Source organism: Xanthobacter sp. ZOL 2024, assembly GCF_052932325.1.
In genome coordinates, this window is sequence record NZ_CM128808.1 from 3,460,076 (window position 1) to 3,517,746 (window position 57,671).

General features: G+C 67.7%; 44 protein-coding genes, 2 tRNA genes and 1 pseudogene (2 of these 47 running past the window's edge). 12 read left to right on the forward strand and 35 right to left on the reverse strand.

The features are described 5' to 3' along the window. Together polA and cysG are read left to right on the forward strand one after the other, a co-directional pair. Positions 1 to 1,818, forward strand: the 3' portion of a protein-coding gene (polA, locus tag ACU4E7_RS15790) for a DNA polymerase I (protein WP_447019400.1). 1,173 nt of this gene lie to the left of the window's left edge; the window shows 1,818 of its 2,991 coding nt (coding positions 1,174-2,991); its start codon lies beyond the left edge, outside the window; it ends in the stop codon at positions 1,816 to 1,818. A 160-nt stretch (positions 1,819 to 1,978) separates the two neighbouring features. Further along, on the forward strand, positions 1,979 to 3,433 hold the full coding sequence (gene cysG, locus ACU4E7_RS15795) for a siroheme synthase CysG (protein ID WP_447021648.1): 1,455 nt from the start codon (positions 1,979 to 1,981) through the stop codon (positions 3,431 to 3,433). 431 nt (positions 3,434 to 3,864) lie between these two features. Here the strand turns inward: cysG and ACU4E7_RS15800 are convergent, their stop codons facing one another. The 10 genes from ACU4E7_RS15800 to ACU4E7_RS15845 form a co-directional block, all read right to left on the reverse strand. Then, positions 3,865 to 4,635, reverse strand: a complete 771-nt coding sequence (locus ACU4E7_RS15800) for an SDR family NAD(P)-dependent oxidoreductase (RefSeq protein WP_447019401.1) — start codon at positions 4,633 to 4,635, stop codon at positions 3,865 to 3,867. Between the two features lie 182 nt (positions 4,636 to 4,817). Continuing rightward, complete coding sequence (gene purF / locus ACU4E7_RS15805) at positions 4,818 to 6,362, reverse strand: amidophosphoribosyltransferase (protein WP_447019402.1); 1,545 nt, start codon at positions 6,360 to 6,362, stop codon at positions 4,818 to 4,820. Positions 6,363 to 6,385: 23 nt separating this feature from the next. Then, complete coding sequence (locus ACU4E7_RS15810; RefSeq protein WP_238121940.1) at positions 6,386 to 7,096, reverse strand: CvpA family protein; 711 nt, start codon at positions 7,094 to 7,096, stop codon at positions 6,386 to 6,388. A 133-nt stretch (positions 7,097 to 7,229) separates the two neighbouring features. Beyond that, the gene (gene radA, locus ACU4E7_RS15815; RefSeq protein WP_447019403.1) at positions 7,230 to 8,720 is read right to left on the reverse strand and encodes a DNA repair protein RadA; all 1,491 of its coding nucleotides are present in this window, start codon (positions 8,718 to 8,720) and stop codon (positions 7,230 to 7,232) included. Positions 8,721 to 8,999: 279 nt separating this feature from the next. Further along, entirely contained in the window at positions 9,000 to 9,275 is a 276-nt protein-coding gene (locus tag ACU4E7_RS15820; RefSeq protein ID WP_238121942.1) for a type II toxin-antitoxin system ParD family antitoxin, read from the reverse strand. A 153-nt stretch (positions 9,276 to 9,428) separates the two neighbouring features. Beyond that, a complete protein-coding gene (gene alr, locus ACU4E7_RS15825) occupies positions 9,429 to 10,607 on the reverse strand; it encodes an alanine racemase (protein WP_447021649.1) in 1,179 nt (392 codons plus the stop codon). After that, a complete protein-coding gene (locus ACU4E7_RS15830; RefSeq protein WP_238121943.1) occupies positions 10,604 to 12,085 on the reverse strand; it encodes a replicative DNA helicase in 1,482 nt (493 codons plus the stop codon). The genes alr and ACU4E7_RS15830 overlap by 4 nt, the downstream gene beginning before the upstream one ends. 171 nt (positions 12,086 to 12,256) lie before the next feature. Then, entirely contained in the window at positions 12,257 to 13,636 is a 1,380-nt protein-coding gene (locus tag ACU4E7_RS15835; RefSeq protein WP_238121944.1) for a dipeptidase, read from the reverse strand. A 523-nt stretch (positions 13,637 to 14,159) separates the two neighbouring features. Further along, a complete protein-coding gene (locus ACU4E7_RS15840; RefSeq protein ID WP_447019404.1) occupies positions 14,160 to 14,600 on the reverse strand; it encodes a hypothetical protein in 441 nt (146 codons plus the stop codon). 198 nt (positions 14,601 to 14,798) lie between these two features. Continuing rightward, entirely contained in the window at positions 14,799 to 16,505 is a 1,707-nt protein-coding gene (locus ACU4E7_RS15845) for a helicase HerA-like domain-containing protein (RefSeq protein WP_447019405.1), read from the reverse strand. A gap of 218 nt (positions 16,506 to 16,723) precedes the next feature. Here ACU4E7_RS15845 and ACU4E7_RS15850 point away from each other — a divergent pair, with 218 nt between their 5' ends. The 3 genes from ACU4E7_RS15850 to ACU4E7_RS15860 all read left to right on the forward strand — a co-directional run bounded on the left by ACU4E7_RS15850 (position 16,724) and on the right by ACU4E7_RS15860 (position 17,786). Next, entirely contained in the window at positions 16,724 to 17,104 is a 381-nt protein-coding gene (locus ACU4E7_RS15850) for a hypothetical protein (RefSeq protein WP_447019406.1), read from the forward strand. 100 nt (positions 17,105 to 17,204) lie between these two features. After that, a complete protein-coding gene (locus ACU4E7_RS15855) occupies positions 17,205 to 17,612 on the forward strand; it encodes a DUF4332 domain-containing protein (protein ID WP_238121948.1) in 408 nt (135 codons plus the stop codon). A gap of 98 nt (positions 17,613 to 17,710) precedes the next feature. Beyond that, a tRNA-Thr gene (locus tag ACU4E7_RS15860) sits at positions 17,711 to 17,786 on the forward strand. A gap of 295 nt (positions 17,787 to 18,081) precedes the next feature. On the opposite strand, the gene ACU4E7_RS15865 is transcribed toward ACU4E7_RS15860, so the two are convergent. The 6 genes and pseudogenes from ACU4E7_RS15865 to ssuD form a co-directional block, all read right to left on the reverse strand. Beyond that, entirely contained in the window at positions 18,082 to 18,519 is a 438-nt protein-coding gene (locus tag ACU4E7_RS15865; protein ID WP_447019407.1) for a hypothetical protein, read from the reverse strand. Positions 18,520 to 18,533: 14 nt separating this feature from the next. Continuing rightward, entirely contained in the window at positions 18,534 to 19,787 is a 1,254-nt protein-coding gene (locus ACU4E7_RS15870; protein WP_447019408.1) for an MFS transporter, read from the reverse strand. An 11-nt stretch (positions 19,788 to 19,798) separates the two neighbouring features. Continuing rightward, positions 19,799 to 22,255: a TonB-dependent siderophore receptor gene (locus ACU4E7_RS15875; protein ID WP_447019409.1), complete on the reverse strand. Its 2,457-nt coding sequence runs from the start codon at positions 22,253 to 22,255 to the stop codon at positions 19,799 to 19,801. A 144-nt stretch (positions 22,256 to 22,399) separates the two neighbouring features. Next, entirely contained in the window at positions 22,400 to 23,410 is a 1,011-nt protein-coding gene (locus ACU4E7_RS15880) for a FecR family protein (RefSeq protein WP_447019410.1), read from the reverse strand. A gap of 180 nt (positions 23,411 to 23,590) precedes the next feature. Further along, positions 23,591 to 24,088, reverse strand: coding sequence for an RNA polymerase sigma factor (locus tag ACU4E7_RS15885; protein ID WP_238122002.1), 498 nt, complete (start codon positions 24,086 to 24,088; stop codon positions 23,591 to 23,593). A gap of 213 nt (positions 24,089 to 24,301) precedes the next feature. Next, positions 24,302 to 25,503: pseudogene (ssuD, locus tag ACU4E7_RS15890) on the reverse strand (FMNH2-dependent alkanesulfonate monooxygenase). 530 nt (positions 25,504 to 26,033) lie between these two features. On the opposite strand from ssuD, the gene ACU4E7_RS15895 reads away from it, so the two are divergent. The 3 genes from ACU4E7_RS15895 to ACU4E7_RS15905 all read left to right on the forward strand — a co-directional run bounded on the left by ACU4E7_RS15895 (position 26,034) and on the right by ACU4E7_RS15905 (position 28,762). Next, positions 26,034 to 27,050, forward strand: coding sequence for an ABC transporter substrate-binding protein (locus ACU4E7_RS15895; RefSeq protein ID WP_447019411.1), 1,017 nt, complete (start codon positions 26,034 to 26,036; stop codon positions 27,048 to 27,050). Positions 27,051 to 27,207: 157 nt separating this feature from the next. Continuing rightward, the gene (locus ACU4E7_RS15900) at positions 27,208 to 27,900 is read left to right on the forward strand and encodes an ABC transporter ATP-binding protein (protein WP_447019412.1); all 693 of its coding nucleotides are present in this window, start codon (positions 27,208 to 27,210) and stop codon (positions 27,898 to 27,900) included. Continuing rightward, positions 27,893 to 28,762, forward strand: a complete 870-nt coding sequence (locus ACU4E7_RS15905; protein ID WP_238122006.1) for an ABC transporter permease — start codon at positions 27,893 to 27,895, stop codon at positions 28,760 to 28,762. The genes ACU4E7_RS15900 and ACU4E7_RS15905 overlap by 8 nt, the downstream gene beginning before the upstream one ends. Positions 28,763 to 28,988: 226 nt before the next feature. Here ACU4E7_RS15905 and ACU4E7_RS15910 read toward each other — a convergent pair whose 3' ends face one another. From ACU4E7_RS15910 to ACU4E7_RS15920, 3 genes are all read right to left on the reverse strand, one after another. Continuing rightward, on the reverse strand, positions 28,989 to 29,669 hold the full coding sequence (locus tag ACU4E7_RS15910) for an acyltransferase (RefSeq protein ID WP_447019413.1): 681 nt from the start codon (positions 29,667 to 29,669) through the stop codon (positions 28,989 to 28,991). A gap of 806 nt (positions 29,670 to 30,475) precedes the next feature. Continuing rightward, positions 30,476 to 30,552: transfer RNA gene (locus tag ACU4E7_RS15915), tRNA-Met, on the reverse strand. Positions 30,553 to 31,025: 473 nt separating this feature from the next. Further along, positions 31,026 to 31,892: an RNA methyltransferase gene (locus ACU4E7_RS15920; protein ID WP_447019414.1), complete on the reverse strand. Its 867-nt coding sequence runs from the start codon at positions 31,890 to 31,892 to the stop codon at positions 31,026 to 31,028. A gap of 304 nt (positions 31,893 to 32,196) precedes the next feature. Between ACU4E7_RS15920 and ACU4E7_RS15925 the strand changes: the two genes are divergently transcribed. Beyond that, the gene (locus ACU4E7_RS15925; protein ID WP_238123090.1) at positions 32,197 to 33,411 is read left to right on the forward strand and encodes an NADP-dependent isocitrate dehydrogenase; all 1,215 of its coding nucleotides are present in this window, start codon (positions 32,197 to 32,199) and stop codon (positions 33,409 to 33,411) included. A gap of 113 nt (positions 33,412 to 33,524) precedes the next feature. Here ACU4E7_RS15925 and ACU4E7_RS15930 read toward each other — a convergent pair whose 3' ends face one another. From ACU4E7_RS15930 to ACU4E7_RS16005, 16 genes are all read right to left on the reverse strand, one after another. Next, on the reverse strand, positions 33,525 to 34,700 hold the full coding sequence (locus ACU4E7_RS15930) for a cyclic nucleotide-gated ion channel (protein WP_447019415.1): 1,176 nt from the start codon (positions 34,698 to 34,700) through the stop codon (positions 33,525 to 33,527). A 132-nt stretch (positions 34,701 to 34,832) separates the two neighbouring features. After that, the gene (locus ACU4E7_RS15935) at positions 34,833 to 36,560 is read right to left on the reverse strand and encodes a cation:proton antiporter domain-containing protein (RefSeq protein ID WP_447019416.1); all 1,728 of its coding nucleotides are present in this window, start codon (positions 36,558 to 36,560) and stop codon (positions 34,833 to 34,835) included. Positions 36,561 to 36,864: 304 nt separating this feature from the next. Further along, the gene (gene alaS / locus ACU4E7_RS15940; RefSeq protein WP_447019417.1) at positions 36,865 to 39,519 is read right to left on the reverse strand and encodes an alanine--tRNA ligase; all 2,655 of its coding nucleotides are present in this window, start codon (positions 39,517 to 39,519) and stop codon (positions 36,865 to 36,867) included. A 184-nt stretch (positions 39,520 to 39,703) separates the two neighbouring features. After that, positions 39,704 to 40,792, reverse strand: coding sequence for a recombinase RecA (recA, locus tag ACU4E7_RS15945; protein WP_238123149.1), 1,089 nt, complete (start codon positions 40,790 to 40,792; stop codon positions 39,704 to 39,706). Between the two features lie 91 nt (positions 40,793 to 40,883). Beyond that, a complete protein-coding gene (locus tag ACU4E7_RS15950) occupies positions 40,884 to 41,837 on the reverse strand; it encodes a YncE family protein (RefSeq protein WP_238123086.1) in 954 nt (317 codons plus the stop codon). Further along, on the reverse strand, positions 41,837 to 42,409 hold the full coding sequence (locus ACU4E7_RS15955) for an SRPBCC family protein (RefSeq protein ID WP_447019418.1): 573 nt from the start codon (positions 42,407 to 42,409) through the stop codon (positions 41,837 to 41,839). The genes ACU4E7_RS15950 and ACU4E7_RS15955 overlap by 1 nt, the downstream gene beginning before the upstream one ends. Further along, positions 42,384 to 43,430 carry a VWA domain-containing protein gene (locus ACU4E7_RS15960; protein WP_447019419.1) on the reverse strand — a complete coding sequence of 349 codons (1,047 nt, stop codon included), beginning with the start codon at positions 43,428 to 43,430 and terminating at the stop codon, positions 42,384 to 42,386. The genes ACU4E7_RS15955 and ACU4E7_RS15960 overlap by 26 nt, the downstream gene beginning before the upstream one ends. Then, positions 43,427 to 43,963, reverse strand: a complete 537-nt coding sequence (locus ACU4E7_RS15965; protein ID WP_447019420.1) for a hypothetical protein — start codon at positions 43,961 to 43,963, stop codon at positions 43,427 to 43,429. The genes ACU4E7_RS15960 and ACU4E7_RS15965 overlap by 4 nt, the downstream gene beginning before the upstream one ends. 41 nt (positions 43,964 to 44,004) lie before the next feature. Continuing rightward, entirely contained in the window at positions 44,005 to 45,069 is a 1,065-nt protein-coding gene (locus ACU4E7_RS15970) for a vWA domain-containing protein (RefSeq protein WP_447019421.1), read from the reverse strand. Beyond that, on the reverse strand, positions 45,066 to 46,055 hold the full coding sequence (locus ACU4E7_RS15975) for a nonribosomal peptide synthetase MxaA (RefSeq protein WP_447019422.1): 990 nt from the start codon (positions 46,053 to 46,055) through the stop codon (positions 45,066 to 45,068). Before ACU4E7_RS15975 ends, ACU4E7_RS15970 begins: the two co-directional genes overlap by 4 nt. Before the next feature lie 4 nt (positions 46,056 to 46,059). Then, positions 46,060 to 46,932 carry a DUF58 domain-containing protein gene (locus ACU4E7_RS15980; protein WP_447019423.1) on the reverse strand — a complete coding sequence of 291 codons (873 nt, stop codon included), beginning with the start codon at positions 46,930 to 46,932 and terminating at the stop codon, positions 46,060 to 46,062. Further along, positions 46,929 to 47,984: an AAA family ATPase gene (locus ACU4E7_RS15985; protein WP_447019424.1), complete on the reverse strand. Its 1,056-nt coding sequence runs from the start codon at positions 47,982 to 47,984 to the stop codon at positions 46,929 to 46,931. The genes ACU4E7_RS15980 and ACU4E7_RS15985 overlap by 4 nt, the downstream gene beginning before the upstream one ends. Positions 47,985 to 48,158: 174 nt before the next feature. Beyond that, positions 48,159 to 48,485 carry a methanol dehydrogenase [cytochrome c] subunit gene (locus tag ACU4E7_RS15990; RefSeq protein ID WP_238123078.1) on the reverse strand — a complete coding sequence of 109 codons (327 nt, stop codon included), beginning with the start codon at positions 48,483 to 48,485 and terminating at the stop codon, positions 48,159 to 48,161. Then, positions 48,482 to 49,111 (reverse strand): cytochrome c(L), periplasmic, encoded by a 630-nt coding sequence (moxG, locus tag ACU4E7_RS15995; protein WP_238123077.1) that lies wholly within the window; start codon positions 49,109 to 49,111, stop codon positions 48,482 to 48,484. The genes ACU4E7_RS15990 and moxG overlap by 4 nt, the downstream gene beginning before the upstream one ends. Positions 49,112 to 49,142: 31 nt before the next feature. Beyond that, positions 49,143 to 50,069, reverse strand: coding sequence for a methanol oxidation system protein MoxJ (moxJ, locus tag ACU4E7_RS16000; protein ID WP_447019425.1), 927 nt, complete (start codon positions 50,067 to 50,069; stop codon positions 49,143 to 49,145). Between the two features lie 227 nt (positions 50,070 to 50,296). Next, complete coding sequence (locus tag ACU4E7_RS16005; RefSeq protein WP_238123075.1) at positions 50,297 to 52,183, reverse strand: methanol/ethanol family PQQ-dependent dehydrogenase; 1,887 nt, start codon at positions 52,181 to 52,183, stop codon at positions 50,297 to 50,299. 636 nt (positions 52,184 to 52,819) lie between these two features. On the opposite strand from ACU4E7_RS16005, the gene ACU4E7_RS16010 reads away from it, so the two are divergent. The 3 genes from ACU4E7_RS16010 to ACU4E7_RS16020 form a co-directional block, all read left to right on the forward strand. Next, entirely contained in the window at positions 52,820 to 54,232 is a 1,413-nt protein-coding gene (locus ACU4E7_RS16010; RefSeq protein WP_447019426.1) for an ATP-binding protein, read from the forward strand. Between the two features lie 45 nt (positions 54,233 to 54,277). Then, the gene (locus tag ACU4E7_RS16015) at positions 54,278 to 54,922 is read left to right on the forward strand and encodes a response regulator (RefSeq protein ID WP_447019427.1); all 645 of its coding nucleotides are present in this window, start codon (positions 54,278 to 54,280) and stop codon (positions 54,920 to 54,922) included. A gap of 200 nt (positions 54,923 to 55,122) precedes the next feature. Then, on the forward strand, positions 55,123 to 57,671 hold the 5' portion of the coding sequence (locus tag ACU4E7_RS16020) for a molybdopterin-dependent oxidoreductase (protein ID WP_447019428.1). 1,522 nt of this gene lie beyond the right edge of the window; only the first 2,549 of its 4,071 coding nucleotides appear in the window; it begins with the start codon at positions 55,123 to 55,125; its stop codon lies off the right edge, out of view.

The following is a 57,671-nucleotide window of genomic DNA, read 5'->3' on the forward strand; positions in this document are numbered from 1 at the left end:
GATCTTGCCGAACTGAAGGACTGGTGCGCCCGCGCCATGGACCAGGGGGTGGTGGCCTTCGACACCGAGACCACTTCGCTCGATCCCATGTCGGCGGATCTGGTGGGCGTGTCTCTGGCGCTGGCGCCCAATGTGGCCTGCTACATTCCCCTGGCCCATGTGGGGGCGGGAGACGGCCTGTTCAGCGAAGGGCTGCTGCCGGGGCAGATCCCCCTGGCCGAGGCCATTGCTGTGCTCAAGCCGCTGCTGGAGGACACCGGCACCCTCAAGATCGGCCACAATGTGAAGTATGACGCGCTGATGCTGTCGCGCTACGGCATCACGGTGGCGCCGCTGGAATGCACCATGTGCATGTCCTATGCCCTGGATGCCGGCCTGCACGGCCATGGCATGGATGAACTCTCGGTGTTCCATCTGGGCCATACCCCCATCGCCTTCACCGAGGTGGTGGGCAAGGGCAAGGCGCAGGTGACCTTCGACAAGATCGCCCTGGAGCCGGCCACCCAATATGCGGCGGAAGACGCCGACGTGACCTTCCGCCTGTGGCTGACCCTGAAGCCGCGTCTCGTCGCCGAGGCCAAGACCACGGTCTATGAGACCCTGGAGCGGCCCCTCATCCCCGTGCTCACCCGCATGGAGGCGCGCGGCATCTCCATCGACAAGGCGCTGCTGGCGCGCCTGTCCTCGGAATTCGCCCAGGGCGCGGCCCGGGTGGAGGACGAGATTGCCGAGCTCGCCGGCGAGAAGATCAACGTGGGCAGCCCCAAGCAGATCGGCGACATTCTGTTCGGCAAGATGGGCCTGCCGGGCGGCTCCAAGACCCCCACGGGGGCCTGGTCCACCAAGGCCAACGTGCTGGAGGAGCTGGCGGAAACCGGCCACCCGCTGCCGCAGAAGATCCTGCAATGGCGCCAGCTCTCCAAGCTGCGCTCCACCTACACGGATGCGCTGCCCAATTTCGTGAACCGCGACACCCATCGCGTCCACACCTCCTATGCGCTGGCGGCCACCACCACCGGGCGCCTGTCCTCCTCGGACCCGAATTTGCAGAACATTCCGGTGCGCACGGAAGAGGGCCGGCGCATCCGCCGCGCCTTCGTAGCGGAGCCCGGCCATCTGCTGGTGTCGGCGGATTATTCGCAGATCGAGCTGCGGCTGCTCGCCGAGATCGCCGAGATCCCCACCTTGCGGCAGGCATTCCAGGACGGGCTCGACATCCACGCCATGACCGCGTCCGAGATGTTCGGCGTGCCGGTGAAGGATATGCCGAGCGAGGTGCGACGCCGGGCCAAGGCCATCAATTTCGGCATCATTTACGGCATCTCGGCGTTCGGCCTCGCCAACCAGCTTGGTATTCCCCGCGAAGAGGCGGGGCAATACATCAAGAAGTATTTCGAGCGGTTCCCGGGTATCCGCGACTATATGGAAGAGACCAAGGGTTTCTGCCGCGAGCACGGCTATGTGGAGACCCTGTTCGGCCGGCAGTGCCACTATCCGGACATCGCCGCCAAGAACCCCTCCATCCGCGCGTTCAACGAGCGCGCCGCCATCAATGCCCGGCTGCAGGGCACCGCCGCCGACATTATCCGCCGCGCCATGATCCGCATGGAGCCGGCCCTGGCGAAGGCCAAGCTCTCCGCCCGCATGCTGCTGCAGGTGCATGACGAACTGGTGTTCGAGGTGGTCGAGGGCGAGGCGGAAAAGACCCTGCCCCTGGTGCAGCAGGTGATGGAACAGGCCGCACTGCCCGCCGTCGAGCTGAGGGTGCCCCTGAAGGTGGAGGCCCGCGCCGCGAAGAATTGGGACGAGGCACATTAAACTCAATAATAATGTGAATTATAAATATCACATATTTATGTGTTGAATATGCGGGTGCGCTCATTTAGTTTGTGAAATGAGCCGGCGAAACCGTCGGCCGTTCATGGACTGGAGTTGCGTTCCCGTGGCCGCCCCCAAGCTCGTTTCCGGCGTTGATGCCGTGTCTGCCCCCGATGCTGGCCGCATGGCGCCTCTGGCGCGCCTGCCCGTGTTCTTCGGCCTCAACGGGCGGCGCGTGGTGGTGGCCGGCCATGGCCGCGCGGCGAGCTGGAAGGCGGAACTGCTCTCCGCCGCCGGGGCGCGGGTGGAGGTGTTCGCGCCCGTGCCTTGCGCCGATCTCGCCCATCTGGCTGCCACACCGCCGCAGGGGCCGGTGACGCTGCACCCCCGCGCATTCGCCCCTGAGGATCTGACCGGCGCCGCGCTGGCGGTGGGGGCGTTCGAGGATGCGGAAGAGGGCGTGCGCTTCGCCGCCGCCGCCCGCGCCGCCGGGGTGCCGGTCAATGTGGTGGACGATCCGGCGCGCTGCGATTTCACCTTCGGTTCCATCGTCAATCGCTCGCCTCTGGTGGTGGGCATCTCCACCGATGGGGCGGCGCCGGTGTTTGCCCAGGCGGTGCGCGCCCGCATCGAGGCGCTGCTGCCGGCGGGCTTCAAGGCGTGGGCGGACGCCGCCAAGGGCTGGCGCGCGGGCCTCAGGGATCTGGCCGCGCCGGCGCGGCGGGCCTTCTGGGAACGCTTCAGCGCCCGTGCCCTCGCAACGCCCCATGCGACGCCCGATGCCGACATCCAGGCGGCACTCCTCGCCGCGCCGCTGCCGGCCGGCGGCTCCGTGGTGCTGGTGGGGGCGGGGCCGGGCGATCCGGAACTGCTCACCCTCAAGGCGGTGCGCGCCCTGCAGGCGGCGGACGTGGTGCTCTATGACCAGCTGGTGTCACCGGAGGTGCTGGATTTCGCCCGGCGCGAGGCCCGCAAGATGCTGGTGGGCAAGACCGGCTACGGCCCCTCCTGCAAGCAGGACGACATCAATGCGCTGATGGTGCGGCTCGCCCGTGAGGGCCGCCGGGTGGTGCGCCTCAAGGGAGGCGAGCCCATGATCTTCGGCCGCGCCGGGGAGGAGATCGCCGCCTGCCGCGCCGCCGGCGTGCCGGTGGAGGTGGTGCCGGGCATATCCACGGCCCAGGGGGCCGCCAGCCGGCTCGCCGCCTCCCTCACCCATCGCGACCACGCGCGGCGCCTGCAGTTCGTCACCGCCCATGCCCGCAACGGCCAGTTGCCCGAGGATCTCGATTTCGAGGCCCTGAGCGATCCCGGCGCCACCACCGTGGTCTATATGCCCCGCCACACCTTGGCGGCGCTGGTGGCGCGTCTCCTTCCGGCGGGGCTCGATGCCGCCACGCCGGCCGTGGCCATCTTCTCCGCCACCCGGCCGGATGAACGCATCGTCAGCGCCCCCATCAGGCGTCTGGTGGAGGCGGTGGAACAAGCGGTGGCCGCCGGCGCCACCGGCCCCTGCATCGTGCTTTACGGCTCCGCGCTGAGTGAGGCGGCGGTGGGGCTAGATGATGAGACGCTTGGCGCTCTGGAGCCCGCCCGCGAACGGGTGGCGGGCTGAGGGGCATTTCGGCGGGATGGGCCACTGGGCCTTTGGCCCGTCCGCGCGGCATTGGAAATCGGCGCAATCGCGGCGATAGCGCTCTCGGCGATCGAGCCCGCATCTTCACGCGAAACGGTGTCCACCCTGCGCGAAAATGCGCGAGGCGCTCTCGACCGCCAACGCATGTTATGCGGCTGATGCGCCGACTGAGCTTGTCCCGCCGCTGCTCCCTCTCCCGCTTGCGGGGGAGGGCTGGGGAGGGGGCAAATCGTTGGGAGTTGCGCTCCGCCACCAGGCAAAGGCTACGCGTTGCGGACTACGCTGAAATGCGATGGTCGTCGTCTGTGAGGTGGCGTTGCCCCCTCCCTGACCCTCCCCCGCAAGCGGGAGAGGGGATGCGCCTCTCCTACGGCCGCCTGTTGCAGGTATCCTGGCCCGCCGGCGTCGCCTCAGGCGGGCATCTGGAAGGACAGCAGCTTGCGCTGGGGGAAGTCGTAGAGCTTGCCGGTCTCTGTGAAGTCGGGCAGGCACAGGGGCAGGATGGCGGCGGCGGCCTCTTCCGGGGTCGGCAGCGTCATGGGGTCCTCCCCGGGAAACGCCTTGGCCCGCATCAGGGTGCGGATGGGTCCGGGGTTGAAGAGGTTCACCTTCAGATTGCCGTTGATGGCCTCCGCCGCCCAGGTGCGGGCCATCACTTCCAGCGCCGCCTTGGTGATGGCGTAGGGCCCCCAATAGGCCTTGGCCTTATGGGCCGCGCCGGAGGAGATCATCACAGCCCGCGCGCAGGTGGACAGCCGCAGCAGCGGATCGAATGAGCGCACGCAGCGCCAGTTGGCGGTGAGGTTCACCGCCACCGTGTCATCCCAGTCCTTCGGCAGCACGTGGCCGAGGGGAGAGAGCGGTCCCAGCACGCCGGCATTGGCCACATAGATGTCGAGCCGGCCATAGCGCTGGTAGAGCGCGCCGCCCAGCCGGTCGATGCCTTCGCCATCCTTGAGGTCGAGGGGCACCAAGGTGGCGCTGCCGCCGATGGCCTGAATGGCGTCGTCCAGTTCCTCCAGGCCCCCTTCGGTGCGGCCCACCGCCACCACATGGGCGCCGGCCTTGGCCAGAGCGAGGGCGGTCGCCGCGCCGATGCCGCGGGTGGCGCCGGTGACGAGGGCCACCTTGTCGGCCAGCGGCAGGGCAGGGTTGGCGCCGGTGGGGCTGAGATCGGTCATGAAGGCTCCGCGGGCGTTGGTGGTGCAGAGAGGAAGAGCCGCGTCAGGGGGCCCCTTGACGCGGCTATCGCGCGTCCGGCCGTCAGCGGGGCCGGTGCGGGCCTGTCGGCGCGGGGCGTGGCACGCCCGCGATGCCCTGGGGTGGGCCGCCGCGGCCGGTGTCGCCGACCGCGGCGCAGACCTCAGCTGGCTTCGGCGAGCAGCGACAATTGCTGTGCGCCGGCTGCGCAGGAGCGGTCGGTCAGCGGGGTGGGATAGTCGCCGGTGAAGCAGTGGTCGGTGAACTGCGGCCGGGCCGGATCGCGCCCCTCATAGCCCATGGCGCGGTAGACGCCGTCCACGGTGAGGAAGGCCAGGGAATCCGCGCCGATATAGCGGCGCATGCCTTCCAGGTCGTGGGTGGCGGCCAGCAGCTTGTCCCGGTCCGGCGTGTCGATGCCGTAATAATCGGGATGGGTGATGGGCGGCGATGCGATGCGGAAATGCACCTCGCGGGCGCCGGCATCGCGCATCATCTGCACGATCTTCACCGAGGTGGTGCCGCGCACCAGGCTGTCGTCCACCAGCACGATGCTCTTGCCTTCCACCACCGAGCGGTTGGCGGAATGCTTCATGCGCACACCCTGGTCGCGGATGGTCTGGGTGGGCTGGATGAAGGTGCGGCCCACATAGTGGTTGCGGATGATGCCGAGCTCGTAGGGGATGCCCGAATATTGCGCGAAGCCGATGGCCGCCGGCACGCCGGAATCCGGCACCGGCACGATCACGTCGGCATTGGCCGGGCTCTCCTGGGCCAGCACCTGGCCGAAGGTCTTGCGCACCTGGTAGACGGAACGCCCGCCCACCACGGAATCCGGGCGGGCGAAATAGATGTACTCGAAGATGCAGGGGCGGGCCGGCATCTCGGGGAACGGCTTGAACGACTGCAGCCCGTCCTCGTCGATGACGATGACCTCGCCATTCTCCACGTCGCGCACATAGCGCGCGCCGATGATGTCGAGGGCGCAGGTCTCGGAGGCGAGGATGGGCGAGCCTTCCAGGGTGCCGAGCACCAGCGGGCGGATGCCGAGGGGATCGCGGGCGCCGATCAATTTCTTGTTGGTGAGCGCCACCAGGGAATAGGCGCCCTCCAGGCACTGGATCGCGTCGATGAAGCGGTCGATGAAGCGCGGCTTCCGCGAGCGGGCCACCAGATGCAGGATGACTTCGGTGTCGGTGGTGGACTGGGTGATGGCCCCTTCCCGCACCAGCTGCTTGCGCAGGGTGAGGCCATTGGTGAGGTTGCCGTTGTGCCCCACCGCGAAGCCGCCGGCATCGAGCTCGGCGAACAGCGGCTGCACATTGCGCAGCAGGGTCTCACCGGTGGTGGAATAGCGCACGTGGCCGATCGCGGAATCGCCCGGCAGGCGATCGATCACCGCGCCGTCGGAGAAGGCATCGCCGACGAGGCCGAGGCGCCGTTCCGAGTGGAAGCGCCGGCCGTCGAAGGAGACGATGCCGGCGGCTTCCTGGCCGCGATGCTGCAGGGCGTGCAGGCCAATGGCCGTCACCGCCGCGGCGTGGGGGTGGTTATAGATGCCGAAGACCCCGCATTCCTCGCGCAGGCGATCGCCATCGAGATCAAGGTCGATGGCGCGACCTTGTCCGGGCTCCTGGGCATGGGAACCATGGTCGGAACCGTGGCCCCCTTCGGCGCCGTTCATGTCGTCCAGCTGTGTCCTGTCCATCCTGCACCTCCGCTCGGGCGACCTTACTGGCCGGTGCCGCGCGTGCTTTCCAGCAGCTGCTCAAAGCCCTGGCGATCCGTGCGCCGGTAGCCGGCGCTCCCTGCCGTGGATCCCGGGGCGGTGCTTGCCGCCATGGTCGTGCCCCCAAGGCCCGAACCGTCGTTCTGTGAACGCTGACCTGCTGCCGGTGCGGCGGGCGCATCGCCCTCCTCACCTGCGGGTGGCTTCTTGAACTTGTTCAAGATGGTGTTTTCAGGGTCATCCGGCAACTGGGCCATCAGCCAGTCACCCGCGCTTTCCAGCGCCGGACGCGATTTGGCGTCCACCACCCACGGCGGCTGGCTCTTGAGCGGCACCAGCCAATTGAAGAACATGAAAGCCACCACCATCACGAGCAGGCCGCGGGCGAGGCCGAAGCCGAAGCCCAAGGTGCGGTCCAGCGCGCCGATTCGGCTGTCGAGCACGATGTCGGAGATCCGCGCGGTGATGATGGAGGCGATCAGCAGCGTGCCGAGAAACAAGAGGCCCAGGGTGGCCGCCATGGCGGCGGTGTCCTGGGAGATATATTGTTTCACGTACGGCAGCGCCGGTTTGTAGAAATAGAGCGTCACGCCAGCGGCGACCGCCCACGACAGGATGCTGAAGACTTCGCGCAGCAGGCCCCGCACCATGGCGAGGACTCCTGAAATCAGCATCACGGAAATGACAATGATGTCGAGTAGCGTGACAGGCATCGGTGCATCGGTCCGTGGTCGGTGTGGGGCGACAGGCGCTCATCCTGCGGGTCCGCACCGCGTGGGGCCGCCGCGCGCGTGATATAGCCCGCACATCGGTCGGCGTCATCCTCCCCTTGCCCTTTATCTCAACTCAGTCCGCTTCGTCATCCCACGGGGTGGTGGTCGCGGCGATGGCGCGCTTGCCGGCGGGCCGGCGCGGAACATCCTCATCGGCGTCGTCCGCCTGTGGCTTGCGCATGGCTGCCTTACGCGGAGCGCGGGCGGCGATGCCCGCCACCAGCTGGGCGAGGGAGGAGATGGAGTCGATCTCCACCAGTCCGTCGGCGCCCTCCTGGCCGCCGGCGGGAATGACCGCGCGGGCAAAGCCGAGCTTGGCCGCCTCCTTCAGCCGGGCCGGACCCTGGGAGACGGGGCGCACCGCGCCGGTAAGGCTGGCCTCGCCGAAATAGACGGCGTCCGCCGGCAGCGGGGCTCCGGTGAGGGAGGAGACCAGCGCCGCCGCCACCGCCAGATCCGCCGCCGGCTCGCCGATCCTGAGGCCGCCGGCGACATTCAGATAGACGTCGTGCCCGCCGAGGCGCACGCCGCAGCGCGCATCCAGCACCGCCAGCACCATGGAAAGGCGGTTGGGGTCCCAGCCCACCACCGCCCGACGCGGTGTGCCGAGGGAGGAGGGGGCCACCAGGGCCTGGATCTCCACCAGCACCGGCCGAGTGCCTTCCATGCCGGCGAAGACGGCGGTGCCGGGCGCGCCGCTGTCACGGTTGGAAAGGAACAGCTCGGAGGGGTTGGCCACCTCGCGCAGGCCGCGCCCGGTCATCTCGAACACGCCAATCTCGTCGGTGGGGCCGAAACGATTCTTCTGCGCCCGCAGCACCCGGAACTGATGGCCGCCGTCCCCCTCGAAGGAGAACACCGCATCCACCATGTGCTCCACCACCCGGGGGCCGGCGATCTGGCCATCCTTGGTCACATGGCCCACCAGGATCACGCAGGCGCCGGTCTGTTTGGCGTAGCGCACCAGCAGCTGGGCCGAGGTGCGCACCTGGGTCACCGTGCCGGGCGCGGATTCCACGCTGTCCGACCACATGGTCTGAATGGAATCGATGACCACCACATGCACCGGCGGACCCGAGGCGAGGGTGGCGAGGATGTTTTCGGCGTTGGTTTCCGCGGCGAGCCCCACCTTGGCGGCGGCCAGGCCGAGCCGCTGGGCGCGCATGCGCACCTGGTCCACCGCCTCCTCGCCGGAGACATAGACCACGTTCAGCCCGCGTGCCGACAGCGCCGCCGACGCCTGCACCAGCAGGGTCGACTTGCCGATGCCGGGGTCGCCGCCGATGAGCAGGATGGAGCCCGGCACGAAGCCGCCACCGGCCACCCGGTCGAGCTCGCCGATGCCGCAGACCATGCGGGGCGCGGGATTGCCGCCGCCTTCCAGGCTCTCGAGCGCGAAGGCGCGGCCCTTGCGGCTGGACCTCTGGGCGGCTGGCACGCTGGCCACCACCGCGACTTCCTCGGAAATGGTGTTCCAGGCGCCGCAGGCATCGCACTTGCCCTGCCAGCGGGAATAGACCGCGCCGCAGGATTGGCAGACGAAGGTGTGGTCGCGCTTGGCCATGATAGATCCGAAGGGCGGGCGGCCGAATCCGCCTCGCCCGCCGCACTCTAGACCATCACCCGCCGAAACTATCACGCGCCAAAGCGCGCGCCCGCCCGCCGCCGGGCCACAGGGGCGTCCGGGGTGTTCTCCGATGCCCGCCGGCACGCACGCATCAAGACCTGCTCATCAGCATTGCTCATGAGCACGGTCGATCGTTGCCAGAGGCTCATCGCCCAGCAGCGGGCTCTGCCGTGAGGGCACCGGGCCGGCCGCCGCATCCGGCTGGCCCCGTGCCGTTCAGCAGGCTTCGCGCAAGCCTGGCGCGCCGAGGCCGGAGCCGATCAGCCGCTCGATCTCGCGAAAGGTCTCATCCACATCAAAGGCCAGCTTGCCGGCCTCCGCCGCCAGGGCGGAATGCAGGGCGCTGAGCTTCTCGCTGCGCTCCCGCTCGCGGGCTTCCAGCAGCGAGAGGGCGGCGCTGAGCACCGCATGGGGGCCGTCGAAACGGCCGGAGGAAACGAAACGGTCAATCAGGCCGGAATGCTCCGGCGACAAGGCGAATCGATCAGACATGAGGGCCTCCCCACGAACAGGCGGACGCTAGAGGTGTTCGCCGGGAAGGTCGAGAGGCCGCGTGCGCGGTGGGGGAGATAGAGGGGCGGTGTGGCGCGCGCGCTCCAGCCGGTGGCGCCGGGACGCGACGTCAGGTCCGCTCACGTCTCCCGCTCACGCCCCCACGTAGCGGCGCAGGTAGCGCTTGCCGAGGCTGGTGAGCACCTCATAGCCGATGGTGCCCGCCGCGGTGGCGAGATCATCGACGCCGATGCCGTCGCCGAGGAACACCGCGGGATCGCCGCGCCCGACGGTGCCGGGCGGCAGGTCGGTGATGTCGAGGGTGGCGAGATCCATGGAGATGCGCCCCACCAGGGGGCAGGGCTGGCCGCCCAGCATGGCCACCGCGCCGGCCTTCGCCGCCTTGCGTTCGTCGGTGGAGCCGGCGGCGCGGAAGAAGCCGTCCGCATAGCCGATATGGACGGTGGCGAGCCGGCTGTCGCGTTGCAGGCGCTCGGTGGCGCCGTAGCCCACCGTTTCCCCCCGCGCCACATCCAGCACCTGGATCACCTTCGCCTCCAGCCGCACCACCGGCTTCAGCGGTGGCACGCCGTTGATGGCGACGCCGCCGTAGAGAAAGATGCCGGGCCGCACCAAGTCGAAGCGAAAATCCCGGCCCATCAGGGTGCCGGCGGAATTGGCCAGCGAGGCCTTCACCCGCGGGAAGCGGCGCGCCACATCGGCGAACACCAGCCGCTGCCGGGCGGTGAGCGGATGGCCGGGGGTGTCGGCACAGGCCAGATGGCTCATGATCAGGCTCGGCTTGAAGCCGAGGGTGGGCATGGTCTTCGCCAGTCGCACCGCCTCATCGAGGGCGATGCCCAGGCGATGCATGCCGGTATCCACATGAATGGCCGCCGGCCGGCTCACGCCGCTGTCGCGGCAGGCCGCGCTCCATTCGGCGATTTCCGGCTCCGAGCCCAGCACCGGGCAGATCTCATGGGCGGCGAACTGCGGCGCGGTGCCCGGCAGCAGGCCGTTCAGGGCGTAGATGGTGGCTTCGGGCAGCAGCCTGCGCAGCGTGAGCGCCTCATTGAGATGGGCGACGAAGAAGGTGCGGGCCCCCGCGCGCCACAGCACCGGGGCCACCTGAGCGATGCCGAGCCCATAGGCATCCGCCTTCACCACCGCCGCGCATTCCGCCGGGGCGGCGAGGGCGGAAAGGGTGCGCCAGTTCTCGGCGATGGCGGCCAGATCAATGGTGAGGATGGCGCCGGCATCGCGCGCGTCACGCGCGGCCTGCTCCGGATCCTCCGCTGGTGTGGGGGGCGAGGGCAGGGGGGTGCCGCTCAGTCCCGGTTCGGCAGGTGATCCTCCCGCGCCAGGTTCGAGAAGCGGGTGAACTGGGGTTCGAAATGCACCTTCACCGTCCCCGTCGGGCCGTGACGCTGCTTGCCGACGATGATTTCCGCCGTGTTCTCCGCGGCCTTCATGTCGATCTCCCACTTGAACCACTCCTCTGTGCCCTGCTTCGGCTCGCGACTCTTGAGATAGTACTCCTCGCGAAACACGAACATGACCACGTCGGCGTCCTGCTCGATGGAGCCGGACTCACGCAGGTCGGACAGCTGCGGCCGCTTGTCGTCCCGGCTCTCCACCTGACGGGAGAGCTGCGACAGCGCCATAATGGGCACTTGCAGTTCTTTCGCCAAGGCTTTCAGGCCGGTGGTGATCTCGGTGATCTCCTGAACCCGGTTCTGCGACGACGACTTGCTGGAGCCGGACAGGAGCTGGAGATAGTCCACCACCATGAAATCGAGCCCGCGCTGGCGCTTCAACCGCCGTGCCCGCGCCACCAATTGGGCGATGGAGATGCCGCCGGTGTCGTCGATATAGAGCGGAATGGACTGCATGGTCTGGGCGGCGGCGGCGAGCTTGGAGAACTCGGCCTCGGAGATGTCGCCGCGGCGGATCTTGTAGGAGGCGATCTCGGCCTGCTCGGCGAGAATACGGGTGGCCAGCTGCTCCGACGACATTTCCAGCGAGAAGAAGCCGACCACGCCGCCCGACACCGCCTCGATGGAGCCATCGGCCCGTTGCTCGCCGCGATAGGCGGCGGCGATATTGAAGGCGATGTTGGTGGCGAGCGAGGTTTTGCCCATGGCCGGACGGCCGGCCAGGATGATCAGATCCGACGGCTGCAGGCCGCCCATCTGGTGGTCGAGGTCGTCGAGGGCGGTGGCGATGCCCGACAGATGCCCGTCACGCTGGAAGGCCTTGGAGGCCATGTCCACGGATTCGCGCAGCGCGTCGCCGAACTTCAGGAAGCCGCCATCGTAGCGGCCGGTCTCGGCGATCTCGTAAAGGCGCTTTTCCGCCTGCTCGATCTGCTCCTGCGGCGAGGCTTCGACACCGGCGTCATAGGCCTCGTTGACGATTTCCTCGCCGATCTGGATCAGGTCGCGGCGCACCGACAGATCGTAGATGGCCCGGCCGTAATCCTCGGAATTGATGATGGTGGTGGCTTCCGCCGCCAGCCGGGCCAGGTACTGCGGGCCGGTGAGGCCGCCGATGTCGAGCTCAGCCGGCAGGAAGGTCTTGAGGGTGATCGGGGTGGCGATCTTTCCGGCCCGGATCAACGCACCCATGATCTCGAACAGCTTGCCGTGCAGCGGCTCGAAGAAGTGGCGCGGCTCCAGAAAGTCGGAGACGCGGTAAAAGGCCTCGTTGTTGACCAGGATGGCGCCCAGCAGCGCCTGCTCCGCTTCCAGATTGTGCGGCGCCTGGCGATAGGAGGGGTCGAGGTCCCCTTTGTCGAGAAGATCGAGCATGGTCACGAGTCCACAGCTTGGAGGCCTCGTTTAGCAGACAGGACCCTTAAGAGTCCGTGCCGAAGACCCCCAGGCGGCCGGATTCCGGCCCACCGCCAGGGGGGGAAATCTTGCACCGTTGATAAGTCTGGGGATAGCGGCGATAACTTTTTTCGCGCCGCCCCCGCCGCCTCACGCCAGGGCGCTCAGAATGCGCACCCAGCTGCGCGTGCCCTTGTGGAACGAGCTGAGGTCATACTTCTCATTGGGCGCGTGCACCCGGTCGTCATCGAGGCCGAAGCCGATCAGCAGCGTATCGACCCCGAGCCGCTGCTTGAACTGGCCGACGATGGGAATCGACCCACCAGTGCCGATGGTCACCGGCTTCACCCCCCATTCCTGTTCCAGGGCCGCCGCCGCCTTGGCGAGGTCCGGGCTGTCCGGCGGCACCAGGAAGGCGCGGGCGCCGTCCCCCTCGCTCAGCTCCATGGTGCAATCCGCCGGCAGCCGCGCGCGGACGAAGGCGGCAAAGGCCGCCCACAGCTTGGCGGGGTCCTGATCCGCCACCAGGCGGAAGGAAATCTTGGCCGTGGCCTTGGACGGGATGATGGTCTTGGTGCCCTCGCCGATATAGCCGCCGTAGATGCCGTTCACCTCGAAGGTGGGGCGGGACTGGATCTGCTCGATCAGCATGCGGTCGCGCTCGCCCACCGGAATCGACAGGCCCACCGGGCCGAGAAAGCCCTCGGCCGAGAGGTTGAGGCTTCTCCAACGCTCACGCACCGCTTCGGGCATCTCGCGGACCTCGTCGTAGAAGCCCGGGATGGCCACACGGCCGTCGGCATCATGGGCATCGGCGAGGATGCGCGAGAGGAGATGGATGGGGTTGGCGGCGGCCCCCCCGTAGAGGCCGGAATGCAGGTCGCGATTGGCCCCGTGGATGGTCAGCTCGGTGTGGAGAATGCCCCGCAGCGAGGTGGTGATGGAGGGGGTCTTGGGGTCCCACATGCCGGTGTCGCACACCAGCGCCAGATCCGCTCCGAGCGCACCCGCATGGGCGGAAAGGAACGCCGGCAGGCTCGGCGAGCCGCATTCCTCCTCGCCCTCCAGCATGATCGTCACATCCACCGGCAGCCGGCCCCCGCTCTCCTTGAGCGCCCGCAGGGCACCGAGGAAGGTGAGCACCTGCCCCTTATCATCCGCCGCCCCACGGGCCACGATGGTGCGCCGGCCATCGGCGGTTTCGCCGAAATGCGGCTCGAAAGGAGGATCCTGCCACAGGTTCAGCGGGTCCACCGGCTGGACGTCGTAATGACCGTAGAACAGCACCCGGCGGGCTGCGCCGGTATCGGTCCGGCCGATCACCACCGGGTGACCCTTGGTCGGGTGGACTTCGGCGGGGATGTCGAGGCTCGCCAGCTCCGCCGCCACCCATTGCGCCGCATCCTGGCAGGCCGCCGCATGTGCCGGATCGGTGGAGATGGAGGGAATGCGCAGAAAGGCAAACAGCCGCTCCAGCGCCCCATCCAGCCCCTGGTCCACCGCCTGTAGCGCTGCATCTACCGCCGTCATCACTTGCCTCCTGCCGCCGCCGCGATGCCGCGCATCGCCTGCGTGATTCCCGGCGGATGCTGGCGCCGGGGACGCCGGCGGGCAAGACATGATTGGCGAAGGGCCATCAGCCAAGCATGACAGTCAAGCATGACAGCCAAGCATGAGCGACAGGCGGGGCGGCTCAACCCCGCTCTCCCCTTTGGTGGAGAACCGGCGGGCCAGCCCGCTCGCTCTAGCGGCCAAGCGTGGCCTCCGACTGACGTCTCGAAGCTGGGCGGGCAGGGCGGAGGTGCAGGTCGAGAGGGAGGCCGCTGCTCGCCCGCCCGTCCTGTGTTCCGGCCGAACCTGCCCGTCATACGGAGTTCAGGTCGGCCGTATCGTCGTAAAACCGGCAAGCCGCGCGCGCAGGCCTTGGCACCCCGCCACGCCCCCCGGGATCCAACGTGCCCAATGCCACGCGCACGCGCTGTCCGAGAGTGCTCCGTCTGTGAGCGCTCCCGCGCGCCCCGGCGATCGGCCTGGGGCGCCGGGACCGCCGTTTTCAGTTGGTCGGGACGAGGGCTGCTGCGGGCTCGCTGGCAACGCGAGGCGCATCCGGCGCCAGGCTGCGCACCACGCGCCGGGCCCGCTGCATGACCGAACCAATCCGCCGATACAGCAGGCGCGGGGCCAGTGGCGCCCCCACGGCTGCGTCGTATCCGCCGCGCGCCGCCAGGCGCATCAACGCCTGGGTGGGGAGCTCCGCGATCAGGATGGTGGGCACACCATTGCCATCCCGAAAGGGGTTCTCTGGCGCCTGATCCGGGTCATCGGTATGGACGACCAGAACGTCGACGGCACCCTGAAACTGCGGCTCGGCGGCCTCGGCGGTGGAGGCCGCCTCCAGAACCGCACCGACGCCGAAGGCCGTCAGGGCAAGCCGCAGCGCATCGCGCCGGTCGGATTGGGAATCAACGAGAAGAATGCGGGCGGTGGGTAACACCTTCATAAGGCGCTCCGATGAACTGTGCGCCGAGCGTCATGGTTCTCACACGACGCTCACGCATCAATGAACCTCCAGCACGACCCCGCAATCGCACCGGTAACATGGGAGATTATCTCTTCGGCACCCCTGAGGCAACCGCCCCCTACCTGGGTCGGGTGTCACTTTTTGGCCGGATATGGTAACGGGTGGCCGCGCTCAGCGGCTCAGATTGCCCAGGATTCCGCGCAGGATCGCGCGCCCCAGCTGGGTGCCCACTTGGGTGGCGACCGAGCGGGCGACCTGCCGCACCACCACTTCTGTCGTCGACATGCGGGTGCTGCTGCGGCCGGTTTTGGGCACGGAGCTTTTGGGCACCGAACTGCGGGTGGACTTGGTACCGGCCGTGCGCGGCGTCGGGGTATTTCCCTGCGGCAGGGGCTCGGTGCGAACCTCGGGCCGCCCCAGCACCGTGCCGAGCACCGCATCGAGCAGGCCGCCGCCGGCGGAGGTGATGACAGAGCCTGCCGCGCCGCTGGGGGCGGAGGGCGAGGCGGGGGCAGAGGCGGGAGCTGTGCTCCTTTGCTCTGCGCGCCGCTGCAGCATCTCGAAGGCAGAATCGCGGTCCACCGGCGTGTCATAGGCATGACCGACGGGGCTGCGCGCCATCACCGCCGCCCGTTCCGCCTCGGTGATGGGCCCGACCCGCGCCGCCGGCGGGCGGACCAGGGTGCGCTGCACGACGGACGGCACGCCATTGCCTTCCAGGGTCGAGATCAAGGCCTCGCCCTTGCCCAGCTCCATGATGACCTGGGCGGTGTTCAGCTTCGGGTTGGGCCGGAAAGTCTCCGCGGCCGCCTTCACCGCTTTCTGATCTCGCGGGGTGAAGGCCCGCAGGGCGTGCTGCACCCGGTTGCCGAGCTGCGCCAGCACGCTTTCGGGCACGTCGAGGGGATTTTGCGTGACGAAATAGACCCCGACGCCCTTCGAGCGGATCAGCCTCACCACCTGCTCGACTTTCTCCAGCAGGATCTTGGGCGCTTCGTCGAACAGCAGGTGCGCCTCATCGAAGAAAAAGACGAGCATCGGCTTGTCCGGATCACCCACCTCCGGCAGCTGCTCGAACAATTCGGACAGTAGCCACAGCAGGAAGCATGCATAAAGCCGCGGCGACGACATCAGTTTGTCCGATGCCAGAACCGAGATGGTGCCATATCCCGTGCGGTCGATCCGCATCAGGTCGCGAATATCGAGAGCAGGCTCGCCGAAGAATTTGTCGGCGCCCTGGTTTTCTAGCACCAGAAGCTGCCGCTGAATGGCCCCCACCGTCTGGGAGGAGACATTGCCATATTGCGTGGTGAGGCTGGCGGCGTTTTCCGCCACATAGGCCAGCATCGCCCGCAGGTCCTTGAGGTCCAGCAACAGCAGGCCCTGCTCGTCGGCCAGCCGGAAGGCGATGTTGAGCACGCCTTCCTGGGTATCGTTGAGGCCCATCAGGCGCGCCAGCAGGAGCGGACCCATCTCCGAGACCGTGGCGCGGATGGGATGGCCCTTCTCGCCGAACACATCCCAGAAGATGACCGGGAAGCTGTCCGGCTGATAGGTGATGCCCACCTCGGCCGCGCGCTTCAGCAGGAAATCCTTGGCCTCGCCGATGGCTGCGATGCCCGAGAGGTCGCCCTTCACATCCGCCGCGAACACCGGCACGCCGGCCCGGGAGAAGCCTTCGGCCAGCACCTGGAGGGTCACCGTCTTGCCCGTTCCGGTGGCGCCGGTGACCAGGCCGTGGCGATTGGCAAGGTGCAGAGCAAGGTATTCACCGCCTTCCACCACGCCGGTGCTGGCCGTTTTGCCACCGGTGGGGGGCTCCACCCGGCCAAGGAAGATCTTGCCGTCCATATCCGGGCTCGAAACGGGCTGTGTCATGGCGCATCCCTCGGCCGCGAGCGGCCGGCTGGGGGTGAATCGGTTCCTAGATTTCTCGCGCGCTTGGGGGCGCAGGGGCAAGGGGCTTGTGCCCGTCCGTCGGCTGCCCCGTAGCCATCCCGCGGCCATCCCGTGGCCATCCCGTGGCCTCTTGCGTCCCAGGACAGCCCCCGGCAAGGTGCGGCCCCTCTCATGCGATGCGGCGCAAGGAGATCCCGATGGACGATTTGATCGCCCGACTGACGCAGCACCTCGATGTCTCGCCGGGCACGGCCCGCAGCCTGGTCGGCATCGTGCTCAAATTCCTGTGTCATGAGGCGCCCCACGAGGCGCTGGCCCCGCTGCTGGCGGCGCATCCCTGGATTCCCGAGGTGCTCGCCGCCACGCCGGAGGAGCCGGCACCGGCGCTATCGGAACGCCATTTCGGTGGTGTCGCGCGGCTGATGCATGTGGCCGATCGCATGATGGCGCTGGGCCTCACCATGCCGCAGGTGCAGGAGGCGGTGCGCGACATCGTCGCCTATGCCCGCGAAAGCGTAGGCGAAGCGGAGATCGACGCGGTGGTGCGCGCGGTGCCCGGCCTGCGGCAGGTTCTGTGAGCGGGGTGTCATGTCGGGGCGCCCGGTGACTTGCAATTGACGCAGGTTGTGCCCTGATAGCGGCGTCTTGCTTGGGAATCGCGTGTTCGGGAGGAAAGACATGTCCTATCCGGTCATTGACATCGAAGGCATCGGGCCGGTCTTCGCGGAAAAGCTGAAGGGGGTCGGCATCCTGACCACGGCGGATCTGCTGGCGGCGGCCGCGAGCCCCAAGGGGCGTCAGGACCTGGCTGCGAAGACCGGGATCGAGGCGCCGCGCATCCTCAAATGGGCCAATATGGCGGATCTGATGCGGGTAAAGGGCATCGGCGAGGAGTATTCCGAGCTGCTGGAAGCCGCTGGCGTGGACACAGTGAAGGAGCTGAAGACCCGCAACCCCGCCAATCTCACCAAGGCCATGGCCGAGGTGAACGCCACCAAGAAGCTGGTGCGCGCCCTGCCGGCGGAAAGCATGGTGGCGCGCTGGATCGAGGAGGCGAAGACCCTGCCGGCGGTGTTGACCTATTAGGGCTGGCGCGCGGATCCCGCGAAAGGGCGGGGGCGGCTGGGGTCGTCCACAGCCTTCCCCTTGAAAATGCCGGATGGTGCCCGTATGAGAAGCGGCGTGCCGCGGTAGCTCAGCTGGTAGAGCAACGCATTCGTAATGCGTGGGTCGGGGGTTCGAATCCCTTCCGCGGCACCATCTTGCCATCTGACAGCGGCTGGCGATCCGAGACCTTCCATTCAATCGGCGATTTCAGGATGTGCTGCGGCGCTTTGCGCCTGCGCACGTGCTGTGGCGCGCCCGCGTGGCGCCGTTGGCTTCGCTTGGATGGAGGGGGGCGCCGTGGCGACGGGCGAGCGGGTGCACGGCCGCCGGTGGGTGGCGGTCGCGCGGCGGCGATGGGTGTCCGCGCGGCGCGTGGCCTCAGGCGGGTCGCGTCAGGTGCTTGGCGTCAGGTGCTTGGCGTCAGGCGCTTGGCCTCATGCGCGTGGCCTCAGGCGCTTGGCGCCGATCGCAACAGTGGGGCTGCCGCGGCGAGGGCCGCCTCGCGTGAGGGCACAAGTCGGAGGGGGAAGGCATACATTCGGGCGACGGTGCGGATGCGGCCGTCCAGCTCTGCGGCCAGTTTCTCGTCCCGCACCAGATAGAGATAGCCCCGGCAGTGTGCATTGAGCCGAGCCCGGTGCGCTTTCAGCCAGACAGTCGCGGCCTTCTCATCCGCATGGGGCTCGTCGTCATGGTCGTGCGTTGGCGGAATCCAGACCATCACGAAAGGGGTTTCCTGCGCCAGCACCCGGGTCACGCCGCTCAGCAGGCGCTCGACGCGGTCGGGCTCGCCGAGTTCGGGAAAATGGGCGAACACCACCGGCCACGACGTGGTGTCAAACAACCGCGGGTCGAGATCGGAGGGCGCCAGGGCAGCGTCGGTCATGATCGATGGCCTCGTCAGGGAGAGGGGGGATCGCGCAGCAGCCGGTCGTCGCGACCGGCGCGCGCCGCCAGCACCACCCCCAGCAGAAGAAGTGGCATGACGATGTAGAAGGCGGTCCAGCCCATGACGGCGACGGCTTGGCCCGCCACGATGGCCGCGAGGGTGCTGGTGAGGCGGGCGATGCCGAACAGGGTGGTGTAGTCCGTTGCTGGCTGCGGGCCGGCGGCCCATCCCAGCAACAGCGCCGCGAACACCACGAAGATGCCACTGCCGCCGGTTCCCGCCAGCACCGCGCCGGTGATGGCGATGCCTTCGTGTTGCAGCACGAATCCGGCCAGCAGGGCGACCGCGGCCAGAAGGCAGAGGGCGGTGAAGGCGATCACCGCCGCGCCGCCGCCCCATCGGCGCATGAGCGCCGCCGCCATCGCGGATGCGGCCAGCATGCCGATGGGGGCCAGCACACCCACGGTCCAGCCGATCCGCTCCAGCGGCACCCCCAAGTCCACCAGCATGATGCGGTTCAGCCCGGTGAAGGCGAAGGTGGCGCTGGAGATGGCGCACAGGGTCAGCAGTCGCCGGACCATGCCGGGGCGGTGGAACAGGGCGAAAAGGCTCGGCGCCGCGCGGCCGGCGCGGTCCACCTTGCGGTCGATGGCTGGCAGCAGCACGCTCGGCAGCGTCACCAGCGCTGCGACGCCGGCGAGGGCCGAGAAGGTGCCGAGCCAGCCGATGTGCGCGAACAGGCCGATGAATACCCCCCCGCCAAGGATGGCACCGAGCGCGAGGCTGGCGAGCTTGGTGGCGGCGGCGGCGGGCCTCAGGCGGGCCGGTACCACCTCCACCGTGAGGGCATCGAGGCTGACATCCATGGTGGCGGCGGCCACCGAGATACCCACCGCCAGGGCCAGCAGCACCGGCGCCGGCAGGGTGGCGCCAAGCCCGATGGCGAGGAGGCCCATGACCACCAGCCCCTGCATGGCGACGATCCATCCCACCCGTGGCGACAGCCAGGGCAGGGACCAGCGGTCGAGCGCCGGCGCCCACAGGAAGGCGAGGCCGAACGGCAGGTAGAGCGCGAGGATCCAGGCGCTGGCGGCGATGCCGAAACCGGCCGCCCGCAGTACCGGGGGCAGCCCCCCCTGGGCGAGGCCCGCCATCATGCCGTAACTGAGGTAGAGGCCGCAGGCCGCGATGAGGATGCGCGCCGCCTCGCGCCGTCCGTGGACGGGCGGCGCGAGGTTCGTCGGCGGGCTTGCCTGACCGGTCACGCGCGGGCCCGTCACCAGCGGTAACGCAGCGTTGCCAGCACGGTGCGCGCCTTGCCATAATTGCAGAAATTATAGGCTTGGCAGGTGTAATAGGTGGCGTCGAAGATGTTGCTGGCGTTCACCTGCAATTCGGCGCCGGTGAAGCGCGGGCTGAGGCCCTTCAGATCATATTTCATCATGGCGTCCACCAGCGTGTAGGCCGGCACCTCGAACGGCACCGCGCTGGGATTGGTGACCGCCGGCACATAGCCGCCCACCGACGAGCCGACATAGCGCACGCCGCCGCCGATGCCGAACCCCTGGAGCGGCCCGTCGCGCCAGGTGTAGTCGGCCCAGAGGGAGGCCATGACATCGGGCACCGCGACCGGGCTTTGCCCCAGGTCCGCGGACAGCGAGCGGGTGATGGTGGCGTCGAGCAGGGTCAGCGAGGCGACGACGTTGAGCTCCTCGGAAAGGGAGGCCTTGGCCTCCAGCTCCAAGCCGCGGGAGCGCACCTCACCGGTCTGGTAGCGCAGGGTCGGCGAGGCATAAGTGGTGACGTTCTGCTGGGTGATCTCGAACACCGCGGCGGTGAACATGGCATTGTAGCCCGCCGGCTGATACTTGATGCCCAGCTCATATTGCTCCCCCGTGGTCGGCTGGAACGCTTCGCCGGTGCTGCTGGTGCCGGCAACGGGCAGGAACGAGGTGGAGAAGGTGGCATAGGGTGCCACCCCATTCTCCCATAGATAGGTCAGCCCGACCCGACCACTGAAGGCGCTGTCGTTCTGGTCCGTCACCGTGCCGGTGAGATGGCTGGTGGTGGAGATGTCGACCCAGTCGTAGCGGCCGCCGGCGGTGAGCAGCCAATTGCCCAGTCGCAGCTGGTCCTGCGCATAAAGGCCGGTCTGGCTGATGGTCTGGTTCTGGTCGCTCAGGGTGTAGAGGTTTGTTGGCCGCGCCAGACCGTAAACCGGATGAAGATAATTGATGGATGCCGCCGCGCCGTAGTTCTGAACCTGGCTCCAATCCATATACTGGTAGTCGAGGCCGAAGATCATCTTGTGGGCGATGGGCCCGGTGGCGAACTGCGCCTCCAGCCGGTTGTCGAGCGCGAGGCCGTCGAGCATCTCGTCGGTGGCGAGGGCGTAGCGGTTGATGGTCGAGAGGTTGGCGGCGAGGCTTGCGGTGGACAGGCTCTCGGTGGTCACGCCGAGATGGGTGTAGCGCAGGTTCTGCTGGAACGACCAGGTGTCGTTGAAGCGGTGGGCAAACTCGTAGCCGATGCTGGCCTGCTCGCGGTCGAACTCGGAGAAGTTCGGATCACCTTCAAAGAAATTGCGCGGAATCTGTCCGTTCGGATTGGGGCTGACGGTGCCGACGGTGGGCAGAACACCGTAATAGCCGCCTTCCGGATCACGCTGATAGTTGGCGAGCACGACAAGGGTCGTGTCGTCATTGGGGCGCCACGCGATGGAGGGCGCGATGGATACCCGCTGCTCCTCGGTGAAGTCCACCTGAGTGTTGCCCGTATAGGCGACGCCGGCGAGGCGATAGAGCAGCTTGCCTTCGGGGTCGGCGGCGCCGCCCAGGTCGAACGCCGTCTTGTAGTAGTCGAAGCTGCCGATCCCGACGACGATCTCCCGAATGGTCTCCTCGGTGGGGCGCTTGCTCACCATGTTGACGAAGCCGCCCGGTGTGCTGGCTCCGTACAGCATGGAGCTCGGACCCTTCAGAACTTCGATGCGCTCCAGCAGATAAGGATCGATCTGGGGAATGGCGTAGCCTGAGCCGCGCGACAGCCGCAGCCCGTCCAGGAACAGGATCGGGTCGGTCGGGGATCCGAAGCCGCGGATGTAAGGCATGTCATAGCGAGTGGCGGAGCCCCGGACCTCGGCGATCACGCCCGGCGTGTAGCGCAGCGCTTCCACCACGTTCTGCGCGCCCTGGGTTTCCACCTGGTCGCGCGTGACCACGGAGACCGACTGCGGCGTCTCGATCAGCGGCGTGTTGGTCTTGGTGCCGACGTCGGTGCGGGTGGCGACGAAGCCGACGGTGCCGTCGCTCTCCACCTGCAGCGTGTCGAGGAGAATGGCGCCCTCCGCGCTGCCCGACGCGGTGGTGTCGGGGGCGAGGATGGTGACCGAGCTGGCGCCGGTGAAGCGATAGGCGAGACCGGTTCCAGCCAGCAGTCGGGACAGCGCCTCGCCGCGGGTCAGCTCGCCGCTCACCGCGCCCGAGCGCAGCCCCCGGAGCCGGGCGGTGTCATAGAACACGCGCACGCCGGCGTGCTGGGCGAAGGCGAGAACGGCCTGGTTGAGATCCTGGGCCGGGATGTTGAAGGCGAGGCGGGCATTGCTGGCGGCGCCGGCAGAAACGCGGGCCTCCTGTGCCTGGAGCGGCTGGCAGGTGAGCACGGCCAGCGCGGTGACCAGGAAGGCGGGCGAAAGCGCCCGGTGCTGCCGTCGATGATGCTGCCGTCGTGCCATGACTCTGCCCGTCCTCGTCCCCTGTGGCGGCGGGCGTTGTCACGCTCCGCCATGCCATGTCGCGGAAGAAGACGTGCGAGCCGGCGGATCCGGTAACGCCGCGTCGCATTTTTTCGGTCAGCGGGGTTGCCGTCGCAGCAGTGCTTAGAACAGCAGGGTGACGAAGGGGGGGGCCGCCACGGTTCGGGCATTGAGCTCGGTGGCGATGGTCTCCACGACGTCGTTGAGGTCATCGGCAGCGAACACACCGCTCACCCGACGCTCGGCCAGCGCGGGGGACATGATGACAATGCGCCCCCGGCGATAGCGATTGAGCTTGGTGACCACGCTGCGCAGGGGCACGGCATCGAATACCAATAGGCCCCGGCGCCAGGCGGCGGCGCCCGCCGCGTCGGTGTGGCGGACCGGCCCCAGCGGGCCTTCGGGCGCATAGGCCACCGTTTCGCCGGGCGACAGGACGACGCTGGAGGCACGCTGCCGCTCATCGCTCACCGAGACTTCGATCCGGTGTTCGACCGCCGTCACCTGCACTTCCGGCCCCATGTTCTCGATCACGAACCGTGTGCCGAGCGCGCGGGTGACGCCGCCCTGAGTCCGCACGGCGAACGGTCGGAGCTCCGGGCCCTGGCGCGGTGTGGCGGTGAAGAAGGCATCGCCGGCCAGCAGGGTGACCTGGCGCACGTCGTCGCTGAATTGAATGGAGATGGCGCTTGCGGGGCCAAGCTCGACGGTGCTGCCATCGGCGAGGGTGATGGTGCGGACCTCGGCGGGGGCTGTGCGATAGTCCGAGGTCATCGCCACGAAGGGATCGCCCACCCGGTAGAGCACACCCGCGCCGAGCACCAGCGCCAGCGTGGCCGCCAGGGCCGCCGCCATCCGCAGGCGCGGGGAGGCGCGGGGAGGCGACGCGGGCATCGGCGTTTCGGCCAGATGGCGAGAGGATGAGGCGCCCGCCTCCGCTTCGTGACGGAGAACCGCGAGGCTGATCCAGGTGGCGTGGGCATTCTCGAATGCGGTGCGGTGGGCCGGATCGCGCCGAAGCCAGGCTTCAAACGCGGCGCGCTCGGCCTCGTCGAGGGGCCGCTCGTTGCTGCGGATTACCCACTCGGCGGCGTCCGCCTCCACGTCCTGGCCGCGTTTTCGATCCCCGTCCACGCTCTACCACCCCGATCGACTAAAGGGTCCCCATGGTGTCGAGCCCCCTCGGCCGCGTTCCGCGCGGGGCGCCCTTGGCATAACGCGCCCATGGCACAATGCGCGCGCCGACGGTCGCGTGCCGCTGCTCTAAGAGGCCGTGCCAGCCTTGGCAAGCCGCGCAGCGAGAGGCACGGCCCCTCACGGGGGGCCCACCCGCGCCGTGAGATGCCGCAGGGCAAGGGCCAGATGCTTCTGCACGGAGCTTTCCGAGATGCCCAGCCTGGAGGCCACCTGGGCATAGCTCAGCCCCTCGATGCGGTTGAGGCTGAAGATGTCGCGGGTGCGCGGAGACAGCTCGGCAAGGGCGTCGCGCAGGTGGGCGATCCGCTCGCGGGCCAGCAGCATTTCTTCTGCGGAGGGGGCCTCATCGGCAATCCGCGCGAAGTCCTCGGAGGGAGTGGGAAAGGTCTGTCGCCGGTTTTCCTGTCGCACGTGATCGATGAGGAGATTGCGCGCCACCTGGAAGAGGTAGGCCCGCAGGTCGCGCGGGGCACGGGACGCGGGGATCTCGGCGATCCGCACAAAGGTGTCTTGAGCGATGTCAGCGGCGGCATGCGCGCTTCCCATCTTCTGCTTGAGATAGCCCCGCAGCTCCGGGCCATACAGCAGAAATGCACGCTCAAGGGTCTTGGACACGCGACACTCGCCTGAATGCATGCCTGCAGCCAAGCCATCGACATCGGGCGGCCGCTCACCCGATCATCCCTACAGGTCAACGGGCGGCCGCGTCCACTGACAAGAGAGGGGTCGGATCAGATCATAATTATTTTAATTACAAGGGGATGCCCCGCGAACGCCGGGCTGTTCCGGCCGCGCCGTCTCCACGTGCCTGGCCTTCGCGGGGCGGGCTCAGGACGCCGAGGCGCGGCGTTCCTCGGGGACGATGGCGTTGCCGATGATCTCGCCGAACGGTCCGTGATGGGGGGCGGCGGCGCTGGGCGCGCCGGTTTCGGCGGCGCGGGGCAGAAGGGGCAGGACGCTTTCGCCGAAGCGGTAGGCTTCCTCCAGGTGGGGATAGCCGGAAAGCACGAACGTATCGATGCCGATGGCCATGTATTCCTTCATGCGCGCGGCCACCGTTTGCGGATCACCCACCAGCGCCGTGCCCGCGCCGCCGCGCACCAGGCCGACGCCGGCCCAAAGGTTGGGGGCCACTTCCAACCGGTCGCGGCGACCGCCATGCAGCGCGCTCATCCGCCGTTGGCCCTCCGAATCCATGCGCGCGAACACCTGTTGCGCATCGGCGATGGTCTTGTCGTCCACATAGCGGATCAAGTCTTCGGCGGCGGCCCACGCCTCGGCGGTCGTGTCACGGACGATATCACATGCAGGCGGATGCCGAAGGTCACCTCGCGCCCCACGGCGGCGGCGCGGGTGCGGATGTCGCGGATCTTGCCCGCCACCTGCGCCGGCGGCTCGCCCCAGCTGAGATACTTCTGCACCTGCCGGGCCGCCACGTCGTGGGCGGGGGCGGAGGAGCCGCCGAAAAACAGCGGCGGATGGGGCTGCTGCACCGGCGGATAGAGCAGCTTGCCGCCGTCCACCTTCAGATGCTTGCCCGAGAAGGTGACCGCCTCGCCCTTCAGGAGGCGGGTGTAGATCTCGAGGAATTCGGCGGTGATCTCGTAGCGCTCCGCGTGGTCGGAGAAGAAGCCGTCGCCGCGGTTCTCGACCGGGTCGCCGCCGGTGACCACGTTGATCAGCGCCCGCCCGCCGGAGATGCGATCCAGCGTCGCCGTCATGCGCGCGGCGACGGCGGGGGACAGGAGGCCAGGCCGCACCGCCACCAGAAAACGCAGCCGCTCGGTGAAGGCGGCCAGGGCCGAGGCGATGATCCAGGAATCCTCGCACGAGCGGCCGGTGGGGATCAGCACGCCATAGTAGCCGAGCTGGTCGGTGGCCTGCGCGATCTGCCTGAGATAGGCGAGGGTCACCTCCCGCGCCTTGTGCGAGGTGCCCAGATGATGGCCGTCGCCATGGGTGGGGAGGAACCACAAGACATTGGCTTGCTCGGCGGCGGGCAGGGCGGAGTCGGCGGTGTTGAGGGACATGGGGGGCTCCAGAGACTGCGATCGGTGCGAGAAGCGTGGCGCGCGTCGCTCAATAATTAATAAAATCCATGGATAATATTGACTAAGTCAAGCCGTCCCACCTGTCTTTTTTCAATCCGCCGCTTTCGAGACCGCTCGGAGGTGTTTTGAGCAGCGCCGGCGCGCCACCCTGTGTCGTGGCGCCGCGCGCCTTATGCCCACAGAGGCCGCGCGAGCCTGTTCGGCCCACAGTCCGCGTATGGGGCCCCGCCGTCGGACATGGACGGATGTCTCATAATAGACTGAAATATAATGATAAATTTGAATTTCTGTTTGTTGTGCACGGCTGCCACTCTTCAGCGCTTCACATAATTGATTAAGTCAATTGACATTATATAAAATAGACCGGCATCCTCGGAGAAGGTCGATGGGGGTCATCGGCCTAGCCTGCAGCCATGGGCCACCACCGCCGCGCCGGAGGGCCCACCGCAGTTGCCGGAGAGAACGCACTGCGCGGGCGCCGTCATCAGCCAAAGGGAAGGACGACACACATGCCCACCCGCCGATCTTTCGGACGCCTCCTTGCGCTCGGCCTCGCCCTTGGCGGTGCGCTCGGCGCTGTTCCCGCCCGAGCGGAAGGCCTGCTGCGCATCTCACAGCAGTTCGGCACACTTTACACGCCGTTCCACGTGATGAAGCAGAGAAAGCTCATCGAGAAGCACGGAAAGGCCTTGGGCGTCGATATTGATGTCCAATGGACGCGCCTGTCCGGAGGCGCTGCGGTCAATGATGCTTTGCTGGCCGGAAATATTGATATCGCCTCCGCCGGAATCGGGCCGTTTCTCATCTTGTGGGACAAGACACGCAGCACGCCGAACGCAGTGAAGATCGTCGGTGCCTTCGGTGCGCAGCCGAACTATCTGCTCACCAACAATCCCAATGTGAAGACCATCAAGGACTTCACCGACAAGGACAAGATTGCCATGCCGGTGGCGGGCGTCTCGGTGCAGGCGCGCATTCTCCAGCTCGCCAGCGAACAGACGTTCGGGCCCGGCAAGGCCAAGACGCTCGATCCATTGATGGTGACCCTGCCGCACCCGGACGCTACCGCCGCGCTGATCTCCGGCAGCACGGAAATCACCGCGCACATGTCCAACGCCCCCTTCCAGAACCAGGCGTTGAAGAGCCCCAACGTTCACAAGGTGTTTTCCTCCTACGACGTTTTCGGTGGGCCGATCACGCCCACGGTTGCTTATGCCACCGAGACATTCCGCAAGGAAAATCCCAAAACCTACCAAGCCTTCCTTGCGGCCTTCCTTGAGGCGACCGAATGGGTGGCGGCCCATAAGAAGGAAGCGGCCGAGATCTATGTGGAGGTCGAGCAATCCAAGCTCGAGCCGGCCTTCATCGAAGATGTGCTCTCCAGCCCGGACACCGAATACACGCTCGTTCCGCGTGGCACCCTCAAGTTTTCCGCGTTCATGCACCGCATCGGCGCCATCAAGGCCAAGCCCGGGAGCTTCAAGGACTATACGTTTGAGGAACTGCATGCGGATTCCGGATCCTGAGCCGATGCCCATGATCTCCCTTGCATCCTCCCCGGTATCTTCCCTCGCATCCTCTCCCGCAGTCCCCTGGTCGCAGGCGCAGGTGCCGGTCCTTGAAGCGCGCAGTCTCACCCTGGATTACCCGGGGCCCGATGGGCCGGCGCGCGCGGTGACGGACGTGAGTTTCCGTGTGGCCTCCGGCGAGCGGCTGGTGTTGCTCGGCCCGTCGGGCTGCGGGAAATCCTCCATCCTCAAGGCGCTCGCCGGCTTCCTCAGGCCGGCCGGCGGCGCCGTGGAGATCCGCGGCAAGGCGATTTCCGGCCCGGGACCGGATCGCATCGTGGTGTTCCAGGAGTTCGACCAGCTCCTGCCTTGGAAAAGCGTGCGGGACAATGTGGCCTTCCCGTTGCGTGTCGCCCGCAAGCTCGGCGTGAAGGAGGCGCGGGCCCGTGCCGAGCGGGCGCTGAGGCGGGTGGGCCTGAGCCGTGCCCTTGATGCCTACCCACACACCCTGTCGGGCGGCATGAAGCAGCGTGCCGCCATCGCCCGGGCTCTGGCGGCCGAGCCGGACGTTCTGCTCATGGACGAGCCGTTTGCGGCACTCGATGCCCTCACGCGGCGGACCCTGCAGGAAGACCTGTTGGCGCTGGCGCAGGAACAGGGCTTCACCCTGGTATTCGTCACCCACGCCATCGACGAGGCGGTGCTACTCGGCACCCAGCTGCATCTGCTGGCGGCGCATCCGGGGCGCACCATCGCCACCTTCGACACCTCAGGCCTCGGCGTTGCGGAACGCGGAACCCCACCTTTCGAGGACGTGGTCCGCCATGTCCACGATCTGCTGTTCGCCGATGGAGCACGCCATGTCTGATCAGGTCGCACGCGACGCAGCGCTCGGGCGCGCCGGCGAGGGTGTTGGACGCGGGCGGTCGCGCCATGTGGTGTTCCGCACCGTGTGGGATCGGCTTTGGAAAACCACGCTGGTGCGTCGCCTCGCCATCCTCGCCGCCTTGGCCGCGCTCTGGCAGGCGGCGGCGCTGTGGCAGAACAACCCACTGCTGTTTCCCACCTTCACCGACACGGCGCGGGCACTCATCACCGGCCTGCGGGATGAAGACCTGTTTCCCTCCGCCGTCGCTTCGCTTGGCGTTCTGCTGAAGGGCTATGCTCTCGCCATCGTGCTGGCGCTCGCGCTGGTCTCGATCGCCATCGCAGTGCCCTTCGTCAAGGAGGTGCTGCTGACGTTGACGGCCATGTTCAATCCGCTGCCGGCCATCGCGCTGCTGCCGTTGGCCATGCTGTGGTTCGGCCTTGGTGAGGCGAGCCTGCTGCTGGTGATGGTCCACGCGGTGCTTTGGCCGTTCGCGCTCGCGGCCCTCACCGGCTTTGAGCTTGTGCCCGAGACGCAGCGCCTGGTGGGGCGCAACTACGGTCTGCGGGGCCCATCCTATGTCGCGTTCATCCTCATTCCCGCTGCGCTGCCCTCGCTTCTGTCGGGGCTGAAAATCGCCTGGGCCTTCGCCTGGCGCACGCTGATCGCGGCTGAATTGGTGTTCGGCGTCTCTTCCCGGTCCGGCGGGCTCGGCTGGTACATCTATCGTAACCGCAATGAGCTGCTGACGGACAAGGTGTTTGCGGGCCTGGTCTCGGTGATCCTCATCGGGCTGGCGGTGGAGGTGCTGTTCCGCGCCATCGAGCACGGCACGGTGCGCCGCTGGGGTCTTCAGCGCTGATGGCACCGGAGATCCAGCGGTGCGCGGCATCCCCGATGTCCGTCGCGCGTCCGCCCGCCGGTGAAGTGGCGGTGGGCGGAGCATCAGCCTTGGTCCTGCCGATGGAAGCCGGCAATCGGAGGCGCGCTGCTGCGCCGCGTCTTTCGGGCTTTGGTGGCGGGGCAATGCCGTGGCGCTGTCTTGAAGCCTCTCAGGCAGCGACACGGGCACTGCAGAAGGGATGGCCTTATGATTCTGAAGAGGCCGCGGGCGAAAACTGGGCATGGAAGGCGTCGAAGCCGTTCCGGAACTTGCTGTCCTTCGGAAGCAGCGTCTGGTTGCGAATCCAGCGGATGCCACGCTTCTTCACAGAGGCGGGATTGCCAGCCAGCACCGTCATCTGTTCGTCAAAGCGTCGCGTCACCACTGAACATGCCGCAACAATCGTTTCAGGCGCTATGGATGCGTTCTTTGTGATATAGGCGCGTTCGCCGATCCATGAATGGTCGCCGATCGTCACGTTGCCTACCGTATCCAGATAATCGCCGCTCTCGTCATCGAAGATCAGGTGCGGGGATTCACCTGTCCGGATGATGATTGAGTTTGAAAACATGCAGGCATTGCCGATCCCGAGCGAATTTCCACTATTGTAAAGATAGAATGAGCAGTTTGGCTCGGTGGAGCAGTGATCTCCGATTTCAAGCGTAACGCGATGCGCCGGAACAGCATTGCCAATGCTGACGTTGAGATCGCGTGTGCGGAAGCCACGGCCAATGACCACCCGATTATGGGAGCCGCGGACGTGCAGCGTCATGCTCAGTGCGCTGGAATCCTGGATGAAGATGTGGTTGTGGTCGCCGATCACTCGCCCCGCGATTTTCGCATTGCCCCCAATGCTCACCGCGTTGCCAACACCATGAACCTCCACACTGCACACGCCTCTGCGCGCGTCGGCGTCTCTGAGCCGTTCATCGCGGTATATATGGACAACTCGCGAAAACATATACAGAAAAATAATCTTATTGGTTGTGGATGCCGGCGGCTCCCATGGTGCGATCTTTCGGCCCAAAAGAGCATAGAATCTGCGCGCAGGCGCGTCTCTCTTTCATTCGAGGCTAGAGATCGCAGCCGAGGGTGTCGGTAATGCATCGGTGAGCAACGATGGATCGGCGAAGATGGGCCGCTTGCCGGGTGCTCACGCGTGAGGCCGGACGATCCGTGTCCATTGGTCCGCCTCAGATGATTGCGCGAGCGGTTCCGATGGTGTGCCTGGGGGTGCGGGCCAGCCTGTTTGCCCCTCCACACCGCATGCCGATGGCCTCTCCGTCCGCGCGCGGGCACCGGTGCCGTTTCGCGGGCCGAGGCATCGGCGTTTCGCAGCGGCGGCGCCACCTCGTGGTCGCCGCCGTGTTGCTTTCGTGCCGGAGGGGAATGACATGCCGTCTGACCTGAAGCGGGGCATCCGCTTCAGGTCAGACGGCACAGACGTGCTGGGGTGGGCGCCGCGTCATGCGGGCGGCTGGAGGCCCCTGGTTCCGGTCGGCGGGCGTGCGCGATTGGGCTGTCAGTATTGCCCGGGCTGGGCGGCCGACGACGTCTCCAACGGCCAAGGTGGCGGATATGCGGACATCAAAAACCGCACCCCAAGGCGGCGACCGCCTGGGATTGAATATGGTGCCGGCGGTGGTTGAGGCAAAAAACCCAGCGAACTCGATGAGTTGCTGGGCTTTATTTTGGTTGCGGGGGCAGGATTTGAACCTGCGACCTTCAGGTTATGAGCCTGACGAGCTACCGGGCTGCTCCACCCCGCGTCAAGGCCGATCGGTTGAAGTGGCTGCGCCGTCGATCGGTGAGGCGTATGTAGCAATGCCCCTCGTGGAAGGAAAGGGCTCGCTGCCAAAAAAATGTCATGGCAGCCATGTCTCACCCCACCCGCCTGTGGATGAGGGGCCGCCGCCATTCGCATGCGAGTGTGCAAAGCGTTGTGGCTTATGGTTTTGCAGAGCTGGCGCGCTTGCAAAGAAGGCACGCCGACCATCGGCATCAAGGCTGTGGATGACGCTGGCCGGCGGCCGAGGGGCCGGCGGCGAGGGACGGGGAGAAGTGATCGGGGCCATGTCGTGCTGCCATGTCGTGTTGCCAAGTCGTGCTGCCAAGTCGCCCTGCCAAGTCGCCCTGCCAGGCAGGGGTGCCAGACAACCCCGGCCAGACAGCCCCGGCCAGGTGACCCGGCTCAGGCGGCTGTGAACCGATGGCGGGCGCGCCCGGTGCCGGGCGCCGGCCGTCAGGGGGCGTCGTGCGGAGGCTTGGCGGGGGTGCCGGTGGCGGTCTTCTCGGCCCGCCGCGCGGCGGCTTCCGCATTGTGGCGGGCCTTGCGCGCCTCGCGGCCTTCCCGGCCTTCCACCAGCGCGGTGATGGCGCCATGCAGGGTGGCGAGATCCTGCCGGGTGAGGCCGAGCCGGTGGAAAATGTTGCGGATATTGCGGGTGGTGGAGGGGCGCTTTTCCGGCGAGCGGAAGAAGCCGGCCTCCTCCAACGCCCCTTCCAGATGATCGAAAAAGGCGAACAGGTCGCCCTTGTCGGCCAGAGGTGATTTTTCCGGTGGCGCGAAGGGCAGGGCGCCGGCGCTGGCCAGTTTCGACCATTCATAGCCCGTCACCGCCACGCAGGTGGCGAGATTGAGCGAGGCGAAGGCGGGGTTGACCGGCAAAGTGAGGATGGCATCGCACAGCGACACCTCCTCGGTATAAAGCCCCGTCCGCTCGCGGCCGAACACCAGCGCCACCTCGGCGCCCTGAACCAGGCGGCGGGCGGCATCGGCGACGGCGCCGTCCGCCCCCAGCACGGGCTTGGCCATGCCGCGCTCGCGGGCGGTGGCGGCGATGGCATAATTCACATCGGCCAGGGCGGCGCGCAGATCGGGATAGACCTCCACCCCCTGGAGGATTCGGTCCGCGCCGGCGCTGAAGATGCGAGCCTGCTCATTGGGCCAGCCTTCGCGCGGGTTGACGAGGCGCAGGCGCGACAGGCCGAAATTGCCCATGGCCCGCGCGGCCGAGCCCACATTCTGCCCCAGCTGGGGTTCCACGAGGATCACCACCGGCCCGCCGGTGACCCATGGCTTCGTACTGTCGGTTCCAGATCCTGGCATCACGTTCCTCTCCGGCCGCTCTGTCGCACACCGTCGCCGCCACGTCGAGCGCGTGGCCGCGCGCCTCTGCCGCGCGCCTCTCATGCCAAAGGTGATGGGATTGGCGCTTTCTTAGCTCGGTGTGCAGGTGTATAGCGGCGCCGTGGGAGGATTGCCGCAAGGGCTTCCCAGACGCGGAACGGCATCCCCGGTGGGCTGCCGTACCCCGGGGGCCGTACTCCAGGGAGCCGCGCTGCTGGTGGACCTGCGGCAACTTCTGCCGGACATTCATTCCGCGCGCTGCGCACCCCGAAAGGTCGTCCACATGGCGAAGATCAAGGTGGCTAATCCGGTCGTCGAGCTCGACGGCGACGAGATGACCCGGATCATCTGGCAGTACATCAAGGACAAGCTGATCCACCCCTATCTCGACATCGACCTCAAGTATTACGATCTGTCGGTCGAGAACCGCGACGCCACCCAGGACAAGGTGACCGTCGAGGCCGCCGAGGCGATCAAGCAGTATGGCGTCGGCGTGAAATGCGCCACCATCACCCCGGACGAAGCGCGGGTGAAGGAGTTCAACCTGCACGAGATGTGGAAGTCGCCCAACGGCACCATCCGCAACATTCTCGGCGGCGTGATCTTCCGCGAACCCATCATCTGCAAGAACGTGCCGCGCCTGGTGCCGGGCTGGACCCAGCCCATCGTGGTGGGCCGCCACGCCTTCGGCGATCAGTACCGCGCCACCGATTTCAAGGTGCCGGGCAAGGGCACGCTGACCATCTCCTTCGTGGGTGAGGACGGCACCAAGATCGAGAAGGAAGTCTACAAGTTCCCGGGTTCGGGCGTGGCCATGGCCATGTACAATCTGGATGACTCCATCCGCGATTTCGCCCGCGCGTCGCTGAACTACGGCCTGATGCGCAACTATCCAGTCTATCTCTCCACGAAGAACACCATCCTGAAGGCCTATGACGGGCGCTTCAAGGACATCTTCCAGGAGATCTACGACGCAGAGTTCAAGGCTGAGTTCGAGAAGCGCGGCCTGACCTATGAACACCGCCTGATCGACGACATGGTGGCCTCGGCCCTGAAGTGGTCCGGCGGCTATGTCTGGGCCTGCAAGAACTATGATGGCGACGTGCAGTCCGACATCGTGGCGCAGGGCTTCGGCTCGCTGGGCCTGATGACCTCCGTGCTCATGACCCCCGATGGCAAGACGGTGGAAGCGGAAGCCGCCCACGGCACCGTGACCCGCCACTATCGCGAGCACCAGAAGGGCAAGGAGACCTCCACCAACTCCATCGCCTCCATCTTCGCCTGGACCCGTGGCCTTGCCCACCGCGCCAAGCTCGATGGCAACGAAGAGCTGGCCAGCTTCTCCAAGACCCTCGAAAAGGTCTGCGTGGACACCGTCGAGAGCGGCTACATGACCAAGGATCTGGCCCTGCTGGTGGGCGCCGATCAGAAGTGGCTCTCCACCACCGGCTTCCTCGACAAGATCGCCGAGAACCTCAACAAGGCGATGGCGGCCTGAGGCGCCATGCGCGTTTGCTGTTGAGTTCCGCCGCCGGCGCCCGAGGGCGCCGGCGGTTTTCTTTTGTCTGGCGCTGTGCGGCTGTGGGGCGGCCAGGGACCAGCCACGGGCTTTTACAATCGCGGCTTGCGATGGCGCGGGGGGCGGCGGAAGGCCGCGCCGCCGGTCGGCTTCTGCGCCATCTCCACCAGGCGCTGGATGACATCGGGATAGCGCAGCATCAGGATCTGCATCTCGTCTTCTTCGATGGCCAGGAGCTTGCTCTTGCTCAGCGCCCGCACCGGCACCGTCACGTCCGGCGCGCCGCTGAAGACATCGCCGGGCCCGAGGCGGATCGGGCCATCGGCCGCCGCGGCCTCCAGCTCCCCCTCCAGCACCACGAACACCCGGCGGCTGGTGTCGCCGGGGCGAACCACCTGGCGGCCGCGATCGAAGCTGCGCGAGTTCAGCAGGGGCAGGAGGTCTCCCAGGACCGGCGGTGCGAGGTCGGAGAAGGGTGGCAGCCGGGACAGCATGGAGAAGGTGACGACGAAATTGTGCTTGGAGATCACCTCGGAGAATGAGCTGGAGATGATGGCGATGGGCAGGGCCAGCATGATCAACCCCGCCACCATGGTGATGCCTCCGATCACCCGCCCCACCACCGTGACCGGCACCACATCGCCGTAGCCCACCGTGGTGAGAGTGGTGATGGCCCACCACATGGCTTCTGGAATGGAGCCGAGCTTGTCGGGCTGCACATTGCGTTCGGTGAGGTAGAGTGCCGTGGCGGCCATCAGCACGCCGGTGCACAGGATGACCAGGCAGGCCAGCAGGGCATAGCGCTCGCGCTTGATCGCCAGGAACAGGGCGTTGAAGCCGGAGGAGTAGCGGGCCAGCTTGAGAAAGCGCAGCAGCCTCAGCACCAGCAGGGCCCGCATGTCCAGTGGCAGCACCAGCCCGACGAAGAAGGGCAGGATGGCGATCAGGTCGATGACGGCGGCCGGTGTCGCCACGTAGCTCAGCCGCGCGCGCCAGGCCGGCATGGTCCGGCGCAGGGGATGCTCCGGCGCGACCCAGATGCGCACCAGATACTCGATGCTGAAAAGGGCGAGCGCGATGTGCTCGCCGATGGTGAACCAGACGAGATCACCCAGCTCCAGGCTTGGTACGGTGCTGAGAACGGCGCCACCGACGCTCAGCAGAACCAGCGTGATCAGCAGGTAATGGACCACATCGGCAGCCAGATCGCCGGGCAGGTCGCGCTCGAGAATATCAAAGATGCGCTGGCGCGCGGAGCGAGTCCCCATAAACCTCGACCTCAGCTGTTGCCCGGGCGCCGCGCGGCGGGCGGGCAATCCTCCTGCCGCCTTCATGGGGCAGTATTCCGGCCGGGGGAAGCCTGAGTTTGCGGAGGGCGCGCGCCAGCCCCGCCGGCGGCCTCAGGCGGGCGGCTGCTGGATGCCTGCTTCCTCCCGCGCGCGCGCGTCTGCGATGCGCTCCGCCACCACCGTCTCCGGCAGGCCGATTGCGGTGAGCAGGCGCGTCAGAAGCTGCAGGCTGGCCTCCACCGTCTCGGGAATGACGCCGGACACGCCGAGGTTCGCCAGCCGGCGCGCATGGTCCAGGTCCTTCGCACGGGCCACCACGGGCACAGTGGGCCAGCGCCGACGCACCCCCGCCACCAGGCGTTCGGCCGCCGCCGGATTATCGAGGGTCACCATGACCGCACGGGCGGCGTCAATACCGAGCCGATCGAGAATCTCCTCGCGGCTGGCATCGCCGAAATAGACCGCGCGGCCGCTGGAGCGCTCCAGCGCCACCCGACGGGGATCGCTGTCCACCGCGATGAAGGCGATCTCTTCGCGTTCCAACGCTTCCGCCACCATGCGGCCGACGCGACCGAAACCGGCAATGATGACATGATCGCGGCTGTGCGCCTCGCCGGCGGCCAGAAGATGGTCGTGGGCCTGCGCCTCCAACTGCCGGCCGAGGCGGCGACCGATGCGGCCCAAAAATGGAGTGGCGGCGAGGCTCAGGCCGACCATGGCCACGAGCAGGCCGGCCTCGGCGCTGGTCACCGCCCCCTTGGCCACGAGAAGCCCCAGCACCACCAGCGCGAATTCTCCGGTCTGCGCCAGCAGGATGGAGGCTTCCGCCGCATCCGACTTCTGAACCCGCATGACCCTGAGGGCACCGAAATTGACGGCGGACTTCACCACCAGCAGGCCCACCGTCGCGGCCAAAATCAGCGGCAGGCGCGGCAGCACGGCGGCGAAATCCACCTCCATGCCGACGGTGACGAAGAACACGCCGATGAGCAGCCCCTTGAACGGCTCCAGGTCCACCTCGATCTGGTGTCGATAGGCGGTTTCCGACAGCAGCATGCCGGCCAGAAACGCGCCAAGCGCCCCAGAAAGGCCGGCGGCGCGGGTGATGCCGGCAGTGCCCACCACTACCACCAGGGTGATGGCCATGATCAGCGCGCGCGAGCGGGTGGACCCGGCCATGCCCACCAGCGGCGCCATCACATAACGGCCGGCGATGAGGATCGCGGCGACGGCCGCCACCGCTTTGGCCAATGCTGACGCCGCCAGCATCAGCACATTGCCGCCACCACCCGCGATCAGCTCGGTGGCGAGCAGGATCGGCACCACCATCAGGTCCTGAAACAGCAGCACGGCGATGACGAGCTGGCCCAGTGGGGCCAGAGAACGGTGCTCTTCCACCAGGATTTGCGTGACCACGGCGGTGGACGACAGGGCCAGGGCGAAGCCGAGCACCATGGCGAGCCCGGGGTCGTCGACCCCCGCGCCCAGGGCGGCCAGGGTCAAGGCGATGCCGCAAAACAGCACCTGGATGCCGCCGATGCCGAACACCTCCCGCCGCAGCGCCCACAAGCGGCCCGCGGAGAACTCGAGGCCCAGGAGAAACAGCAAAAACACCACGCCCAGCTCTCCGAAGGGCGCGACCCGTTCGGTGCTGGAGATGGTGATGAACTGGATCCAGCTGAAGTCGTGCGCCCAGCGGCCCAGGCCATGCGGCCCGAGCACCGCGCCCACCACGATGAAGCCGACCACGGCGCCAATCCGCGCCCGATGGAAGAGCGGCACGAGGATACCGGCGGCCAGCAGGTAAACGAAAGCGTCCTTGAGAACGGCATCACCCACAGCCGCATCTCCCCAGCCGGCCGATCCACATTCAGTTCCAGGCCGCGCCTGGGGCGTCTACCGGCCGGTGCTCCTTCCGGCTGCAGCGGGGCTGAGGATCGAGCGGGCTTGGTGCACCCGATCTCATCCCTTCCGGCAGGGTCAATGTCCGCCTCCCGCTGCGAGAGCCGCAGCCAAATTGACGGCGCGACCTTGCCTCCAGGTCAACGCTGCGCGCGCTCGCAGGCAGAGTTGTACCATCCCCGCTCCTGATCTCCCACCTCCGCCGGCCCCGCAGGCCTGACCCCGCCGACCGCGCGCGGCGTCAGGCACCGAGCGCGGCCTCGATCGCCGCGATGGCGTCCTTGGCCTTGGAGCCGTCCGGTCCACCCGCCTGGGCCATATCCGGTCGTCCACCGCCGCCTTTGCCTCCGATGGCCGCCGCGCCCTGGCGCACCAGTGCCACCGCGTCAAAGCGGGTTGTGAGGTCTGCGGTCACCCCCACCACCAGCGAGGCCTTGCCATCGGCGGCGCTGTTGACCACCGCAACGACGCCCGAGCCGAGCTTCGCCTTGCCCTCGTCGGCGATGGCCTTGAGATCCTTCGGGTCGGCGCCGGAAATGACGATTGGCAGGTACTTGGTGCCCTTGATGTCGATCACCCGCGGGCCATTCTCATCGCCGCCGCCAGCCATGGCGAGCTTCTTGCGCGCTTCCGCCAGCTCACGCTCCAGCTTCCGGCGGTCCTCGATGAGGGCCTCAAGCCGCGTCTCCACCTCCACCACCGGCGCCTTGAGCGCCGCCGCGGCCGCCAGCAGGGCGGTATTGGCGGCATTGAGATGGTGGCGCGCGGCATCGGCCGTGAGCGCTTCCAGGCGCCGCACCCCCGCCGCCACCGCACTTTCAGACACGACCGAAATCAGGCCGATATCACCGGTCCGGCGCACATGGGTGCCGCCGCAGAGCTCGACCGAATAGGGCGCGCCATTGCCATCGTCAGTGCCCATGGAGACGACACGCACCTCGTCGCCATACTTCTCGCCGAACAGCGCACGGGCACCGGATTCGATCGCCTCATCGACCGCCATGATGCGGGTCTCGACCGGCTCGTTGCGCAGCACGAAATGGTTGGCGATATCTTCCACCCGTGCCAGTTCGTCCTGGCTCAGGGGCTTGGGATGGGAAAAGTCGAAACGCAGCCGATCGGGGGCCACCAGCGACCCCTTCTGCGCCACGTGGTCTCCCAGCACCCGGCGCAGCGCCTCGTGCAGCAGATGGGTTGCGGAATGATTGGCGCGCAGTGCGCCACGCCGCGCATGATCCACATCGAGAACCAGCGCACTGCCGACCTTGAGTGAGCCGGCGAGGACCTCAACGTCATGCACGAACAGATCGCCCAGCTTCTTCTGCGTGCCAAGCACGCGCGCACTGACCCCGCCCTCACCCGACCACATGCCGGTATCGCCCATCTGGCCACCGGACTCGGCATAAAACGGCGTCTGGTTCAGCACCGCGAGGCCGCGTTCGCCGGCGGCAAGGGCGTTCACCTCTGTGCCATCCTTCAACAGCGCGACGATGGCGCCCTCGGCCTGTTCCGTATCGTAGCCCAGGAAATCGGTGGCCCCGACCCGATCACGGATTGCGAACCACACCCCATCTGTCGCCGCCTCGCCCGATCCCGACCAATTGGCACGTGCCTCCGCCTTCTGCCGCTCCATGGCGGCAGTGAAGGCTTCCACGTCCACCGAGATGCCGCGCATGCGCAGCGCATCCTGGGTCAAATCAAGCGGGAAGCCATAGGTGTCGTAGAGTTTGAAGGCCACATCGCCATCGAACCGGGCGCCCGTGACGAGGCCGGCGCTCTCTTCCTCGAGAATCGACAGGCCACGCTCCAGGGTGCGACGGAAGCGTGTCTCCTCCAACAATAGCGTTTCCGACGCCAGCGCTTCGGCGCGGACGAGTTCGGGATACGCCCGTCCCATCTCGCGCACGAGCACCGGCACCAGGCGATGCATCAGCGGATCTTTCGCCCCCAGGAGCTGGGCGTGCCGCATGGCCCGGCGCATGATGCGACGCAGCACATAGCCGCGCCCCTCATTGGAGGGCAGCACACCGTCCGCGGTGAGGAAGACGGAAGAGCGCAGGTGGTCCGCGATCACGCGATGGCTGGCCTTCTGCGCACCGTCAGGATCGACGCCGGTCAGCTCTGCCACCTCGGCAATGAGCGCCCGCATCAGATCGGTCTCATAATTGTCGTGCGTGCCCTGAAGCACCGCGGAGATGCGCTCCAACCCCATGCCCGTATCGATGGAGGGACGCGGCAGGTTCACCCGCTCTCCGCTCGGAACCTGCTCGTATTGCATGAACACGAGGTTCCAGATCTCGATGAAGCGGTCGCCGTCCTCATCCGGCGAGCCGGGAGGACCGCCCGGGATGTGATCGCCATGGTCAAAGAAGATCTCGGAGCAGGGCCCGCACGGCCCTGTTTCACCCATGGACCAGAAATTATCGCTGGTAGCGATCTTAATGATTTTCTCGTCGGGCAAGCCGGCGATCTTCTTCCACAGCGCGTAGGCTTCCTCGTCCTCGCTATAGACGGTGACGATCAGGCGATCCTTAGGCAGATCGAAGGTGCCCGTCACCAGATTCCAAGCCAGCTCGATAGCGCGGTCCTTGAAATAGTCACCGAACGAGAAATTACCCAGCATTTCGAAGAAGGTGTGGTGCCGTGCCGTGTAGCCCACATTGTCCAGGTCATTGTGCTTGCCACCGGCACGCACACACTTCTGCGCGGTCACCGCCCGCGCATAGGGACGCTTCTCCATCCCGGTGAAGACGTTCTTGAACTGCACCATCCCCGCATTGGTGAACATCAAGGTGGGGTCGTTACGCGGCACCAACGGGGAGGAGGAGACCGCCTCGTGCCCGTGCTTGACGAAGTAGTCGATGAAGGTCGACCGGATCTCGTTGACGCCGCTCATGTGCCGGCCACTGCCCTTGATGGCCGGACGCTCTGAACGCGGCCGGCGATGATCACCTCGAGCGGCACGCTGGCGCCGCCGCTCAGCTCCAACCCGCGCGACCCCTGGCCGGCAGATTGGAACCGGGTTCGTTTACCGATGGGGCTGGCACTTGTCCAGAAACGCCTCGCATCGGCGCTTTGCCTCACTCTTCCGGGGGCTCCTTGCCGTCGGCATCCTCTTCCGGCGTACCGGCGAGGATCTGCTCGGCGATCAGGCCCGCGTTCTGGCGGATGGCGGCCTCGATGCGCCCCGCCACCTCGGTGTTCTGGCGCAGGAAGCTCTTGGCGTTCTCGCGCCCCTGGCCCAGACGCTGGCTGTCGTAGGAGAACCATGCGCCGGACTTCTCCACCACGCCGGCACGCACACCGAGATCGAGCAACTCGCCCATCTTGGAGACGCCCTCGCCATACATGATGTCGAACTCCACCTGCTTGAAGGGTGGCGCGAGCTTGTTCTTCACCACCTTCACGCGGGTCTGGTTGCCGACCACCTCATCCCGCTCCTTGATGGCGCCGATGCGACGGATGTCCAGGCGCACTGAAGCGTAGAATTTGAGCGCGTTGCCACCGGTAGTGGTCTCGGGGGAGCCATACATCACGCCGATCTTCATGCGGATCTGATTGATGAAGACCACCATGGTGTTGGACTTGGAGATGGAGGCGGTGAGCTTGCGCAGCGCCTGACTCATCAGCCGGGCCTGCATGCCCGGCTGATTGTCCCCCATCTCGCCCTCGAGCTCGGCGCGGGGGGTGAGGGCTGCGACCGAATCGACAACCAACACATCAATGGCGCCTGAGCGAACGAGCGTGTCGGCGATCTCGAGAGCCTGCTCGCCCGCGTCCGGCTGGGAGATCAGGAGGTCATCAAGATTGACGCCGAGCTTGCGCGCATAAACCGGATCGAGTGCATGCTCGGCATCGATGAAGGCGCATGTTCCGCCACGTTTCTGCGCTTCCGCAATCACATGGAGGGAAAGCGTCGTTTTGCCGGATGATTCCGGGCCGAAAATCTCGACCACGCGGCCTTTGGGTAGGCCACCGATGCCGAGGGCGATATCGAGGCCGAGGGAGCCCGAGGGGATGGCCTCAATCTCCAGCGCCCTGCCGCCCTTGCCGAGACGCATAATCGAGCCCTTGCCGAAATGGCGCTCGATCTGGGACAGCGCGGCGTCCAGAGCCTTGGTCTTATCCATGGAAGAACCTTCGACGAGTCGGAGTGTCGCTTGAGTCATCGCCGCGCTCCGGTGCTGGCGCAAGGGGAAATGAGACTGGTCAAAATGTACTTGCTTTGTTCCGTGTTCGCAATATGTTCTTTTCAGGCACTCACGAACCGGGAAGGAAGATGAGGTTGCGGGGACCGGCAGCGACGGGAATTGCCGCGGTGACAGCGCCTTTTTCGAGGTCGACAACCAGGACCTGGTCGGCAAACCAGTCGGTGACGTAGGCGCGGCGGTGCGGTGAATCGACGATCACGCTCTCCGGGGCGGTGCCAGCGGGAAGCTGGAGCGTCCGGTGAGGCCGTGCGGGATCCACGAGAGCGAGGGTTGCCGACTGCTGATTGGCAACCAGGATGCGGCCGGTTTGCGTATCGGTGGCGAGACCGTAGGGCATCTTGCCCGTTGGGAGGTAGGTGACGGTGTGGCGGGCCTTGTCGACGCGGGCGATGCGTCCTTTGCGCACGTCTGCCACGTTCAGGATGGCTTGTGGCTTGCTGGTATCGAAGGCGTAAGGGGCGGTCCCGACGGGAATGGTGGCGCGTGTTTGGAGCGTCACCAGGTCAACCACGCTGACAGTGCCGCCCTCGCGATCGGCGGAGTAGAGTTCTTGGCGTTCGGGATCGAGGGCAAGGCCAGCGGGACCGGGACCGACCGCGACGGTGCCGGTGAGTTGGAGGTCGGGCAGGTGGAAGCGGCGAACCGTGTTCGCGCTCCAGTCACCCACATAAAGCTGTTGGTCATCGGCGGTGATGCCGAAGGGTTGCCCACCGATCGGGACGGTGGTGACGTTCGTCAGGTTTTGGGCATCGATGCGGGAGAGAAGGCCGGCGTCCGGGTGAGTGACGTAGACGGAGTGAGTTTGCGGAACGTGAATGAGGCTGGCCGGCCCCGCGGCGAGGGGAATGCGGTGCGTTTCGCTTAACGTCGCCGTGTCGACGACGCTCACGGCGGCGCCAGCCTGGCAAACTACCAGCAGCGTCGCCGCATGAAGCGGCGACGCGATGAGGGGGAGGAGGGAGGCGAGCGCGAGGCTCCCGCAGCGCCGCAGGAGGCGCTGCATCAGTGGCTCGCCGGTGCGCTGGCGGCTTCGACCTTGGTTTTGAGTCCGCTCAGGCCATCGGTGAAAAATTGGGTCATGGCCGTGGTTGCGGCTTCATCGTTGAGTTCGTCGGGCGGGAAGTTGCTGGTGTCGCCGCGATAGAGGCGGGCGGCCCAGTCCACGGTGCTGGAGCCGTTTCCGGCGTCGGTCACGGTCATGGTGGCAGTGTAGAAACTGACGGGGAAGGCTTCGACATTCTCCTGGCCGAGGCGGTAGGAAAGGTGGCGGGCTTTGTCGTCGCGCTCGTCGAGGCTGTCGGTGATTTCGCCTTTCTCCAGGACCAGCACCCGCTCGGTTCCGTCTCCAGATCCGGTGCTGCGAACGGCCTTGATGTCGGGATGCCAGGTGCCGATGGCGCCGAAGTCACTCACGAGTTTCCAGATGACGTCGGGAGGCGCGGCGATGGTGATGCTGGCCTGGGCCTTCTGAGGGGTGGGGCCATGGGCATGCACCGCGGGGCTCGCCAGGCTGAGAAGGAGGGCGGCGGCTGCGACGAGGAGAGAACGCTCAGGTTTCAGAAGGCTGAGGCGCATTGGGCAAAGTCCTTGTGTGTTTTGCAGACAACAGGCGCGGGGCGAAGGATGCCCCAAGCGCCGCGGTCAGCGCGGTGAGGGCGAGAGCGGCGAAGAGCGGCGCGGTGCGAAAGGGCTGCGGCACCGGGCGGGCGCGCGCCCGGGCGGCGACGGTGGGGAGCAGATCCTCCATCTCGGCGAGGGTCGCGTAGCCAAGGCCGGTTGTGGTGGCGAGGGCCTGGAGATGGGCCGTGCGCAGGGCACTGAGATGTTCCTCGCCTGCCGCGGCATCGCCGCCCCATGGCGCATTGCGGGGATGCCATCCGGGCCGCTGTGATGCATCTTCGGGTGGCGGGCCGTGTCGGTTTTCTTGCGGAACGTCAGTGGCCTGCAGGAAACCGATCTCGTGTCCGAAGCCATCGAATTTCGGGATGGGTACCGGTACCGCGCCGCCGACACCGATAATGGCGCCGGCAGTGGCGCCGGTCTTTCCCTCGAACGGGGGGAGGCCACTGGGGGGCAAGGGCGGTGCCTCCTGGCCGTCGCTGAGGAACAGGAGGTCGGCGTCCAGCGGCGCGGCGAGGGAGAGCGCCGAATAGAGGCCGCGGGCCACATAGCTGTCCCCTTCCCACGCCATGCGCCAGTCCAGGGCGGCGATTGCTCCATCAAGAGGGGCAAAATTGGCGCAGGTTTCCACCGGCTCGAAGAGGAGGAAGCTCCGACGTTCGGTGAATATCCCAAGGCCCAGGCGAGAGCCGCAGGGGAGTTGCGCGAGCAGGTCGCGAAGGCGCTGCTTCACAGCGTCGAGGCGGGAAGTGGGACGCTGGTCCGAGCCCATGCGGCGGCCGTCCACGTCGCGCACGGTCATGTCGCGCACGGTCATGGAGCCGGTCACGTCCACCACGGCGAGGAGATGGTAGGAGGGGCCGGTCGCGGGCACGCTGGGGGCGACAAGCGCGAGCAGCGCGAGGCCGCACGCCGCCAGAAGAGCCGTGGCGCGCAGGTCGATCCGTCTCGGACGCGGAGCAAACCGTTGGGTCATGGCAGGCCCTTGGGCAAGCCCGGAAGATCGGTCCACAGGCGCTTGGGGGTCTGCCGTGGCTCCTCCTCCAGTTCGCGCTCGATCTCTGGAAAGTCGCGGATCAGGCGCAGGGCGATGTCGAGATTATATTTGGCGTCCCAGAGACTTGGTGCATGGCGCAGGGTGGCGCGGTAGTTTTCTTTGGCGAGGCGGATTTCGGGAATGGCCGCATCAACCGCCATGCGCTCGAGAAGGTCGATGGCGCGCGCGAGGCGGGTGTTGCCGAGGTCATAGAGGGCGGCGGCGGCCATGGCGGTGTCGTCACTGCGGGTGATCACATCCACCACGTGCTGCGCGTCGTTCAGCTGGTCGTGGGTCATGAGGAAATGCGCGCGGGCGAACAGCAGCCGGGGGGCGGCATCGTCCGCCACGGCCAGGTCGCGGCCGGCGGCAAGGCCGAGGATGGTCCGGTTGTCGCGCATGTGGGTGATGAGCCGGATGGCCTGGTGGGTCACCACGGCGGCCGCGCCCGCGAGGATGACGAGGGCGAGCATGCGCAGCCACCGGCGCGTCCGCCATCTCGTGAGAGCCGTCATCATGCCGCCTCCCGTTCAGTGGCGCCTTCGCTGGCGCCGATGGGGGAGCGCTGCGGCAGCCGGTGGGGCCTGTTGAGCGGGCGCTCGGCGAGCTTGGCGGCGGCGAGAAGGGCGAGGGCGGCCGCCGCGATGGCGTAGCAGAAGGGCGAGAGATCGAGGCGGGCGCGGCGTTCGAGGAAGGTGACGGGGGCGGCTTCCTGGCGGTCGATCTCGGCGATCGCCTCCGCCACCGCCTGCGGGCTGCCCGCCTCAAATGCGCGATAGGGCACGCCCAGGCTGGCGAGGAAGATGTTGAGGTGGCGCTCGGGCATCACCTGCGGGGTATCCTCGCCGGGCGCCTGCGGCTTGTCGAAGGGGCCGCGGGCGCCGGCGGTGCGCAGGAACAGCCAGTAGATCCGCACCGGGCGGCGTTTCACGGCATCGCGCAGGGCGGCCTGAACCCGGGGGTCGATCACAGCGGCGCCGTCGGAAACCAGGACCACCGCGCCGGCATCCGCTGCCGGATCATCGGCGAAGGCGGAGAGGGCAAGGGCAAGGCCCCGGCCCACATCGGTGAGGGCGAGGCCGGGGCGGTCGGTGGCGGCGACGGCGGCGGCCACCGCATCCAGATGGTCGGTGAGCGGCAGGATCGGCATGGGGGAGGTGGAGAAGCCGGCGACCCCCATGCGGTCGTGGGGGCGGCGTTGGATGAAGTCGGTCAAAAGCCTTTTGGCGGCAGCGGATTTGGAGTCTTCGCCCTGTCCGGGTTGGCGGTTGGCGAAGGTGTTGTCCATGCTGGCGGAACGGTCGAGCAGCAGCATCAGGTGCGCGCCCTGGCCGGTGCGGGTGATGGTTTGGGCGCGGCGGTGCAGGCCGCTGAGGCCGAGCACCAGCAGGACGATGGCTAGCAGAGCGGCGCCGCGCAGGGTGGCGGAGACGAGGGTGGAGAGGGCGTCGGCAGGGGCGAGGCCCAGCGCCGGCACCCGCGTGCCGCGAAAGGGACCGGCCAGAAGCGGCAGCAGAACCAAGGCGAGGAGGGGGAGAAGCCAGGGGAAGTCGATGCCCAGCTGCAGGCGGCTCATCATGGCGCCCCCTCCGCGGCGAGCGCTGCGGCCGGGGGCCGTGGCCGGGGATCGCGCCGCTCGGCGTGGGCGAGCCGGCGGGCCAGCGCCAGGAGGTCCGCCGCTGGCAGTGCCGCCATGGCGACGCCCGGTTCCGCGCCGAAGAACGCGCGCCGCGAGGCGGTGAAAAACCCTGCGATTTCAGAGCTAATGCCGCTGTAGCGCGGATCCTGCCGGCACCAGGCGGCGACGTCGTCGGCGAGCAGCCGGTGGCCGGCGGCGGCGTCGAAGGCGCGGTGCAGGGTGATGAGGCCGGCGCCATAGGCGGTCACGTCGGTGGGGGTGGCGGCCAGTGGGGCGAGGGCGCGCAGGGCGGTGGCGAACGGTAGCCGCCGGCGGGTGAACGGCCGCCAGCCCTGCAGCAGCGCCAGCGCGAGGAGGGCGAGGGCGCCGACGACGGCGGCGACGGCCATGGCTTCGATTTGAGGGCGCAGCGGGTAGGGGCGGGGGAGGATATCCGGGCGCAGCGCCATGGGATTGCCGCCGCGGCTGGGCACCAGCTCGCGGAACGGGGCAGCGGTAAAGACGAAGGCGGGCACGACGAGGTCGCGAGGCGCCTCGCCGTTGGTCGCGCGCAAAGGCACCGCCGGGATCTCCATGGCGCGCGGTTCGAGCGCCCCGTAGAAGTTCTGATAGACCATGGTGAGGCGGTAACTGGATCCATCCGCGGTCAGGGGGCCGGGGCTCAGATCGACGCGGATGAGGTCCAGATAGCCATTCACCTTGTGCGGCTGCGGCAGGGCCGCCGGCACCAGAGCGAAGCCCGGATCGAGGCGGATGTCGGCCTCGACGCGCACAAGATCGCCGAGGAAATAGCCGAAGGCGCGGGCCGGCAGCAGCGTCACGCTGTCCGCCTGCACCGGGCCGGCGGTGAGCGCCAGCAGAGCGATACCTGCGCCGGCCAGGCGCGGCAGGCCGCGACGGGCTCCGGCCGCGATCGAACGGCCCAAGCGCCTAGCGATGCAGGAGAAAATCGAGCAGCGCATGGGCGTCGAACCGGTCGGTGAGGTGAAAGGCGCTGAGCCCGCGGGACAGGAAGATCTGGTCGAGGGCCTGCCGGCGGGCGCGGGCGGCGGCCTGCCAGCGGGCGCGCAGGGCGGGGCGCAGCACCACCAGGCGGCGCCCACCGGTTTCCGCATCGTGCAGCTCCATCAGGCCGAAGCGGGGCAGGTCGCCCTCGGCGCGGCTGTCGTGGAGCACCACCGGAAGCACGTCGTGGCGCGCGAGGGCATCGAGCAAGGCCACGATCCCGTCATCGGGCATGAGGAAATCGGAGACCAGCACCACGAGGCTGCGGCTGCGCGGCAGATGGGCGGTGGCCTGCAGCAGCCCGCCAGTACCGGCGCCGTGGGCGCCCGCCTCGGCGAGGAGGGTGCGCACCTCGTCGGGAACGCCGCGCCGCCGCGTCGGGGGAATGAACAGATCGGCACGGAAGGCAGTGTCGGCGGCGATCAGGCCGAAGGCGTCCCCCGAGGCGACCGAGGAGGCGGCGAGGGCGGCCACGAGGCGGGCCGCCTCGTCCAGGAGGGTGCCGAAGCCCATGGAGGCGGACAGATCCACCATCGCCGTCACCGTGAGCGCGCGGCGCGGCGCGAAGGCGCGCACGTGAATGCCCTCGAAGGGGTCCTTGAGGCTGGCGCGGATGTCGATGCGTCGGGGGTCGGCATCGGCCATCAGGGGCACCAGGCCGCGGAACAGATCCTGTCCGCCGCGACCGGCTCCCGGGTGGGCACCGGGGCGTCCGACCGCCGGCCGCCAGCGCAGGGGATAGCGCAGCAGCGGGGCGTGGTCGTCCGGGTCTTCGGTCGGCGGGTGGGGCGTGGTCATGGCGCCGGCACCGTGTCGAATGCGGCCTGGCAGAGGGCGCGGGCGATGGTGTCGCGGCGCAGCTCATAAACCGGGTCGAAGAAGATCCGGTGGGCCATCACCTCCGGGAACACCGCGCGCAGGTCTTCGGGCACGATCATGTCGCGCCCCTCCAGCCAGGCGCGCACACGGGCCGCGCGGATGAGGAAGGACAGGCCGCGCGGGCTGGCGCCGCCCTGGACCAGACGGTCCATGCGGACATCGGGCAGGCGGATGCCGACCTGGGCGGGCGCGCGCACGGCGTCCCACAGGCCCAGGGTATAGTCGCGGATGGCGGGGCTGGCGTGGATGGCGGCCTGGATGTCGCGGGCGAGGGCGCCCAGGGCGCGGTGATCCACCACCCCTTCGCGCACCGCGCGCAGCAGGGTGTCGGTGTCGTGGAAGCGCGGCTCGAACACCAAGGCCCGGCGGGCGTCGCGATCCTCCGGCGCCTTCACCTCCACTTCCATGAAGAAGCGGTCGCGGGCGGCGGCGGGCAGCTCGAAAGTCTCTTCCCGCTCCACCCGATTGCGATCCGCGAACACCTGCAGATGGGGAAAATCATGCTCGGCGCCGAAAGCGGAGATGGAGTGCTCGGCCATCAGCCGCAGCAGCAGCGCATGCACCTGCGGCCGGGCGCGGTTGATCTCGTTGAAGAAGAAGATGGAGAGGTCGCCGCCCCGGCGCAGCAGCGGGCCGGGGTCGATGCGCGGGCGCCCATCGTCGCCGATGCGGGCATCATAGACGAGGTCGGTGGGCATCAGGTCGATGGTGCCTTCGACCCGGGCATAGGCGCCGCCGATGGCCCGGGCCATGGCCCGCAGCAGCGTGGTCTTGCCCACGCCCACGTCGCCTTCCAGCAGCACGTGGCCGCGGGCGAAGACGGCGATGGTGAGCAGGCGGATCACCCGCTCCTGCCCCAGCACCACCTGGCCCACCTCGCGCTCGAAGTCGAGCGCGTGCGCGCGCCAGTCGGCGAGGCGCGTCTCGGCGCCGGTCACGCCGGGGGAGGGGGCGTGCGAGAGCTCGGCCATGGTGTCCGTGTCCTCAGTGCAGCTGTCGGTGAAGAAAGGCGCAGCCAACCGGGTCCGGGGAGGTCGAACCCATGGCCCGGCGGGCCGCGCCAGTTGGCCCACCATCCATCGGAGGATTTGCCCGGCAGAACGGAGTAGTTCGTTGCCATGCTGGTGGGATCTCGAAAAGCTGTGTCAGTTGGCCGGGATCTTCTTCACGTCATAGACGAACTGCCCGGTCTTCTTGAAATGCTCGACCCGCTGCTGGTTGCGCGCTTCCATGGCGGTGATGGATTCCGACTGCTTGTTGAGCTCTTTCGGATTGTGCTTGGGGTCGTATTTGGAGCCGGCCACCTTGTCCGGATAGCCGGGCTTGGGCTCCCAGCAATTGCCAGGCGCGCGGCAGTTGGTGCCGTCATAGGCGAGGGCGGCACCGCTGGTGGCCAGCGCCGCGCCGGCGATGAGCCCGGCGCAGGCGAGGGCGTGGACGAACGGGCGGCGGACGCGATCCTTCAAGGTCATTGCTTGCTTCCTCCCTTTTCCGAATTCAGGCTCGCCGCATTGTCGGCGGCCGTCTTGCACACCGGCGCCTCATCCAGGGGCGGGGTGGGGTCGTTGTGCTCGTCATAGGGCTTGAAGGCGGCCTTCTGGGCCGGGGTCAGCCAGCTGGCTTCCGCCGGATCGTCCTTGTAGAAGTGCCGCACCCAGGCCATCACCAGCAGCATGTCGTCCATGGTGAGGGCGCCATACATGGGGCCCATCTGGCCGTTGGCGCCACCGAAGATGGTCTCGAACAGGCCCTGGTCGGTCATGTTCTTCGGGTAGGTCCAATAGGCGTCGTTCAGACCGGGCCCGATCTTGCCTTCGCCATAGTGCCCATGGCAGCCGGAGCACATGGACAGGAACAGATCCTTGCCCTTGGGCAGGCAGGTGGCGTTTTCCAGATAGATGTTCTTGCCGGTGGCGAGAAACACCTTCACCGCTTCCGTGTCGCGGCCCTCTTCCGGCGCCTCGGAAAGGTCGAGCGGCTGGCCGGTGATGGTATGGGTGAGATTGAGCGTGGCCTGGGCGGTGAGCGCGCAGGCCAGCACGGCCACGAGCGCGATGAGCCCCCGCGTCGCGTGCTTGATCCAGCAAGAAGTCCACATGTGGCAATACCGTCGATGAGAGAAATGGGGCTCAGCTGTTGGGCTTGAGCAGGGGAATGCCTTCCTCGGTGAGGATCGCTTCGATCTCGGGGCGCGCCTTCACCAAGGCGGCATCCACCTCTCGCAGCAGGGCGGCGTCGTCCTTGCGCACCGCCACCGACTGGTCGTAGTGCAGCGGAATGGGGGTGCCGTCGAAGCGGGCGAGATCGGTGGTGGCGACGGTCATGCGCAGCGGCACGTCGGAGGCCTTCACATAGCGGGCCACTTCCGGGGCAAAGGCGAAGGCAACATCGGCCTCACCCTTCGCCACCTCGCTCACCATGCGCTCGGCCGGCACCTCCACATACTGGTTGCGGGGCGACTTGAAATTGACGAGGCCGTAGAGATAGGCGGCATTGTCCTCATACTTGCCGAGCCGCTTCAGCATGGTCTCGCCCGGCGAATAGAAGCGCACCACGAAGCGGCCGAGATCCTTGATCTGCGGATCCTGCCAGTCACCGGTGGTGATGTTGCGGTCGGCCTTGGTCACGAACACATAGCTGGTGCGGTAATAGGGCTTGGAGGTGAGCACCCGGGCATCACCGGTATCGACGCCGATCACCACGTCGCACAGCTTCTTGTCGAGGTCGTCGCGCACCTGATAGATGGCCGGCTTGCCCGACCAGACGAACACCGCCTCGCGGCCCATGGCGCGCGCCAGAACCTGGGCGATGCGGTTTTCGAAGCCCTTGCCCTCCTTCTGGGAGAAGGGCGCCTCCACCTCTGAGGCGCAGACCCGCAGCGTGCCCGGGGCGGCGGCCACGGCCGGAGCGTCCTTGGTGGGCGTGTCCTTGTTCTGCGCGGCCGCGCCATTCTGGGCGGGCGCGAACTGGGCGGCGAGGGCCCCGCTGGAAACAAGGGTGGCGCCGAACACGAAGGCTGCGAGCGTCGCGCCGGCGGAAGATGCGATACGGGGCATGGACGCCTCCTCGTGGGGTTCGGTGCGCGCCGGCGCCGGGCCCGGGATGGGGCCTGCCGGGTGCGGGCGCGTCATGACATGTCTGATGCCGGGTGGTTCCGGATGGCACGCTTTCAGGTGGCATGCTTTCAGGTCGCATGCTTTCAGGTGGTTCGCCGCCGTCGAGGGAAGACGGCGGCCAACCTCACGCCAGCGCCGGGGGCAAAGCCCCGGCGCGCGTTGGCGCATCAGCCGCCGGAGGCGTATTCGCCCACGTTCGGATCGTCATAGGGGCCCTTGCCGTCGAGCGAGAACACCATCACGCCGCCACCCATCTGGGTGTAGTGCTGGAGGTTCTTGAAGGCGCCCACCGAGCCGAGGCCGGCGGTCGGGTCGTTGAGGTCGAACACCAGGCCCACGCCCGGCCAGCCACCCACGCCATAGTAGATGGCCACATACTGCACGCCATTGTGCGTATAGGTCATGGGATGGCCGATGACGCCGGAGGGCAGCTTGAACTTCCACAGCAGCTTGCCGGTGTCGCTGTCGCGCGCCTTGATGAAGCCATCGAGGGTGCCATAGAACATCACGCCACCGGCGGTGGCGAGCGTGCCACCCCACGCGGCGAAGCGCTCCATCACTTCCCACTTGTACTTGTTGTTGATGGCGTCATACGCCTTCACCTGGCCGAGGCCGACATAGTTCTGCCGATCACCCTTCGGGCCCGGATACATGTTCAGCGTCGCGCCGACGAAGAACTGGCCGGCCCGATAGGGCAGCATGAAGGGCTCCCAATCCATGCAGATATGGTTGATGCCCATGAAGAACGACTGCCGCTCGGGGTCGTAGCTGTCGTGGCCCTGGTTGTGATAGCCCATAGCGGAGGGACAGATGTCGCGCGCCATGTGGTCCATGCGGGTGGCGTATTCCGGATCGCGCTGGGGCAGGCCGGTCTTGATGTCCACCTGCTTCACCCAGTTCACCGTGTCGTCGATCTTGTCGGCCGAAACGAGGGTGCCGTCGGTGCGGTCCAGCGTGTAGACGATGCCGTTGCGGTCCGGATGGGTCAGCAGCTTGCGGACCTTGCCGGTCTTGTCCTTCTGCTCGGACAGCATCATCACGTTGACGCCGGCGTAATCCCATTCGTCATGGGGCGTCTTCTGGTAGCCGAACTTGGCCTCGCCGGTGTCGATGTCCCGGCCCCAGATGGTCATGGTCCACTTGTTGTCGCCGGGGCGCATGGTCTCGTTCCACGGCGCCGGATTGCCGGAGCCGTAATAGACCATGTTGGTGGACGGATCGAACGCGTACCAGCCCCAGTTGGTGCCGCCGCCGATCTTCCAGGCGTCGCCCTCCCAGGTCTGGGTGCCGAGGCCCTTCTGGCCATAATGCGGGTTGGCCTTGTTGAAGTCGTCGGCGAGCATCACCTGCTCGTCGGGGCCGGTGGCATAGGCGCGCCATTTCTGGGCGCCGGTCTTCACGTCATAGGCGGTGACGTAGCCGCGCACGCCCAGTTCCGCGCCGGACGAGCCCACCAGCACCGTGTCCTTGATCACATAGGGCGCGATGGTGAGGGTGGAGCCCACCTTGATGTCGGAATTCTCGAGCTTCCAATATTCCTCGCCGGTGTCGGCCTTCAGCGCCACCACGTGCCCGTCGAGCAGGGTCTTGATGATGAGCGGGCCGGTGGTGCCGTCGCCGGGCCAATAGGCAAGGCCGCGGTTCACCACGTCGCAGCAGGCCACCGCGCGGGCGGTGGGGTTCTGCTTGGGCTTGTGCTGCCACAGGATGTGGCCGGGGTCGTCGAGGCCCAGGGCGAAGGTGGTGTTGGGGAAGGGGGCGTGCACATACATCACCCCGTCCACCACCAGTGGCGTGCCCTCATGGCCGCTCAGCACGCCGGTGGAGAAGGACCAGGCCGGACGCAGGTCCTTGACGTTCTCCTTGTTGATCTGCTTCTGCGGCGAATAGTTGTTGGCGTCGTAATTCTTTCCGGTCATCGGCCAGTTCTCGTCGCTCTTGGCGAGCTCGACGAGCTTGTCGTTGGCCGTGGCCGGACCGGAGAGAGCGGCGCCGCCCGTCGCAAGGGCGAGCGTGACGGCGAACAGGGATGCGGAAGACAACAATCTGTTCATGTGGCGTTTCCTCGGAGTTTCCTCAGTCGGCAGTGTTCTTCTTGGGCGACGTTCTTTTCGCCGCGCGGCCGGGGCCACAGGGGCCCCGCCGGACGGGTCCTGGTCGGGCGGTTCTTGGCCGGGCCGTCCGGTGTGCGCGTGGTCGTGAGACTTCGGCGCGCGGGGGCGGCTGGCCCGGCGGTGGGGACGTGGACACGCGATGGGACACGCAAAGGGGTGCTGGATGTTGCTCTGTGTCCGTCGCCCTCCGATTGCGACTTGAGCTTTTGTGTTCTTATGTTCTTCTTATGGAAGATTTTTTCTATGACGCGAGTTGAAAGCCTTCTGATGCTCTTGTCTCGCGGTCTTTTGGCAATTTGAGGCGGGAACTTTTGGCAATCCGTTTCGGGAAAACGGGATAACCTTCGATAAAACAATCGCCTAAGCGGATGGGGGCGGTTTTCGCCGGTGCCGGCGGCGGCGCAGGTGGCGCCCTCTGGTACTTCCTGCCGGCTCCCGTATAGTCATGATGTTTTACAGCACTGCGCCGCTCTAAGCGGAAAATCATAAGAGAAAACTGAGAATTAATGGGATGGGAGCCGTGGGTTTGGGCAGGATGTCGGGCGGTTCGGGCGCCGGGCCGCAGGGCGGGGCGCGATGAGCGCGGCGTCGGCACGGGGGCGTCGGGCGGTGTCGCTGCGCCAGCAGGTGCTCGGCACGGTGCTGGCCATCAATGCGGTGGCGGCGCTGGTGGCGGGCGCGGTGGTGGTGCTGAACGCCCGCGCCGCCGCGCGCAACGAGATGGGCGCCTCGGTTGAGATGGCGGAACTGATGGTGCGCGAGGCGGCGGAGCGCATCGCCGCCGAGGGGAGCGGCGACAGCCCCCTGCCGACTCACCTGCGCCATTTGCGCCATGTGCGGCTCACCGTCCGCGATGCCGCCGGCGCCCCCCTGTCCCTGGGGGATGCCCCCGCCGGCGCCCACCACGAGGCGGACGACGACGCGCGGGCCCCCGCCTGGTTCGCCCGCCTCGCAGACGTGCCGGCGCTGGTGCGCACCATCGACGTCACCCGCGCGGGCCGGCCGCTGTTTCAGGTGGAGGTGGCGGGGGTGCCCGACGACGAGATCGCCGAGGTGTGGGGCGACGTGACCGATTTCGCGATGGTGGCGGTGGCGGTCAACGGGGCGATTCTCCTGGCGCTGTTCCTGGCCCTGGGGCGGGTGCGGGCCGATCTCGGCCGGTTCCGCGTCACCCTCGATGCGCTGGAGCACCAGCGGGCGGTGGAGCCCCTGGCGCCGCCGCGCATCCGCGAGCTGGCGGAGCTGGCCCACGGCGTCAACGCCCTGGCGGCGGCGCTCTCCGCCGCCCGCGCCGAGAACGTGCGCCTCAATGCGCGGCTGGTGCGCCTGCAGGAGGACGAGCGCCGGCAGATCGCCGGCGAGCTGCATGACGAGCTGGGCCCGCTGATGTTCGGCCTCAAGGCCGGGGCCGACTCCATCGCCCGGCTCGCCGGGCAGATGACGCAGCCCGCGCCGCTGCCGGAGCCGCTGGCTGGCCGGCTGCGGGAGCGGGCCGAGGGGCTGGTGGCCATCGTCGCGCGCATGCAGGTCGCGAACCGGCGGCTCTTGCGGCGCATCCGGCCCGCCGCCCTCGATCACGTGCCTCTGGCCGATGCCCTGGCGAGCCTGGTGCAGGATCTCAACCAGCATGATGCCGGCCGCGCCGTGGCCCTGGAGCTGGGCCGGCTCGCCGGCCATTACGGCCCGGCGCTGGACGCCACCCTCTATCGCTGCGTGCAGGAGGGGGTCACCAACGCCTTGCGCCATGGGGATGCCCACCGGGTGGAGGTGGCCCTGGCCGAGGGCGAGGGGCGGCTGCGCCTCGTCATCACCGACGATGGGCGCGGCCCGCCGGCGGTGGTGCGCGAGGGGCTGGGCCTTGCCGGCATGCGCGAGCGGGTGCGGGCGCTGGGCGGCACCTGCCGGCTGGAGCCCGGCGCCGCCGGCGGCGCCCGTCTCTGGCTGGACCTTCCCGTTCCGGCGGACGATCTCCGCGATGAGGCGAGCTGAACCATGACGGTGGAACCATGAAGGTGAAACCATGAAGGTGAAACAATGACTTGCGTGCTGGTCATCGACGATCATCCCATCGTGCTGCAGGGCTGCCGGCAGATCCTGGAGGATGCGGGCGTGTGCGAGCTGATGGCGGCGAGCACCGCCCTTTCCGGCTATCGCCTGTTCCGCCGCAAACGGCCGGACGTGGCCATCGTCGATCTGGCGCTGGGGGGCAGCGGCCTTGCCGGCCTGTCTTTGGTGCGCCGCCTGCGGGCCCAGGCGGCGCGCATGCCGATCCTGGTGTTTTCCATGCATGCCGATCCGGTCATCGCCAGCCGGGCGCTGGAGGCGGGGGCCACCGGCTATCTGTTGAAGGACACCTCCACCGCTGATCTCCTGGAAGCCTTCGACAAGGTGAAGCGCGGCCAGCCCTATATCAGTCCCGACCTGGCGCTGGAGGTGGCGCTGCTCTCCAGCCGCAGCCGGCCGGGCACCATGGGCGATCTCACCCCGCGCGAACTGCAGGCGCTCTCGCTGCTGGCGGAAGGCAAGGCCTATGGCCAGATCGCCGACGAATTGGGGGTGAGCTACAAGACGGTGGCCAACACCTGCTCGCAGCTGAAAACCAAGCTCGGCGCCGGCAACCTGGCCGAACTGATCCACCGCGCCATCCGCTACGTCTCCGGCTCGCCGGTGGGGCGCTGAGGGGCGCGCGCACGCCCCTTGCCTTCCGTCTCGGCTTGCGTTTTACTGCACTGCATTCATCAGTTTCATAGCCGCGAGGCCCCATGGATGGGGCGTTGCGGCAGGGACGAGCCCTCGGGCCTGATCCCTCGTGGCAGAGCCGCCACCTGCGCTTCCCCTTGGGAGGCGTCGGTGGCGGCTTTTTTCGTTTTGGGGCGAACATGAGCGGCACGCACGCGGCCACAGGCAAGGTCAGGAGCGTCTGCCCCTATTGCGGGGTGGGCTGCGGCATCGTGCTCGATGTCCGCGACGGGCAGGTGGTGAAGGTGGCGGGCGACAAGGCCCACCCGGTGAACGCTGGCCGCCTGTGCACCAAGGGCGCCACCTGCGCCGAGCCGCTGGCGCGCGGCCGGCTCACCGGCGCCTTCGTGCGCGCCACCCGCAAGGAGGATCAGCTGCCGGTGCCGCTGGCGGCGGCGGTGGCGCAGACGGCGGAGCGGCTCAGCACCATTATTGCGGAACACGGGCCGGAGGCGGTGGCCTTCTACGTGTCCGGCCAGATGACGCTGGAGGCGCAATATCTCGCCAACAAGCTGGCCAAGGGCTTCATCCGCACGCCCTACATGGAATCCAACTCGCGCCTGTGCATGGCCAGCGCCGGCGCCGGCTACAAGCTGGCCTTCGGGGCCGATGCGCCGCCCGGCTCCTATGATGATTTCGACGCCGCCGACCTGTTCCTGGTGATCGGCGCCAACATGGCCGATTGCCACCCCATCCTGTTCCTGCGGCTGATGGATCGGGTGAAGGCGGGCGCCAAGCTCATCGTGGTGGATCCGCGCCGCACCGCCACCGCCGAAAAGGCCGATCTGTTCCTGCAGATCCGCCCCGGCAGCGACCTTGCCCTGCTCAACGGCCTGCTGCACCTGCTGCACGGGGCGGGCGCCACCGATGCGGATTTCATCGCCCGCCACACCACCGGCTGGGAGAGCGTGGCCGAAGGGCTTGCCGACTATGCGCCCGAGACGGTCGCGGCCTTGACCGGCCTCGCGGCAGCCGATCTGCGGCGAGCGGCCGACATGATCGCGGAGGCGAGGGAATGGACCAGCTGCTGGACCATGGGCCTCAACCAGAGCAGCCACGGCACCGCCAACACCACCGCGCTGTGCAACCTGCATCTCGCCACCGGCAAGATCTGCCGGCCCGGCTCCGGCCCCTTTTCCCTCACCGGCCAGCCCAATGCCATGGGCGGGCGGGAGATGGGCTATATGGGCCCGGGCCTGCCCGGCCAGCGCAGCCTCACGTCTGCCGAAGACCGCGCCTTCACCGAACAGCGCTGGGGCCTGCCGGCGGGCACGCTGAAGGCCGAGGCGGCCTCCGGCACCCTCTCCATGTTCGAGGCCATGAGGGCCGGGCGCATCAAGGCCTGCTGGATCATCTGCACCAATCCGGTGGCCTCCGTCGCCAACCGGCAGATCGCCATTGATGCGCTCAAGGCGGCCGAGCTGGTGATCGTGCAGGATGCCTTCATAGATACCGAAACCACCGTTTATGCCGATGTGCTGCTGCCCGGCGCCCTGTGGGCGGAGGCGGACGGGGTGCTGATCAATTCCGAGCGCACCTTGACGCTGGCCGCCGGCGCCGTGCCGCCTCCGGGCGAGGCGCGGGCCGATTGGCGGCTGATTGCCGATGTGGCCACCGCCATGGGGTTCGGCGCCGCTTTCACTTACACCGATGCGGCGGCGGTGTTCGCGGAAATCACCGCCTTTTCCAACCCGCAGACGGGCTATGACCTTTCCGGCGCCAGCCATGCGCGGCTCAAGGCGGGCCCGCTGCAATGGCCCATCGCCGCCGATAGCGCGGACCGCAACCCCATCCGCTATCGCAATGACGGGCATCACATGCCCCGGCGCGTGCATCCGGATGGCACGGCGCCGGAGCTGGTGTTCGCGACGGCTGATGGCAAGGCGCGCTTTGTGCCCTCGCCCCATGTGGAGCCGGCCGAGGCGGCGGACGAGGCCTTCCCCATGGTGCTCAACACCGGGCGCCTCCAGCACCAGTGGCACACCCTGACCAAAACCGGCAAGGTGCCGACCCTGAACAAGCTGAACCCCGGCCCGTTCCTGGAAATCCACCCGCGCCGGGCGGCTGCGCTGGGCATCGGTGCCGGGGACCTTGTGGAGGTGCGTTCGCGGCGGGGGCGGGCGGTGCTGCCGGCGGTGCTGAGCGAGCGGGTGCAGGAGAATGCCTGCTTCGCGCCCTTCCACTGGAACGACGTGTTCGGCGACGGCATCGCCATCAACCAGGTCACCAGCGCTGCGGTGGATCCCGTGTCCCATCAGCCGGAGCTGAAGATTGCCGCCGTGGCCCTGAGCCGGGTCGCGGCGCCGAGGGAAAGGCACACCATGGCGCAGGCATCGGGCCGCGTGCCGCAACTGGCCGCCGTCGGGGCATTGGTGCCGGCGCTCCCGGCCGCCGGGGCGCTCGCCACCGTGGCGCAGCAGCTCGGCCTGCCCACCCGCATCGAAGTGCAGCTGAAGGACGAGGAAAAGCTCTATCTGCAGGGCTTTTTGAGCGGTCTCGGCGCGCAGCCGGTGGCCGGGGTGCCGGTGCTGCCGCCGCAGGCGCCGCTGGGGGAGGCCACCCGCCTTCTGGTGGATGGGCTGCTGGCGGGCCTGTTCTCCCGCGCGCCGCAGCCGGAAGCGGCCCCCTCGGGCCCGGCGGTCACCGTGGCCTTCGCCTCCCAGACCGGGCGGGCGGAGGAGGCGGCCGG

Coding starts and splice junctions, on each gene's coding strand:
- ACU4E7_RS15800 (WP_447019401.1), bottom strand. CDS start 4,635: ATGACCGATCTCAGCCCCACCGGCGCCAACCCTGCCCTGCCGCTGGCC.
- purF (WP_447019402.1), bottom strand. CDS start 6,362: ATGGACAGGACACAGCTGGACGACATGAACGGCGCCGAAGGGGGCCAC.
- ACU4E7_RS15810 (WP_238121940.1), bottom strand. CDS start 7,096: ATGCCTGTCACGCTACTCGACATCATTGTCATTTCCGTGATGCTGATT.
- radA (WP_447019403.1), bottom strand. CDS start 8,720: ATGGCCAAGCGCGACCACACCTTCGTCTGCCAATCCTGCGGCGCGGTC.
- ACU4E7_RS15820 (WP_238121942.1), bottom strand. CDS start 9,275: ATGTCTGATCGATTCGCCTTGTCGCCGGAGCATTCCGGCCTGATTGAC.
- ACU4E7_RS15830 (WP_238121943.1), bottom strand. CDS start 12,085: ATGCTCGATCTTCTCGACAAAGGGGACCTCGACCCCTCCTATCGCCAG.
- ACU4E7_RS15835 (WP_238121944.1), bottom strand. CDS start 13,636: ATGACGGCGGTAGATGCAGCGCTACAGGCGGTGGACCAGGGGCTGGAT.
- ACU4E7_RS15845 (WP_447019405.1), bottom strand. CDS start 16,505: ATGACACAGCCCGTTTCGAGCCCGGATATGGACGGCAAGATCTTCCTT.
- ACU4E7_RS15850 (WP_447019406.1), top strand. CDS start 16,724: ATGGACGATTTGATCGCCCGACTGACGCAGCACCTCGATGTCTCGCCG.
- ACU4E7_RS15855 (WP_238121948.1), top strand. CDS start 17,205: ATGTCCTATCCGGTCATTGACATCGAAGGCATCGGGCCGGTCTTCGCG.
- ACU4E7_RS15865 (WP_447019407.1), bottom strand. CDS start 18,519: ATGACCGACGCTGCCCTGGCGCCCTCCGATCTCGACCCGCGGTTGTTT.
- ACU4E7_RS15875 (WP_447019409.1), bottom strand. CDS start 22,255: ATGGCACGACGGCAGCATCATCGACGGCAGCACCGGGCGCTTTCGCCC.
- ACU4E7_RS15895 (WP_447019411.1), top strand. CDS start 26,034: ATGCCCACCCGCCGATCTTTCGGACGCCTCCTTGCGCTCGGCCTCGCC.
- ACU4E7_RS15905 (WP_238122006.1), top strand. CDS start 27,893: ATGTCTGATCAGGTCGCACGCGACGCAGCGCTCGGGCGCGCCGGCGAG.
- ACU4E7_RS15920 (WP_447019414.1), bottom strand. CDS start 31,892: ATGCCAGGATCTGGAACCGACAGTACGAAGCCATGGGTCACCGGCGGG.
- ACU4E7_RS15925 (WP_238123090.1), top strand. CDS start 32,197: ATGGCGAAGATCAAGGTGGCTAATCCGGTCGTCGAGCTCGACGGCGAC.
- ACU4E7_RS15930 (WP_447019415.1), bottom strand. CDS start 34,700: ATGGGGACTCGCTCCGCGCGCCAGCGCATCTTTGATATTCTCGAGCGC.
- alaS (WP_447019417.1), bottom strand. CDS start 39,519: ATGAGCGGCGTCAACGAGATCCGGTCGACCTTCATCGACTACTTCGTC.
- recA (WP_238123149.1), bottom strand. CDS start 40,792: ATGACTCAAGCGACACTCCGACTCGTCGAAGGTTCTTCCATGGATAAG.
- ACU4E7_RS15950 (WP_238123086.1), bottom strand. CDS start 41,837: ATGCAGCGCCTCCTGCGGCGCTGCGGGAGCCTCGCGCTCGCCTCCCTC.
- ACU4E7_RS15955 (WP_447019418.1), bottom strand. CDS start 42,409: ATGCGCCTCAGCCTTCTGAAACCTGAGCGTTCTCTCCTCGTCGCAGCC.
- ACU4E7_RS15960 (WP_447019419.1), bottom strand. CDS start 43,430: ATGACCCAACGGTTTGCTCCGCGTCCGAGACGGATCGACCTGCGCGCC.
- ACU4E7_RS15965 (WP_447019420.1), bottom strand. CDS start 43,963: ATGCTCGCCCTCGTCATCCTCGCGGGCGCGGCCGCCGTGGTGACCCAC.
- ACU4E7_RS15970 (WP_447019421.1), bottom strand. CDS start 45,069: ATGATGAGCCGCCTGCAGCTGGGCATCGACTTCCCCTGGCTTCTCCCC.
- ACU4E7_RS15980 (WP_447019423.1), bottom strand. CDS start 46,932: ATGACCACGCCCCACCCGCCGACCGAAGACCCGGACGACCACGCCCCG.
- ACU4E7_RS15985 (WP_447019424.1), bottom strand. CDS start 47,984: ATGGCCGAGCTCTCGCACGCCCCCTCCCCCGGCGTGACCGGCGCCGAG.
- ACU4E7_RS15990 (WP_238123078.1), bottom strand. CDS start 48,485: ATGACCTTGAAGGATCGCGTCCGCCGCCCGTTCGTCCACGCCCTCGCC.
- moxG (WP_238123077.1), bottom strand. CDS start 49,111: ATGTGGACTTCTTGCTGGATCAAGCACGCGACGCGGGGGCTCATCGCG.
- moxJ (WP_447019425.1), bottom strand. CDS start 50,069: ATGCCCCGTATCGCATCTTCCGCCGGCGCGACGCTCGCAGCCTTCGTG.
- ACU4E7_RS16005 (WP_238123075.1), bottom strand. CDS start 52,183: ATGAACAGATTGTTGTCTTCCGCATCCCTGTTCGCCGTCACGCTCGCC.
- ACU4E7_RS16010 (WP_447019426.1), top strand. CDS start 52,820: ATGAGCGCGGCGTCGGCACGGGGGCGTCGGGCGGTGTCGCTGCGCCAG.
- ACU4E7_RS16015 (WP_447019427.1), top strand. CDS start 54,278: ATGACTTGCGTGCTGGTCATCGACGATCATCCCATCGTGCTGCAGGGC.